This is a genomic window from Planctomicrobium stercoris, from assembly GCF_051465655.1.
In the GTDB taxonomy this organism is placed as follows: domain Bacteria; phylum Planctomycetota; class Planctomycetia; order Planctomycetales; family Planctomycetaceae; genus Planctomicrobium.
On the sequence record NZ_CP195791.1, the window covers coordinates 4,959,753 to 5,016,464 of the forward strand.

Annotated in this window: 58 protein-coding genes and 2 tRNA genes (1 of these 60 cut by a window edge); 29 read left to right on the top strand and 31 right to left on the bottom strand. The window is 57.5% G+C overall.

All coding sequences use genetic code 11. The features are described 5' to 3' along the window. Positions 1-121 precede the first annotated feature (121 nt). From SH661x_RS19945 to SH661x_RS19955, 3 genes are all read right to left on the bottom strand, one after another. On the bottom strand, positions 122-1,537 hold the full coding sequence (locus tag SH661x_RS19945; RefSeq protein WP_437231225.1) for a glycerate kinase type-2 family protein: 1,416 nt from the start codon (positions 1,535-1,537) through the stop codon (positions 122-124). A gap of 61 nt (positions 1,538-1,598) precedes the next feature. After that, positions 1,599-1,671, bottom strand: a tRNA-Thr gene (locus SH661x_RS19950). A gap of 125 nt (positions 1,672-1,796) precedes the next feature. Next, positions 1,797-1,870 (bottom strand) — tRNA-Val (locus SH661x_RS19955). 731 nt (positions 1,871-2,601) lie between these two features. Here SH661x_RS19955 and SH661x_RS19960 point away from each other — a divergent pair. Continuing rightward, the gene (locus tag SH661x_RS19960; protein WP_437225274.1) at positions 2,602-4,713 is read left to right on the top strand and encodes a sigma 54-interacting transcriptional regulator; all 2,112 of its coding nucleotides are present in this window, start codon (positions 2,602-2,604) and stop codon (positions 4,711-4,713) included. A gap of 66 nt (positions 4,714-4,779) precedes the next feature. Here SH661x_RS19960 and folK read toward each other — a convergent pair whose 3' ends face one another. Both folK and truA read right to left on the bottom strand, forming a co-directional pair. Continuing rightward, the gene (gene folK, locus SH661x_RS19965) at positions 4,780-5,628 is read right to left on the bottom strand and encodes a 2-amino-4-hydroxy-6-hydroxymethyldihydropteridine diphosphokinase (RefSeq protein ID WP_437225276.1); all 849 of its coding nucleotides are present in this window, start codon (positions 5,626-5,628) and stop codon (positions 4,780-4,782) included. A gap of 562 nt (positions 5,629-6,190) precedes the next feature. Next, positions 6,191-7,057, bottom strand: coding sequence for a tRNA pseudouridine(38-40) synthase TruA (gene truA, locus SH661x_RS19970; RefSeq protein ID WP_437231226.1), 867 nt, complete (start codon positions 7,055-7,057; stop codon positions 6,191-6,193). A gap of 199 nt (positions 7,058-7,256) precedes the next feature. Between truA and SH661x_RS19975 the strand changes: the two genes are divergently transcribed. Next, a complete protein-coding gene (locus SH661x_RS19975; protein ID WP_437225278.1) occupies positions 7,257-8,024 on the top strand; it encodes an SDR family NAD(P)-dependent oxidoreductase in 768 nt (255 codons plus the stop codon). A 50-nt stretch (positions 8,025-8,074) separates the two neighbouring features. Further along, a complete protein-coding gene (locus tag SH661x_RS19980) occupies positions 8,075-9,130 on the top strand; it encodes an NAD(P)-dependent alcohol dehydrogenase (protein WP_437225280.1) in 1,056 nt (351 codons plus the stop codon). Between the two features lie 90 nt (positions 9,131-9,220). Here the strand turns inward: SH661x_RS19980 and SH661x_RS19985 are convergent, their stop codons facing one another. The 15 genes from SH661x_RS19985 to SH661x_RS20055 all read right to left on the bottom strand — a co-directional run bounded on the left by SH661x_RS19985 (position 9,221) and on the right by SH661x_RS20055 (position 23,738). Then, entirely contained in the window at positions 9,221-11,866 is a 2,646-nt protein-coding gene (locus SH661x_RS19985; protein WP_437225281.1) for a family 16 glycoside hydrolase, read from the bottom strand. Positions 11,867-12,080: 214 nt separating this feature from the next. Then, the gene (locus SH661x_RS19990) at positions 12,081-13,166 is read right to left on the bottom strand and encodes a hypothetical protein (RefSeq protein WP_437225283.1); all 1,086 of its coding nucleotides are present in this window, start codon (positions 13,164-13,166) and stop codon (positions 12,081-12,083) included. A 61-nt stretch (positions 13,167-13,227) separates the two neighbouring features. Further along, positions 13,228-14,859, bottom strand: coding sequence for a hypothetical protein (locus SH661x_RS19995; RefSeq protein WP_437225286.1), 1,632 nt, complete (start codon positions 14,857-14,859; stop codon positions 13,228-13,230). Between the two features lie 72 nt (positions 14,860-14,931). Continuing rightward, entirely contained in the window at positions 14,932-15,372 is a 441-nt protein-coding gene (locus SH661x_RS20000; protein WP_437225288.1) for a hypothetical protein, read from the bottom strand. Between the two features lie 152 nt (positions 15,373-15,524). Continuing rightward, positions 15,525-16,325 carry a hypothetical protein gene (locus SH661x_RS20005; RefSeq protein ID WP_437225290.1) on the bottom strand — a complete coding sequence of 267 codons (801 nt, stop codon included), beginning with the start codon at positions 16,323-16,325 and terminating at the stop codon, positions 15,525-15,527. A 65-nt stretch (positions 16,326-16,390) separates the two neighbouring features. Next, a complete protein-coding gene (locus tag SH661x_RS20010) occupies positions 16,391-16,900 on the bottom strand; it encodes a hypothetical protein (protein WP_437225292.1) in 510 nt (169 codons plus the stop codon). A 66-nt stretch (positions 16,901-16,966) separates the two neighbouring features. Next, positions 16,967-17,413 carry a hypothetical protein gene (locus SH661x_RS20015; protein ID WP_437225294.1) on the bottom strand — a complete coding sequence of 149 codons (447 nt, stop codon included), beginning with the start codon at positions 17,411-17,413 and terminating at the stop codon, positions 16,967-16,969. An 87-nt stretch (positions 17,414-17,500) separates the two neighbouring features. Further along, positions 17,501-17,929: a hypothetical protein gene (locus SH661x_RS20020; RefSeq protein WP_437225296.1), complete on the bottom strand. Its 429-nt coding sequence runs from the start codon at positions 17,927-17,929 to the stop codon at positions 17,501-17,503. 9 nt (positions 17,930-17,938) lie between these two features. Then, complete coding sequence (locus SH661x_RS20025) at positions 17,939-18,358, bottom strand: hypothetical protein (RefSeq protein ID WP_437225299.1); 420 nt, start codon at positions 18,356-18,358, stop codon at positions 17,939-17,941. Positions 18,359-18,370: 12 nt separating this feature from the next. After that, a complete protein-coding gene (locus tag SH661x_RS20030; RefSeq protein ID WP_437225301.1) occupies positions 18,371-18,595 on the bottom strand; it encodes a hypothetical protein in 225 nt (74 codons plus the stop codon). Between the two features lie 82 nt (positions 18,596-18,677). Continuing rightward, entirely contained in the window at positions 18,678-18,944 is a 267-nt protein-coding gene (locus SH661x_RS20035; protein WP_437225304.1) for a hypothetical protein, read from the bottom strand. A 185-nt stretch (positions 18,945-19,129) separates the two neighbouring features. Further along, positions 19,130-19,666 carry a hypothetical protein gene (locus SH661x_RS20040; RefSeq protein WP_437225306.1) on the bottom strand — a complete coding sequence of 179 codons (537 nt, stop codon included), beginning with the start codon at positions 19,664-19,666 and terminating at the stop codon, positions 19,130-19,132. Between the two features lie 245 nt (positions 19,667-19,911). Beyond that, positions 19,912-21,621, bottom strand: a complete 1,710-nt coding sequence (locus SH661x_RS20045) for an NCS2 family permease (RefSeq protein WP_437225308.1) — start codon at positions 21,619-21,621, stop codon at positions 19,912-19,914. Between the two features lie 114 nt (positions 21,622-21,735). Then, a complete protein-coding gene (locus SH661x_RS20050; RefSeq protein WP_437225310.1) occupies positions 21,736-23,142 on the bottom strand; it encodes an MFS transporter in 1,407 nt (468 codons plus the stop codon). A 353-nt stretch (positions 23,143-23,495) separates the two neighbouring features. Then, complete coding sequence (locus SH661x_RS20055; RefSeq protein WP_437225313.1) at positions 23,496-23,738, bottom strand: hypothetical protein; 243 nt, start codon at positions 23,736-23,738, stop codon at positions 23,496-23,498. A gap of 574 nt (positions 23,739-24,312) precedes the next feature. On the opposite strand from SH661x_RS20055, the gene SH661x_RS20060 reads away from it, so the two are divergent. The 9 genes from SH661x_RS20060 (at position 24,313) to SH661x_RS20100 (ending at position 28,269) form a co-directional block, all read left to right on the top strand. Then, positions 24,313-24,483 (top strand): DUF1328 domain-containing protein, encoded by a 171-nt coding sequence (locus tag SH661x_RS20060; RefSeq protein ID WP_437225315.1) that lies wholly within the window; start codon positions 24,313-24,315, stop codon positions 24,481-24,483. A 294-nt stretch (positions 24,484-24,777) separates the two neighbouring features. Next, positions 24,778-25,272 (top strand): CsbD family protein, encoded by a 495-nt coding sequence (locus SH661x_RS20065; RefSeq protein WP_437225318.1) that lies wholly within the window; start codon positions 24,778-24,780, stop codon positions 25,270-25,272. 109 nt (positions 25,273-25,381) lie between these two features. Beyond that, positions 25,382-25,663 (top strand): hypothetical protein, encoded by a 282-nt coding sequence (locus tag SH661x_RS20070; RefSeq protein WP_437225320.1) that lies wholly within the window; start codon positions 25,382-25,384, stop codon positions 25,661-25,663. A 119-nt stretch (positions 25,664-25,782) separates the two neighbouring features. After that, on the top strand, positions 25,783-26,223 hold the full coding sequence (locus SH661x_RS20075) for a hypothetical protein (protein WP_437225323.1): 441 nt from the start codon (positions 25,783-25,785) through the stop codon (positions 26,221-26,223). Next, positions 26,220-26,411: a hypothetical protein gene (locus SH661x_RS20080; protein WP_437225325.1), complete on the top strand. Its 192-nt coding sequence runs from the start codon at positions 26,220-26,222 to the stop codon at positions 26,409-26,411. The genes SH661x_RS20075 and SH661x_RS20080 overlap by 4 nt, the downstream gene beginning before the upstream one ends. 29 nt (positions 26,412-26,440) lie before the next feature. Then, complete coding sequence (locus tag SH661x_RS20085) at positions 26,441-26,824, top strand: phage holin family protein (RefSeq protein WP_437225328.1); 384 nt, start codon at positions 26,441-26,443, stop codon at positions 26,822-26,824. Between the two features lie 72 nt (positions 26,825-26,896). Further along, positions 26,897-27,091, top strand: coding sequence for a hypothetical protein (locus tag SH661x_RS20090; protein WP_437225330.1), 195 nt, complete (start codon positions 26,897-26,899; stop codon positions 27,089-27,091). A gap of 239 nt (positions 27,092-27,330) precedes the next feature. Further along, a complete protein-coding gene (locus SH661x_RS20095; RefSeq protein WP_437225332.1) occupies positions 27,331-27,711 on the top strand; it encodes a hypothetical protein in 381 nt (126 codons plus the stop codon). Positions 27,712-27,867: 156 nt separating this feature from the next. Continuing rightward, entirely contained in the window at positions 27,868-28,269 is a 402-nt protein-coding gene (locus SH661x_RS20100; RefSeq protein WP_437225334.1) for a hypothetical protein, read from the top strand. A 14-nt stretch (positions 28,270-28,283) separates the two neighbouring features. Here SH661x_RS20100 and SH661x_RS20105 read toward each other — a convergent pair whose 3' ends face one another. From SH661x_RS20105 to SH661x_RS20115, 3 genes are all read right to left on the bottom strand, one after another. Continuing rightward, on the bottom strand, positions 28,284-28,850 hold the full coding sequence (locus SH661x_RS20105) for a DUF1802 family protein (RefSeq protein ID WP_437225337.1): 567 nt from the start codon (positions 28,848-28,850) through the stop codon (positions 28,284-28,286). Between the two features lie 34 nt (positions 28,851-28,884). Next, entirely contained in the window at positions 28,885-29,670 is a 786-nt protein-coding gene (locus tag SH661x_RS20110; protein ID WP_437225339.1) for a hypothetical protein, read from the bottom strand. A gap of 138 nt (positions 29,671-29,808) precedes the next feature. Then, entirely contained in the window at positions 29,809-31,347 is a 1,539-nt protein-coding gene (locus tag SH661x_RS20115) for a YifB family Mg chelatase-like AAA ATPase (protein WP_437225341.1), read from the bottom strand. A gap of 316 nt (positions 31,348-31,663) precedes the next feature. Between SH661x_RS20115 and SH661x_RS20120 the strand changes: the two genes are divergently transcribed. Together SH661x_RS20120 and leuC are read left to right on the top strand one after the other, a co-directional pair. After that, complete coding sequence (locus SH661x_RS20120; RefSeq protein WP_437225343.1) at positions 31,664-33,196, top strand: MFS transporter; 1,533 nt, start codon at positions 31,664-31,666, stop codon at positions 33,194-33,196. A gap of 483 nt (positions 33,197-33,679) precedes the next feature. Continuing rightward, positions 33,680-35,098: a 3-isopropylmalate dehydratase large subunit gene (gene leuC, locus SH661x_RS20125; protein WP_437225345.1), complete on the top strand. Its 1,419-nt coding sequence runs from the start codon at positions 33,680-33,682 to the stop codon at positions 35,096-35,098. A gap of 201 nt (positions 35,099-35,299) precedes the next feature. Here the strand turns inward: leuC and SH661x_RS20130 are convergent, their stop codons facing one another. The 4 genes from SH661x_RS20130 to SH661x_RS20145 all read right to left on the bottom strand — a co-directional run bounded on the left by SH661x_RS20130 (position 35,300) and on the right by SH661x_RS20145 (position 39,250). Beyond that, a complete protein-coding gene (locus SH661x_RS20130; protein ID WP_437225347.1) occupies positions 35,300-36,364 on the bottom strand; it encodes a hypothetical protein in 1,065 nt (354 codons plus the stop codon). A gap of 217 nt (positions 36,365-36,581) precedes the next feature. Continuing rightward, on the bottom strand, positions 36,582-37,310 hold the full coding sequence (gene rph, locus SH661x_RS20135; RefSeq protein WP_437225350.1) for a ribonuclease PH: 729 nt from the start codon (positions 37,308-37,310) through the stop codon (positions 36,582-36,584). Positions 37,311-37,415: 105 nt separating this feature from the next. Next, the gene (locus SH661x_RS20140; RefSeq protein ID WP_437225352.1) at positions 37,416-38,399 is read right to left on the bottom strand and encodes a DUF1559 family PulG-like putative transporter; all 984 of its coding nucleotides are present in this window, start codon (positions 38,397-38,399) and stop codon (positions 37,416-37,418) included. Between the two features lie 152 nt (positions 38,400-38,551). Beyond that, positions 38,552-39,250 (bottom strand): UbiX family flavin prenyltransferase, encoded by a 699-nt coding sequence (locus SH661x_RS20145; RefSeq protein ID WP_437225355.1) that lies wholly within the window; start codon positions 39,248-39,250, stop codon positions 38,552-38,554. Positions 39,251-39,665: 415 nt separating this feature from the next. Between SH661x_RS20145 and SH661x_RS20150 the strand changes: the two genes are divergently transcribed. The 3 genes from SH661x_RS20150 (at position 39,666) to SH661x_RS20160 (ending at position 43,471) form a co-directional block, all read left to right on the top strand. Further along, complete coding sequence (locus SH661x_RS20150) at positions 39,666-40,610, top strand: aldo/keto reductase (protein WP_437225357.1); 945 nt, start codon at positions 39,666-39,668, stop codon at positions 40,608-40,610. 182 nt (positions 40,611-40,792) lie between these two features. Beyond that, positions 40,793-41,974, top strand: coding sequence for an ATP-grasp domain-containing protein (locus SH661x_RS20155; RefSeq protein ID WP_437225359.1), 1,182 nt, complete (start codon positions 40,793-40,795; stop codon positions 41,972-41,974). Positions 41,975-42,190: 216 nt separating this feature from the next. Continuing rightward, positions 42,191-43,471 carry a PP2C family protein-serine/threonine phosphatase gene (locus SH661x_RS20160; RefSeq protein WP_437225361.1) on the top strand — a complete coding sequence of 427 codons (1,281 nt, stop codon included), beginning with the start codon at positions 42,191-42,193 and terminating at the stop codon, positions 43,469-43,471. A 131-nt stretch (positions 43,472-43,602) separates the two neighbouring features. Here SH661x_RS20160 and efp read toward each other — a convergent pair whose 3' ends face one another. Next, positions 43,603-44,166: an elongation factor P gene (gene efp / locus SH661x_RS20165; protein ID WP_437225363.1), complete on the bottom strand. Its 564-nt coding sequence runs from the start codon at positions 44,164-44,166 to the stop codon at positions 43,603-43,605. A 123-nt stretch (positions 44,167-44,289) separates the two neighbouring features. Between efp and epmB the strand changes: the two genes are divergently transcribed. The 3 genes from epmB (at position 44,290) to SH661x_RS20180 (ending at position 47,296) form a co-directional block, all read left to right on the top strand. After that, positions 44,290-45,363 carry an EF-P beta-lysylation protein EpmB gene (gene epmB / locus SH661x_RS20170; RefSeq protein WP_437225366.1) on the top strand — a complete coding sequence of 358 codons (1,074 nt, stop codon included), beginning with the start codon at positions 44,290-44,292 and terminating at the stop codon, positions 45,361-45,363. A 310-nt stretch (positions 45,364-45,673) separates the two neighbouring features. Further along, positions 45,674-46,630 (top strand): DMT family transporter, encoded by a 957-nt coding sequence (locus SH661x_RS20175; protein WP_437225369.1) that lies wholly within the window; start codon positions 45,674-45,676, stop codon positions 46,628-46,630. 228 nt (positions 46,631-46,858) lie between these two features. Next, complete coding sequence (locus SH661x_RS20180) at positions 46,859-47,296, top strand: STAS domain-containing protein (protein WP_437225371.1); 438 nt, start codon at positions 46,859-46,861, stop codon at positions 47,294-47,296. Positions 47,297-47,312: 16 nt separating this feature from the next. Here SH661x_RS20180 and SH661x_RS20185 read toward each other — a convergent pair whose 3' ends face one another. The 3 genes from SH661x_RS20185 to SH661x_RS20195 form a co-directional block, all read right to left on the bottom strand. Then, entirely contained in the window at positions 47,313-47,651 is a 339-nt protein-coding gene (locus tag SH661x_RS20185; RefSeq protein WP_437225373.1) for a translation initiation factor, read from the bottom strand. Between the two features lie 85 nt (positions 47,652-47,736). Then, positions 47,737-48,870: a M20 family metallopeptidase gene (locus tag SH661x_RS20190; protein WP_437225376.1), complete on the bottom strand. Its 1,134-nt coding sequence runs from the start codon at positions 48,868-48,870 to the stop codon at positions 47,737-47,739. A 139-nt stretch (positions 48,871-49,009) separates the two neighbouring features. Next, positions 49,010-49,846 (bottom strand): DUF4912 domain-containing protein, encoded by an 837-nt coding sequence (locus SH661x_RS20195; protein WP_437225378.1) that lies wholly within the window; start codon positions 49,844-49,846, stop codon positions 49,010-49,012. Positions 49,847-50,257: 411 nt separating this feature from the next. Here SH661x_RS20195 and SH661x_RS20200 point away from each other — a divergent pair, with 411 nt between their 5' ends. From SH661x_RS20200 to atpG, 9 genes are all read left to right on the top strand, one after another. Further along, positions 50,258-50,503 (top strand): AtpZ/AtpI family protein, encoded by a 246-nt coding sequence (locus SH661x_RS20200; protein WP_437225380.1) that lies wholly within the window; start codon positions 50,258-50,260, stop codon positions 50,501-50,503. Between the two features lie 10 nt (positions 50,504-50,513). Next, positions 50,514-50,903 (top strand): hypothetical protein, encoded by a 390-nt coding sequence (locus SH661x_RS20205; RefSeq protein ID WP_437225382.1) that lies wholly within the window; start codon positions 50,514-50,516, stop codon positions 50,901-50,903. Between the two features lie 106 nt (positions 50,904-51,009). Continuing rightward, the gene (gene atpB, locus SH661x_RS20210) at positions 51,010-51,915 is read left to right on the top strand and encodes a F0F1 ATP synthase subunit A (RefSeq protein WP_437225384.1); all 906 of its coding nucleotides are present in this window, start codon (positions 51,010-51,012) and stop codon (positions 51,913-51,915) included. Between the two features lie 85 nt (positions 51,916-52,000). Continuing rightward, the gene (locus SH661x_RS20215; RefSeq protein WP_437225386.1) at positions 52,001-52,309 is read left to right on the top strand and encodes an ATP synthase F0 subunit C; all 309 of its coding nucleotides are present in this window, start codon (positions 52,001-52,003) and stop codon (positions 52,307-52,309) included. Between the two features lie 74 nt (positions 52,310-52,383). Then, positions 52,384-53,010: an ATP synthase F0 subunit B gene (locus SH661x_RS20220; protein WP_437225388.1), complete on the top strand. Its 627-nt coding sequence runs from the start codon at positions 52,384-52,386 to the stop codon at positions 53,008-53,010. Further along, positions 53,007-53,732: a F0F1 ATP synthase subunit B family protein gene (locus SH661x_RS20225; RefSeq protein ID WP_437225390.1), complete on the top strand. Its 726-nt coding sequence runs from the start codon at positions 53,007-53,009 to the stop codon at positions 53,730-53,732. Before SH661x_RS20220 ends, SH661x_RS20225 begins: the two co-directional genes overlap by 4 nt. 162 nt (positions 53,733-53,894) lie before the next feature. Beyond that, positions 53,895-54,533 carry an ATP synthase F1 subunit delta gene (atpH, locus tag SH661x_RS20230; protein WP_437225393.1) on the top strand — a complete coding sequence of 213 codons (639 nt, stop codon included), beginning with the start codon at positions 53,895-53,897 and terminating at the stop codon, positions 54,531-54,533. After that, positions 54,484-56,019: a F0F1 ATP synthase subunit alpha gene (atpA, locus tag SH661x_RS20235; RefSeq protein WP_437225395.1), complete on the top strand. Its 1,536-nt coding sequence runs from the start codon at positions 54,484-54,486 to the stop codon at positions 56,017-56,019. Before atpH ends, atpA begins: the two co-directional genes overlap by 50 nt. A gap of 91 nt (positions 56,020-56,110) precedes the next feature. Next, on the top strand, positions 56,111-56,712 hold the 5' portion of the coding sequence (gene atpG, locus SH661x_RS20240) for an ATP synthase F1 subunit gamma (protein WP_437225398.1). 277 nt of this gene lie beyond the right edge of the window; only the first 602 of its 879 coding nucleotides appear in the window; its start codon is at positions 56,111-56,113; its stop codon lies beyond the right edge, outside the window.

Sequence of the window (56,712 nt, forward strand, 5' to 3'; positions counted from 1 at the left end):
GAGTGCGAGATTCCACACGCTCCATTTTCCCACCACGTGACAGTCGGCAACTGGTCACGCGACGTGCTCTCATCAACGTCGACAACAGCCCCAGTTTCCTTGAAACTGACAGCAGCAAGAATTATCTCTTCAGCAAGCCGACTCGCAGGTCCATGACATTTGTATGCGTGGGGCCGGTCTTCAGAAGGCCGCCGAACTGCTCAAAGAACCGGTACGAGTTATTGACCCGCAAGTAGTCGTTCGGGTCAACCTGGCTGGTACGCACGCGGTTCAACAAATCCGAATCGACGAACGCCCCCGCTGCATCGGTCGGTCCATCTTCACCGTCAGTTCCGCCGGAGACGAGCGCCACGTTGACTGATTCAGCGGGCAGCCATTCCACGCACGCAGCCAGAGCAAATTCCTGGTTGCGTCCCCCCTTCTGCTCCCCCGAAGTCTGAGCCAGCCGGACTGTTGTTTCACCGCCGCTGATATAGCATGAGGGAACGCCTGCTGAACCAGATTCGTGCGCGGTCATCCTGGCTGCAAACGTCCGGCCCGCTGAGGCAGCCTCGCCCGGCTGATCCCATTCTCGAACAGCGATCGCATAACCACGCTGGCGAGCGGCTGTCGCAGCTGCGTCCACAGCGGTCTGATTGTTGCCGATCACCTTGTTCACGACGCGGCAGGTGGATCCAGGAGCGGAATTCCGAAGCTGACGTTCTTCCAGTGCCCGCACGACTGACTCAGGAACGTCAGCGAGATCCGAGGTGAAGTATCGCTTCAGAATCTCCATTGCCTGATGCGGTGAGGTATCGATGGAGACAGTGGGACCGGAAGCAATTGTCTCCAGCGGATCTCCAATCACATCGGAGATGATGATGCCGACAACGAGTCCTCCGCCACAGGCCCGCAGCAACCCGCCCCCTTTGATTGCGGAAAGGCACCGCCGCACGCAGTTCAGTTCACCAATGGTTGCTCCGCGCCTCATCAAGGCCCGGGTGATCTTCTGTTTATCTTCAAGAGAGACTCCGGGGACTGGAGCAGGAAGCAATGCACTTCCCCCACCAGAGATCAGCACGATGCACAGATCGTCTGGGCGGAGTTCCTGGACGAGCTGAAGAATTTCACGGGTTCCCGCGACTCCCGCTTCCGTCGGTTCATTGACTCCGGCAGGTCGGGCACCGTGGAGATGGATCCGCTTCAGCGAACGGACGCAGTCCTCCGGGACGTTGACCCAGCCGGTCGTTCGTGGGAGCCAGCGATCGCCGAGCACGTCTTCGAGTCCGGCAGCCATCCCTGACCCCGCTTTTCCGGCACCGACCACCACAATCCGACTCTCTTCACGCGGCAGCCATGTCGTCCCGGCGAGACTGATTCCACCGTTCCAGGAAAAAACGCTTCGCTGAACGAGCCGAGCGGAATCGACGGCAGCAACGCCAGCTTTCCAGATGTCCAGAGCGTCCTGCAGCAGGCTGGGACGTGGAACAGACGGCGATCCCTGTCGGCCAGAATCAGAATCCGCAGCGCCGTCAGAAGAGGTCGAAGGAGTTGGAATTCTAAAATCCTTTGCGAAGGAGAATTCCCGGGAGCAGCCCCCCCGATGCCAGAAATCCGAAAGCCACCGGTCGGAGTCGAACCGACGACCTACGCTTTACGAAAGCGTCGCTCTGCCAACTGAGCTACGGCGGCGAGACTGTCTCACTTGCGCGAACGCAGGGGGCCGAAGTGCATCGCAAAATGCGATACAAAGCATGGCACCGAAACAACTTATCCGAAACTCCAAGGCTGGAGTTCCGGATCCTCCAAAATCAAAATGCGCCCGACAGGACTCGAACCTGTGACCTCATGCATGTCAAGCATGCACTCTAACCAACTGAGCTACGGGCGCTTGGGTGGGAACTGTAACTGCCTGCGAAGGACCGGTCAAGCCGGTGGGGAGCTTCCACTGGCGTTCTTTGGCAAAGCCATCTGACGGTCCAGCAAAAAAACACCCGCGATCCTGGTGAGGATCGCGGGTTCTCCATGTCTCGGGGGTTAAGAATTCGCCTCTTTTTTTCTTAATAAAAAATGGTCCGAATGGGTGACATGGGATCAACGGGAATAATCTTCCTCGACAAGTTAGCAAACGGTGGTCCAATATAACGCGCGTGAGGAAAAAATACATTCCGAAACAGGTTTATGCCTCATTTCACACAACTTTTAAACTTTTAGCAGCATCAATCCTGACCACCAGGACAGCAGGTGTACTAGAATGATGCAGGGCAATTCGACTCATTTTTGAGTCTGGGTGCAGCAACGGGCCAAAGTCGTGCTGAAAATGCTCCTCGGAACGGCGATTGCACCGGGGGAGTGGAATGAACTGTAACCCTTATATCCGACCGGCTATATCAACATTCCACCGAACAGCTGGAATGAACGGTTTCCCTGTCAGCGAACTCGACAACTCACGACATGTCACGTGCGGACTCGCCATGTGGCTCAACGAACTCGAACTCATCAAACCTCGATGACGCGTTCCCGTCCGTGAATCCTGTGGTGTGCAATTCAATGCCACAGCCAAGCGTCTGAAATGGTGCGGACATCAGGTCCCCCAGAGATCTCCCTCAAGCAAGTACTATTATGGATTCTGTTGAAGCGACCCGGTTTGACGGACGCAGCTCCGCTCCCGCCTACTTGATCGTCCATCGGGGTGACGCGAGGCTGGAGGTTGTTGATCTGGCAGCCGGAGGGACATTCACGGTCGGCCGTGCCCACACAAATCGGGTGGTGCTGCCGGATGCAAAAAGCAGTCGGGTCCACTGTGAGATTTTTTTGCGGGGCGGACAGTGGATGCTCCGCGATCTGGGGAGCCGCAACGGGGTCACGATCGATGGCGTTCGCATCGACGGCGACACTCCACTCGAATACGGCAACACCGTCGGAGTGGGGACCTGCTTCCTGCTGTTCACCGACCGGCCGGACGTCAATGGAAATTCCTCCCGAGGGGGGAACTTCGCCACACGCACTTCAGACGCCGGCTACGAAATCATCGAACGGAAGTCGGGGACGCAGTACGATTCCCTCGGCGGCCTCGAGAGGACCAAGCGCCGCGTCGATGACGCTTCGTCGCTCTTTCAGCTGGCGCGTGCCATGGCCGCCAGCAACAACGAACCCGATCTTTGCCGCACCGTCCTTGACGGACTGGTCCTGCACACCGGCGCGAGTCTGGGTGGGATCCTGACTGTTCCCAAGGGAGATCAGGACCCGGATCTGGAAAAGCTGGAACCGCGTGCGATCGTGGGTGACCGCCCGCCGTCCATGTTCTCCACCTTCCTCACGCGCATCGCACTTGATGATCAGGATGCCATTCTCGCTCATGACATTTCCCAGCACGAATCGCTCGCATCCCAGAAGAGCCTGTCTGCGATTAAAGCAGAAAGCGCAATCTGCGCGCCGATTCGTCATTCCGGCAATGTCCTGGGGGTGATCCACCTCTACGCACTCGACGGGGATGCTCCTCTCACCCAGTCTGGACTGGAATTTGTCCTGGCGGTTGGAGATCAACTTGGGGACCAGCTGTTCGCACTGCGGGAGAAGCAGGCGCTGGAAGCTGGATTGGGACTGGCCCGACAGCATGTCGTCGAACTTCAAGACCAGCTTGAAGTGGGGAGCGAACTGGTCGGACAGAGCAGTAAGCTCGAAGAGCTGCGTCGATCCATCGCCCGTGTGGCCCCGACTGATGCCCTGGTTCTGATTCGCGGGGAAAGCGGTGTCGGGAAAGAACTGGTCGCACGGGCCGTCCACTTCAACAGCCAGCGGAAGAACGGTCCTTTCGTCTGTGTGAACTGTGCTGCCCTCACGGAAAGCCTGCTCGAAAGTGAACTGTTTGGACACGAGAAAGGGGCCTTTACCGGTGCCTCGGCACGGCGCTCGGGGAAGTTTGAGCAGGCCAACGGCGGGACGTTGTTCCTGGACGAAATTGGTGAGATGAGTCCGGAGATTCAGGCGAAGTTTCTCCGCGTTCTGGAAGGCCAGGCCTTCGAGCGGGTCGGAGGGGGAGAACCGATCCTCGTCGATGTCCGCGTCGTCACCGCAACCAACCGTGATCTCGAAGAGGCGGTCCGCGAGAAGCGATTCCGACGCGACCTCTTCTTTCGCCTGCAGGTGATCGAATTAGTTGTCCCGCCACTGCGACAGCACCCGGCGGACATCCCGGCCATCGCTCAGTACTTCCTGGATCGATTCGCCGCGCAGGCGCACCGGCGAATTCGTGGCTTCAGTGCATCGGCGATTCAGAAGCTGCAGAAGCATGACTGGCCGGGAAATGTCCGTGAGCTGAGAAACGTGGTGGAGCGGGCAGTGATTCTGGGAGACCAGGAGATCCTCAGCCCCGAAGACATCGTCCTCACGAGATTGCGACTCGATGCTGACGAAGATGCCGGTGCACCCCCAGCGCCCCCGAGTTCGCCCCCCGTGGCTGCGGGCATGGAGACCATTGTCGATCCGGTTGTGGACCTGTGGGGAAGCTTCGTTCAGAAGAACACGACGCTTGATGAAATCGACCGGTTTTACATTGAAGCTGTGCTGCGAGCCACGGATTGGAACAAGTCCAAGGCCTCGCGCATTCTCCAGATTGAACGGACAACGCTTGACCGGCGTTTGAAGAAGTATGGCATCGGTCGCCCCGGCGGCGGGCCTGATGAAGACGAGGATTTTGAAGAGCCGATGGGCGACACCGAAATTGGCGAATGATGAATAGAACCGCGAATGGAGCGAATTCATCGAATTTCCAGCCAGAGGTTCTCTCACTCAAAACGCTCAACGACTCTCCAGCAATTGGGGTTCATCCAGCGCGGCGCGGAGGATCTGTTTCGCGGTCTCGACAGCGTTCGCGTGAGACAATGTGATCGCCCGTGGGTTGACTGATGCACATTGGGACAGCGTGCTCGAATCACAAAGCTCGACATCGAGGGGAACATCGGGAGACTGACGTTCCCCATCTTCCGGGATGATCCGGACATCGCTGTGCGTGAACTCATGCTTGATCATCTCCGTCACCAGAGCAATGAGCGGTTGGACAAGATTCACGCCGACGTCAATTGGTCGCTTCAACAACCGACTTTGCATCTCCCGGACAGTCTCCAACAGCACGGGATGCTTCCAGTCCGGTGCAATTTCACACCAGGGATCGAGCACGAACCGGCGATACCAGCAGGCGGGATGGGGGACGAAAAGAGTTGAGGGTTGAGGGTTGAGCGTTGAGGGAGAAATACTGAGAGAATCGTTTTCTGCGGGCCCCGTTGGCAGCTGACTGCTGTCTGCTGACCGCTCACCCTCTGTATGATTGATCACTTCATCGCCGTAGCTGATGATATCCAGGTCCAGCGTCCGCGGGCCCCAGTGGAGTGTGCGGACGCGTCCTAGATCGGCTTCGATCTGCTGCAACTTTCGCAACAGCTCAATCGGTGAACAGTCGACACTCAGGAGAGCGGCCGCATTGATGTAATCGCTTCCCGAATTCGTCCCGATGGCCCGGGTGACATAGTTCGAACTGACGGCCACAACTTCCACGCCAGAGAGGCTTCCCATGGCAGTAACTGCCCGGTGGAACGTTTCACAGACGTCCCCGAGATTCCCCCCCATTGCGATCGCAGCGATGTTGGTCATGGATTAATGACTATGAATCAAATCTATGAGACAGGTGTCGTGAAGCTCTCACATCTCGACTGGAGTTGAAACTCTGCATAAAACCTACGGCGACCTTTGTTCCAACATTTTCCATGTCGTCTGATTGCAATTTTATTCATATCTGTCGGAGTGCTTTTCCCACTGAACTTTCCATCCGAAATTGATCCGATTCCGGAAAGCGAGACAGGCTCCGTTGTCTCGAATTTGAAGACTGCAACGGATTTCACAAACTCACATTCTCTCTCTCGCTCCTACGATGCTGAAGCAACCCGTAGATGCCCATCATCCACAAGTTCATTTTTAACAAATCGCATATTCCTCCGGGACGGAAGTCAGTGCGTGTTACTGGAGAATGAATGGGAATGGTGACAGGGGACTGGCAGCCTGGTTCACGAGGGTGGCTGAGGAAGATCAACAAATGATTGACTTTTACGGGCACCATGACAATTGCATTTCGTGAGACAGTTCTTGTCGCGAGTGCAGTACTCAACCAAAGTGGGACGCCACATCATTGGTCCGCACAGCGGACCCTACGGCGAGGTCATTCGAGTCCCGCAGGGGGGCCGCCCCGTTCGTCTCGATCGTTATACTTCACCTGCACCATAAACAGACCGCACGCGGGAGCGGTTCCTCCAGCGACGGATCGATCCTGAGCCTTGAGAATACGCTGGACGTCTTCCCTGGTCCAACTCCCTCGACCGACGTAGACCAGTGTTCCTGTGATCGTGCGGACCATGTTGTAAAGGAAGCCATCCGCTTCGATCTCCAGGCAGATGAACTCGCCGTCGCCCGCAGGTGGTCGGTTGACCTGAGCCTGCAGCGAGAGAGGAGTAAACAACTCTGAAGCGTGCCGTCGCTGAAGGGTGATTTCCATCACCGTCCGGACGCTGGTTGCTTTGTTAGGCCAATGCGATTCGAAGCTGCGGAAGTCATGCGTCCCCAGCAGGCACTGGGCAGCATCCTGCATGGCGTTGACGTCCAGTTCCTGTCCGATGCGCCAGCTGTAACGCTGCATGAAAGGGTTGTCGACGACGCTGTTCAGGATCACGTACCGGTAACGTTTGGAGTGTGCCCAGAAGGTCGCATGAAAGTCCGCGGGGACTTCATCGGATTCGAGGATGACGATATCCGGTGGCAGATGAGTCTGCAGTGCGGGTCGCCATTTGTCAGCGGGAATTCGTGAGGTTGTCGGGAAGTTGACGACCTGTCCCAGCGCATGCACTCCTGAATCGGTCCGTCCAGCACACAGAAGCCGGACCCGTTCTCCAGTCATTTTCTCGATGGCAGCTTCCACGCAGCCCTGAATCGTGACCTGATTGGGCTGCACCTGCCATCCTGCATATTCCGTCCCGTCATAGGCGATTCGCAGGCGGATGTTTCTGGTTGTGGGCGTATTTATGTTGAAAATCCCTTTGTTTCACATGATTCGACTGGAGTTTCCTCCGTCATCGGGGAGATGAAAGCATGTCCGCCGCCCTCTCCATTTTCGAGGTCGGAACCTGTCCGAAAAATGACTTTCCGGAAAGCCACCCATGCATCGCCGCCGGGCGTTCCAGACTTGCCGAGCAGCAGCATAGACCACCCTTACAAAGATGTAACGCGAGACCATGAAAAACACAGCCGTCCCCTCTCAAGTTTTCATCACAGGCGTCAGTTCCGGAATCGGCCTGGGACTGACCAGGGAATATCTGCGACAAGGCTGGACGGTCTATGGCGTGAGCCGGCACGCTCCCGAACTGGGAAAGAACGAACGGTTCAAGTTCGTCCCCTGTGACTTGAGTCGCGATCGTGAAATTGCCCCCGCTCTCAAACGTCTCCTCGCTAAAGTCGATCATCTGGATCTGGTGATTCTCAACGCCGGCCAACTCGGCGACTTTGGAGACCTCAAAGATCAACCGCTTTCAGAAATGCAGCGGGTCATGCAGATCAATCTGTGGGCGAACAAGGTGCTGCTTGACGAACTGTTCGCACTGCCGCTTCAGATTTCCCAGGTGGTGGCGATTTCCTCGGGAGCCTCGATTCAGGGGCACCGGGGCTGGGGCGGGTATGCGATCTCCAAAGCAGCCCTGAACATGCTGATCTCACTGTCGGCAACGGAGCATCCCCAGACGCATTTCTGCGCGTTTGCTCCCGGACTGGTCGACACCGCGATGCAGGACCAGCTCTGTTCACTTCCTGCTGATCCCAAGTATCCGGCGCTCGGCATGCTGCGATCCAAACGAGGGACCGCAGCCATGCCCGATGGAGATGAAATCGCCCCGCGACTGGTCGAGCTGTTTCAACGCCTGCCTGTTCTGGTTTCCAGTGGCTCGTTTGCGGACATCCGTCAGCCTCCGCTGGCTGACAATCTGGAAATCACAGGAGCATCGGGGTAATCTCGACAGCCAGGCGCCCGCCGCGATCTCCTCAGCACACAGGAACTTCCATGCAATCTTATGGATATGCTGTTCACAGCGAGTCGTCGCACTTCGCCCCGTTCCGCTTCGAGAGGCGTGACCCCGGACCGCGGGATGTGCAGATCGAAATTCTCTATTGCGGTATCTGCCATTCCGATCTGCATCAGGCTCACAACGACTGGCGAAACTCCATCTACCCGATGGTCCCGGGACATGAGATCGTCGGACGCGTGACTTGCGTGGGCAGCGAAGTGACCAAGTTGAAGGCAGGTGACCTCGCGGGGGTGGGAGTGATGGTCGACTCCTGCCGCCACTGCGAAAACTGCAATGACGGACTTGAGCAGTACTGCGAGGAAGTCCCGACCTGGACCTATAACTCCAGGTCCCGAGACGGCAGCACCACCAACTTCGGCGGATATTCCGATCACATCGTGGTGGACGAGCATTTCGCCTTGAAGGTTCCGGAGTCACTGGACCTGCAGGCGGTCGCGCCGCTGTTATGTGCGGGGATTACAATGTACTCGCCGCTGCGGCACTGGAACGTTCAGCCCGGGCAGAAAGTGGGGATCATCGGTCTGGGGGGCCTGGGCCATATGGGGTTGAAGCTTGCGAGCGCCTTCGGGGCACATGTCGTGATGATCACCACGTCGCTGGAGAAGGCGAAAGACGCACAGCGACTCGGCGCCCATGAGGTTCTGATCTCGAAAGATCCTGATGCGATGCAGAAGCATGCGGGGAGCTTTCATCTGCTCATCAACACCATTCCCAACGGGCATGATCTGAACCCGTACGTCACGCTTCTGAAGCGGGACGGGACCATGGTCGTCGTTGGCGCACTCATGGAGCTGGAGCCGCCGCTGATCGGGGCCAACCTGATCGACGGACGCAAAAGCGTGGCTGGTTCTTCCATCGGAGGACTGGCGGAAACGCAGGAGATGCTCGACTTCTGTGCGAAACACAACATCGTCAGTGATGTCGAAGTGGTCAGCATCCAGGACATCGACACGGCCTACCAGCGCCTGCTGAAAAACGATGTGAAGTACCGGTTCGTCATCGATATGTCGACGCTGCCGAAGCCTGAATAGACAACGGTCCTGAAACACAGAAAGAGCGTGCGAAGTTTTCAAACTTCGCACGCTCTTTTCGATTCAATTGCGACTTCCTGCGAACATCACTCAGCTGCCTCGCTGCGACGCTCCCGGCTCATTGGCCACACGGCTCAGCGCCCGCTCCCGGATCTCATTCAGAAAGACTTTGACGTTGGGGCGGCCCTGATCTCCTGCCGACTTCTGAATCCACTGGAAGTAGGCCTGCTGCAACTCGGGGGTCCATCCGGCGTGCAGATCTGCCAGCGACTTTGCATACCCGATCTGCTCTTCGGCTGTCCCGGCATTCTCCAGCAGGTAGATCCCTTGTTCGGCAGCCCGAGGAGATTGCAGATAAACGAGAATCTCCAGCAGCAGCTGGTTGATCTCGGGGTACTTCGCAGGAAGGGCGTCCCCGAGTGTGTCGAGCAGGGCAGTGCGGACCTGCGGGTCAGGCTGGCCGTAGCGGAGAAGTGCCAGCTGGACGACACGCAGTCCCTGAATCCGCTGGTCGACGGTGAACTCGGTCCAGTCAAGACCGCTCAGGGACGTGAGGACTCCCACCTGCATGATTGCTTTGGCTCCGAAGGAACCTCCCAGTGAACTTTCCCAGTCAGAGAGCGGGGTATCGACTGCTGTGCGGGTGTCTTTCAGGTCACGAGTCTGAGTCCGACACAGCGCGAGCAGCGACTCCAGCTTGGCCTGCAGATGCTGTTCGTTGAGTGCTTTCCCAGCCCATTCTTCTGCAGGCCGAAATTCAATCGCCGTGCGGGCAGCGCGGCGTAACACAGGATCGGCATGCGAAAGAAAGGGCCAGGCAATTTCGACAGCATTGGAACAGTCCGGAGCATGCAGCGCCTGCAGCTTTCGCAGCTCGACACGATCCAGTCGTCCCTGCTCGTTGGCAGCATTGACCGCGTTGGCGGCTTCCGGACCGGCGTAAGTCAACCGGCAGAGTCCCGCAGGAGCATCGCTCCTGTCGACGAGAACGTACATGGATTGATCAATCGGGTTCACCACAACGTCCAGAAGAGGAGCGTTGCAGTTCAAAACGGGCTCTTCGCCAGCTGTGGCATAACCCGCACCCTGCGGCTGCAGGTGAATCGCGTGCAGCGAACCACTCGCTGCATCACAGGCGAAGATCGCCCGGCGATATTTCACCGGCAACGGGGCCAGGTCGCCAAAGCACATGCCAGCAGGCACAAACGAGGGCATGTGAGCAACGGCGGCAAAGGTGTCAGCAAGATACTCGGGAGTCTTCGCACCTCCGCTGCGCCAGCCGTAGTCGGCACCGCTCAGAACCTGACAGATACGCGAAGGACGGTACCACGGAGTCTTCAGATCGCTTTCATCATGTGTATCGAAAGTGAAGAGTTCCCCATCTGCGTTGCGGGCTGCATCCGAGGGATTCTGCAGACCGACACAGATCAGTTCCCAGTCGCTTCCATCCGGAGACATTCTGGCGACATACCCGCCGGGAGCAGGGGTTCCTTTCATGAACCCGTTTCCGTGCAGGCGGGGAAGCATCTGGTCTTCATCCCACAGTTGCGGGACTCGGGACGTTTCAAAGTCGGTCAGACCGGTCTGATTGCCGCAGACAATCTCGAGCGCATTCTTTTCGGCATTCAGCACGATGGCGCGAGGACCATGACCGCCGGTGACGGTCAATTTCCTGAGCAGCTCCACGTTGTCGAGCCTGCCATCGTCATTCGTGTCACGAATGCGATAAACACCTGATTCCTGCTCGCCGGTTCCGTTCACGACGGCATACAGACTTCCAAAGGCCCACTGCAGGCCCTGCACTCCATTGATGGCAACGTCGATCTTTTCAAGGATCGGATTGCCCCCGTTCGCGGCCATCGGGGGAGTCAGCCGGGACAGGCCGGCCTGTTCATCATTGACAATCAACCGGCCCTGCGGGTCGACGCACACGGCATTCCACCGCTGGGACTGAGGAGCGGCCTGCAGCCACTCCACCTGAAAATTTCCGTGTGGAGTGAGCTGTGGAAAGGTCCTGGACTGGGCTCCGGCAGCGGGCTTCAACGACTTCAGCCGAATGTTGCGGAACTGGGCTTTCATCGGCGCCCCGGCATGCAGCTGCAAAGCGATGATTCCTTCCAGATCCCGATCCGGTTCCTGAGCATCGTTGATGTCGATGACCGTCACACCGTCGAGCTTGTGAACCAGATGAGTCCCCTCACAGGTGATGGTCAGTTCATGCCATTTCGAAAGGTCGACAGGGCCGAATTCGCCTTCCAGCGATTTGACTTCTTTCTTCCCGTCCTTGGCGATCGTGACTTTCTGGCCACGTTCGACCAGGATACCGCGACCACGCTCGTCGTAGATCATCGCGGTATATTTGGGAGCGGGATGGATGTCCGCTTGATACCCGCTGACGACCCAGTCTCCGAGTTCAGGACGCCGCTGGGAGCGATACTGCACTCCGGAGTTGTTATCCCCTTCCAGGCGGAATTCGACTTTCAGTTCGAAGTCATCAACTTTCCCGCCGGTCCAGGAGAGGAACTGATTGTACTTCAGACTGCCGTCGGAGATGCCGGTGATGGCTCCATCCTGAACGGACCAGAGTTCCGGATTGCCGTCCCATCCGGTCAGGTCCTTTCCGTTGAACAGATCCTGATAGCCCTCATCGGCGAGTGCGGTCCCTGCCAGGCAGCCGAGGATGGCAATCGCGGCGATCCGCTGAAGTGACCGCCCGAATGTCCGAAAACTGTGCATACGTGTTCCTTCTCGCTGATGATTCCAATCCTGTGTCGTCGCCGGCCATAAGAGGAAGAACCGACGGCAACCGGAATCATATCAGAACTCAATTCGGCCATCAGTCATCCGCGTCATTTTTCCGGGCGGAAGAGAATGGTTGGCCACTGAGTCGGAGAAGGGGGGGCGATTCTCAGAGATTCAGGACAAGCTGAGCCGCGATCGCCGGAGAAAATCAGCCTTCCGCATGCACGTCGATGGGAATTTCCGGCAGGGCGTCGATCGCCCGAAGCAGCCTGGAATGGGGGTCGGGCGGGATTTGCTCCTTGACCGGCGCCGCGGCAGCTGCGGCTCCCTTTCCCTCAACAGGCCAGAAGTGCGGGCGGACGTCCCGCATTTGTGTGAGATGTTTCGGCCGGCGATCACGGTTCTCGGAATACCTTCCACGTGTCTGCTCCGAACGTGGATCGCCCGGGAGCTTCTGGATGCGCTGGCATGCCTGCGCCACGCTCAGACAAGGGAAGTCCGCATTCAGGCGGCTGCGGGGTGTGACGCTGTGAAGCTGGAGCCCCGCAAGCGCCATGGAGCGTCGGCACAGCCTGAGAGTCTGCACGATCCGGAAGTAGTGGGCATCGGTCTGAATGGCAGCCGTCAGCGATTTCTGTTCATCAAAGTGGTACTGCGAATCGGTCGAAAGTTCTTCCAGCTCCCTGCGGGCCAAACCTGCTTCTTCACAGCGACGAATGAATGTTCCGAGCAGTTCTCGCGGCTGATAGCGTACTCCCTTCCCTGAAGCGATCTTCAAGAGTGCCGGTGATGGTCTCACGGTCATCTCACAGCCAACCAGATACAGTTCGCGAAAGCCCAGCCGGAACGCAATCTCAATTGCCTGAATCAGTGAGTCCTGCCAGTCAGTGACCGGAGATGTTCCAGTCCCGGGAAAGTCATGGAAGCCCCGCTGCCGCTCGCGATCAATCAGATAAAGCGACGGGGAGTCACAGACTTTGAACGTCGTCTCGGGCACCAGGTCCATGGCTCTCCCCTCGTGAACGAATTTCATCACGCCGGGGTCGAGGTAGATCGAGCGATGAAACCTTGCGGTCGGATCATAGCTGGTCCAGAAATGGGGTCGCAGCAGTCCCGATCCTGCCAGATTGATGCAGAAGCGGGGAGCGGGTGAGTTCACGATCTGATCAGCCGCCAGCTGATTGAGTGACGGTCCCGCTCCAATGATCCAGCACGGGGTGGAAGTGGGACCGGCGAACTGATTTTCCAGCGGCATCGGGATGCGGGTTCCATCAGTCGCACGACGCAGAAACATGAACAACCTTTCGATTCAAGTCGGGATGACAGAGGTTCCGGTCGGTGATCCCGGAACCGGCTTACATGTCGATGTACGTCGTGTCGTCATCTTCCTCAGAGGAGGTCTCCTCACCCTCCGAGCCGAACTCGCCGCTGCTGAAGTCCGGGTCCCCCGAGGTGGGATCGGGACCGCCGGATGTCGGATCAGGGTCATCCGCGGTGGTCGTTTCGTCCGGATCCGACGTGGTCTGATCTTCATCACTGCTCGTCATTCCAGACGAGATGTCCGCGGAGCTGGAATCGGTGAACGAGTTGAAATCTGAATCGGTCGGAGGTTCTCCGGTGGTCGTGTGTCCCCCTCCTTCAGTTGAGGAATCGGGCGAGGTCGACGCGTCGTGAGAGGAGTGATCCGATGAGCTGTCCAGAGGCGATGAGGATGACCATGACGAGTCCGAACTCTCGCCCTCCGAACCTCCTCCGCCCCCTCCCGAGGGCAGGGGCGGTGGAAGGCTGATGTCTCCTCCCGCTGAGATCACGTGATTGGGAATCTCCCAGCGTTCATCCTGCGGGGGCTCGGGCCACAGAGTCCGTGGATCTTCCGGTCCGAGTTCCATCCGGAACCGCGGAATGTGGTCGAAAAGAACGCGTATCGTTTCAATCCGCGAACGCACGATTTGAGTCCCCTCGCGATCCTGCAGTCGCACTTCCCCCAGCCACGGGACCGGCAGAGTGGTCTGCCCGGTCGTTTCGATGAAGTACCTGCTGGCGGGTCGGGAGTAGGTTCGAAAGAACTCCCGGGCAAAGGCTCGCGAGTCATCCTGAGTCCGGATCCATGGGAGCCAGATCTTCAGACGTCGATCCCCGTATGCAGCGCGGCTGGTCGGTTCGAAGAAGTTGCCTCGCCAACGGTACACTTTTCTGGCAACATCGTTCGAGGTCTCCTGCTGGTCGTAAACGTAATCGCCCGTCAGCAGCAACCTGTTGTACAGGAATTCCAGATCACGCGATTCAGCGAGCGTGGTGAGATCCCGCTGCTCGCGGTAGGTCGCCAGCAGCGTCGTTCTTGCGCGGAGGAAAAAGAACTTTCCATCGGCGTCCACCCCCCAGGCTGCCGACTGGGCACGCAGCGCCAGGTCTTTCAAAACAGAACGGACCGACTCTTCGCCCCGCACCTTCATGCTGTAGAGAGGAGAAGACTGTGCAGGGTTTTCCACTTTGGCAGGAACATACTGCACGTGCGTTGCCGGGACGATGTACTGCGTCATGAGCAGGCGGACAACATCCACGGCAGACCCAGCGAAGTCGAACGTCTCCTGGGCATGATCCGGGTCGAACGGAAACTGATCCGTGGCTGCGTAGCGATGCGGCTTTCGACCATCGGCCGCCATTCCGAACCCGCCTGGGAAAATCTGATTCAGCTCGACCGCCATTCCCTCCAGACGATAGCGGACAACCGCAGGGGATTCGGCAGACCGCTCTTCGACCCGTCCCAGATACCAGCGATCCCCCTCTTCCACTTCCAGACTGATCCAGTCCCCCAGTTCGATTTCCCCCCGCTGTTCGAAATCATCGGAGAGGACCAGCTGCGCACGGCCGCAGCCACCCTGCCGGTGCAGCTCGAACCAGCAGGAGCGCAGTGCAGTGATTGAAATCAGCTGCGGGAGTCCATCAGGATCGGGACCGTGGTGCAGGATGCGTCTGTGAAAGGCCATGATGCACTCAGCGAGAGGAGATGGAGTTCGCGGTTCGGGATTCTTGAGGAACGATGGCGGGCGGCAATGCGGTCACGCGGGCAGACCGCTGCGCAGGACGGGATCGGCAGCATGAATCGAGAGTGCGTAGGAATAAAGATGCTGACTGGAGAGATCGATCTCCAGTCGTGTGGTCACACACTGGCGGAAGTAGCGGAAGTTCGAATCACCATCTCGATAGAGGGCGAGCGAGAACCCGTCATCATCGGAGGTATGCAGCGCCGACCGCAGGAGTTCAACCGTCTCCAGCATCGTCACCTCGGACAACTTCACGTTGCCCGACTGTGAACCGATCTGCCCTTCGATCGTGATGTCGGCCCCGTCGCGGGAAGGACCGGCGATTCGGTTCCCGTCCTGCCGGGGGACCTTCAGTTTGAGGAAGTCCCAGCTGTCATGGACCCGACAGATGAGAATCGGCCGGGGCAGTTCGACAATCGAATCACTCAGCAGAATCGCGGGAGCAAATTGCATCATACGGGGCCTCTCATGAATGCGATCGAAAGACATCCTGGCAACGAAGAAACGGGAGCGAGTCTCACGAAGGTGGGGTGTTCCGGCGGCGATCAACACCGCTTTCGAACGACAACTCTCCCCGAATCGCCGTCACACCTCTCCTGAGACTGGGGCTATCCGCGTCGATTCCGGATGCCAATCCCCTGTCGACGAAGATCCTGCATCAGCTCACCGACATCGGCGGTCTCACGCACATGAATCTCGATGCCACCAAAGTGATTCATCGTCTGCTGCGTGGTCGAGGTGGAACTCGGTATCGACCGAGCTCGGGAAGGGATCGAAACGGACTCTTCTCCCGGCATTCGAAGCGCCAGCAGACGCTCCCTCGGATCAGGGACGATCGCATCGCCGACCCCGATCCCGCGATTCCATTGATCCAGCCGGTTCACTCCCAGCTTCAGAACCGCTTCCTGATTCAGAACAAATTCACCCGCAGTCAGATGGGCGGAAACACGATCGATTCCGCTCGGCCCAGCGACAAGACCCCCTCCGGCGTAGGCACGCTGAACCTGTGCTCTCCCGCCACCGGGGAACGGAACTGGACTCCAGGGACCGATCGTCGGTCCCGCAATCGACGCCATGCTGATCGCCGCCAGCTGCGCCGCGGCTGCCTGGGCCGCCTGCATCAGCTGAGCAAGTGCATTCAGAGCGGGCTGAACATTCAACGTCACCGGAAGACCGGCAATCTGCTGAATCTGCTGGCTGATGAGACTCAGCGCACCGCTGAACCCCTGTAACGGAGCCAGCGAAGAGGACAGTCCACTAAAAGCGTTGCCGAGGTCCGTAGCTCCTTCCGCCCCTTCAGCCAGTTGCTGCTGAAGTCCGTCGAGCATCTCGGCAACCGACTCCAGTTCGGTCTGCAGATCGGAGCTGTCCCCGAGAATCTGCACTGTCAGCGATTCCACTTGTGGCATCGTTCTGTTCCTGGCCTTCAGGAGAGGAGAGGGAATCCGTTCACGTCATCCGTGTCGGTCAGGCATTACTCAGACACGATTCGCGTCACAGCGGGAGCCACCTGAAAGGCGCGCCCTGTGAAGGCGATCAGGTTCGCATCTTCGCCTTCCGACATCGTCAGTGTTTCGCGATAGACCTTGGAAAACGTGATCTTCTCGCTCGCCACGCCGGCCGGATCGACCACCGTGAACTCGAACGTCAATGTCTGCTGCTCACCATCCGCTGACGTGCTGACCACACCGGAATCTTCCTGAAACATCAAGGTCTCATACAGCTGCAGGGGATCACCGGAAGAGTTTGCTTTCCCCACCAGCTGCGTCCACTTGGCGGTGAACGAAAGGGAGGTGGACTCGTCGTCCCCTTTGCGCAGATGTCCGGCCGAGATCGAACCTCGGTCTTTGACTTCAATCGTCTGCTGCCTCTGGGTCCAGGTCAGGTCTCCCTGATCCAGCAGCACAGTCAGCTGCGCACTCGCGCCATCTTTGATCACCAGTTCGCCGTCACGCAGATTTCGAGTGATGTTGGAAACTGCCATAGTCGGAACGTTCCTTGTGTTACAGAATTGAGAAGTCGGGACGGGGGCTTGTCACGTGATCACGTATCACGCCAGCATCTGCTCGGCCGCGCCTGCAAAGGAAACGACAATGTGCTGCAACGGGAGTCGCGGCTGCGAATCCAACTCACGCGTCAGGTCGCGCACAGTCGCTTCCCGGATCCGCAACACCCCCTGAGTCAGATCCGCATCGTCCCCGGTCGAAAGTGGGAAGGTCTGGTGCGCCAGTACTGTCCGGACGCTGTCAACCATCGTGAAGACATGCCGCTTTTCCGCTCCTCGCGAGTAGCAATGCACATCGATCATCAGTTCCATCGACTCCAGTCCCGGGTCTCGCTGGGGAGGCTGATAGGATTGCGTCACCCAGAATTCGAACCAGCTGGAGAGTTGTGCTGCATCCAGCGGAACGCCCGGAAACTGCGTCGGCGTATCCAGAACGATGCTGTTTTGCCAGGCGTTTTGCAGGACAGCCGTCAGTTGAGCCAGGGAAATCATGAATCGCAGTTCTGAATGAAGGAGACTGTTGATGAGCAGAGCAGCATTTCGAAAACGACCTTGAAGAACGGCTCTAGCGCAGAAACATCAAAGACGAAACAGCTCCTGCAGCCGGCTTCTTACCTGCTGCAGCCCTGCCCGCGCCATCGCAAATGGAGACATGCGCGACGTGCCGTATTCCAGGAAAGGCACGTAGTGAACGAAGTTCATGGCTGAGGCGATGCTGATTCCCTTGGAGTTTTCGACCGTCAATTTGCCCGCCCGTCGACCGGCATCGACCTGACTGGGATGCGGCCCTTCCCAGCCGGCGGGAGGAGTACCTCCCAACTCTTCAAGCGATCGGACCCAGGCGGCCCGCGAGCGCGCGGTGTCGACCGGATTTCGCTCAATCACCCTCTGCAGCGTTTCAATCATCGCATCACGAATGAGCTGGGAACGCGCATCTTCAAGTCGCTGACCACACAGGTCGCGAATGCGCTCCGCAGCCTCTCCCTCAACTCGCACTTCGATCTTCATCACAGCCCTTCACGTGTTCCCGGTCAGCCCATCAAAATGACACTCCAGCAGCAGGACCCCCGGGTTGCCTGATTCGCGGACAGCCTGTATCGAGTAGGGAGTGTCATCGAACTCGATCCGTGCGGAGGTCAATGGAGCACGATCCGGAATCTCGCTGCGACGGACCAGCAACAGCCGCCGCGTCAAACTCAGGGTGGCAGAAACGTTCGGGACCTGACGTGGCTGAGACTCGGCAGGAATCACGGAAAGCTCACTCGCATACTTCGATTCTTCCCGCCGCCCGGACTCTGCATCGAAGTGCTGGCAGACTTCGACAAACCATGCCGGCCTCCCCCAGTCCTCAAACATCCGGTCCGTGTCAAACTGCAGCAAGCTCTCCATGTTCCACATCTGCAATTCCTGTTTGTTGAAGCCACTTCGGATCGCCACGCTGACTTGCGACTACCACAGCTTTGCCAGAGCTGCGGTCAGACTCGCCCCCAGCAGGAACGTGATCGCGGAAATGATTGGAGAAAGGTGGTACCGCCACCGTTCAATGGATCGCAGCCGTTCTTCATGGTCGATCTTCGTTTCCGTCACCGCCAGTAACGACACGCGCAGCCCTTCGAGATTCACATTGATCAAAGCCAGCGACTCAACCAGCCGGTCAAATGCATCATCCGCCACAGCCTGACCTCCTGACTCTCCCTCTTTTCCAAAGCACGTCCACACGATCTGCACACACGACAAGCGTCTGAGCGAATCCTTTTCACATCGAAGCCTGTGAGACAGTCCAGCCCGGCTGTGAACTGAGCAGCTTCTGGTAGTAATCACGGGCTTCCAGCAGCGCCCGCAGATTGGCAGCTCGGTCAGTCTGCTGTCCGGCAGCTCCTCCCACCCCATATTTCAGTGCGGAAAGTTTTCCGTCCCGCACCAGATTGAGCAGATCCAGATCGATCTGCGAAAGGATCCCGCGCATCTGTTCCGCAGAAAGTTCAACGCCCTGAACAGAATCCAGATTCGATAAATCGCTCATTTGAAATGCTCATTCAGAAGGAAGCGGCCACGAGTTCGACTCCTCGCGACGCAGCCGCTCGTAAGCCATCAGTCTCAGCTGGGCCGAATAATCCAAAGACAGAAATTCGTCTTCCCGCAGATGCAGCCGCTCGCAGACCCGCAATATGAAATAGTCCAGCGTCCGCAATGCCTGCCGTGTTGAATTCAGTCCGGCGTGGGGATCATTGCCGAAGAGAAATTTTGACGGGCCGCCTGCAGGTGATCATCAATCAGGTTGCTGAGTCGACCGACTTCCCGGCAGAGCTGGACCAGATCACCAGCGGTGAACCCCGCCAGTTCAAGTTCCTGATAGATCTGTTGTGCATATTTTCGCCAGTCATCCGGTGAATTCGTTGTGGGTGCGACGGCGTCGAACTGGACGCGTGGCTCGCCGCGGAGTGCTTCCACCAGTGACAGCACGGCCACGCACTGATGGTACTGCTCCAGCGCGACACGGTAGCTGGGATCTTGTCGGTCATGCATCGTCAGCACCTGTCCCTGCGGGTCCCGCATCGGCTTCCCCTGAGAGTCGCGGGCGATCTTCACCGGAGGCTGGGGAAGTACGATCGACCGACTTTGCAGCCGCTGATGAAAACCCAGCGAGAGTGGTTCCAGCCGCAGCGTAAGCGGTTCTTCCGACCCTCGTCGCAACGAGAAGAGCGAACTGCAGGAATTCTGAAGCGGCTTGCCGTCGAGTTTCATAACACGCGAGTCTGAGTGAGGTAACAACCGTGTGGGTCTTGTCTTCACTCAAGCGGCGCGAGTTGCGCAGAATCGTTCTGCAGCCTGCTGACGCAGGACATCAACGAAGGGAAAGGCGGCCAGATTCCCGTGTCAGAATCGATTAGAGCGGTTTTGCCAATAGTCTATTACGTTCCGCAGGCGATAATATGGACTTTCATGCGGTGAAAATCCTGAATCGCCTGCACATGATAGACCAAACTGGTCTAGATGTGCGCCTCGTCGACAGGCTGATCTTTGGCCCAGGCCCCGATGATCAGAAAGAAAACGGCGCACAACAGGTATCCCACAGCGATATCATCCGCGCGATACAGCACTGCTCCTTCGACCGGCTTCACAAAGCGGAACAGATAGTCGAGCGCTGCTCCGAATGGAACATCGTACACCTGATACGCATGCATGATCCCCAGCCAGGAGAAGAACGCTGCTGCAGACATCCACGCTGCCGCTGCCCGAAACTTGCGGTCGATGAGACATGCGGCGGCAGCTGCCAGAATCATGCAGGTAAAGATGTATCCCCGCTCCATCAGCAGCAGACCATGCACCAGAAAACCATTCACTTCAACAGTCGCTCGCGCGGGAACAGCCGCCGGGACTGACGAGTCCGTCTCAGCATCTTGAACCACAGCCACCGCTGCCGGTGGGGAGATGACCTCACGAAGATTCTTTCCACCACCAACTCCAAACGCTCCCATCATCACTGTTGCCCCCCATGCGGCAATGGCTGGAAACAAGCCGATTGCCACAGCGGGAGCATGTTCTTTCGGCGTCGCCGAGAATGCCTGCGCGGTGATGATGATCCCGATCCAGAGCACAATTCCAGCACCTGCTTCGATGGGAATGACCGCAGCGATCAGGCCGATCAGCCCGAAGAAGGCCAGCAGAGTGATGACCAGACCATTCAGCGTCGAATAGCCGGAACGGGCTCCCAGCGCCTTCCAGCCGGGATGTCCGATATAGATCGTTGTTGGGAAACAGCTGCCGAACAGAGCGGCGAGAATCGTCCCCAGACCATTGATTGCCATCGAGGGTGCGGTCGGATACTGGTCCCCCGCAGCCTCGGCAGATTCGATGTTCTGAAGACTGCCGACGACATTGAACAGCCCCATCGGGATCACCACTGAGAGGAATGGAATCCAGTTCTGCAGCTCCTTGAGACCAGTTTGAATTGCCGGCCAGCACCAGACCGGCAGGCGGAGCTTGATCGTTTCCAGGGAGGCACTCACCGCGCCGGGGGACTGAGCTCCGTAGGTCACCCAGTCGGGGACGCTTGGAATCTGCTGCACGAGGATCATGAGCCAGGCTGCCGCGGTCCCGATCAGCACGGCGACAAAGCCACTGGGAAGTCCCAGCGGAAGTCGCACGCGAGAGAACAACCCGACCAGCACAATCCCCAGCGGCAGCATCGCGATGAGTGGCTTATTGAAGATCTGCAGGGCGAACGTCATGGAGATGAAACCGATCGCGATCCCTGCCAGTGTCGAGAGCAATGCCGCTCGGGGAGTACTTCGACGAATTTTCCCCGCGACGAATGCTCCGAGGAATTCGATCAGTCCGCTCCCCAGACAGGCCAGCAATCCGGCTCGCCACGCGGCCTCAGCATCCCCTGTCCGATCGAATGTCGGCTTGATCACGAAGAACACATACACCAGCAGTGACGGCGTGTTGATCCCGTAGGGGAGGGCGGTCACATCCTTCCGGCCGGTCTTTTTCGCCAACCGGAGAGCCTGCCATGCATAAAACAGATTCCCAAAGAGAATACTGACTGCCGCTCCCGGAAGAACGACGCCGTACAGCAACTCCCCGGACATCCCGCACAGCCCGCTGCAGAGTCCGACAATCAGCAGGAGCTGAACCAGGTTGTCGACAAAGAGTCCGAAGAACCCGTCGAGGTCTCGCTTGACGAAGAATCGCATCGGGGTCTCTCCAGGCGGAACGAAGGGGTGAGAGCGGTTCTCGATTCGGTCATCAATTTTCAGCAGGAGTGATGTCCACTCGAATCACGGAGTGAACATCACCATCGCGCGACGCTAAACGATCTCTTCGCGGGACGAGGCTGATGCGACATCTCCTTCCGAAGCTGCCACCTGCGATCGGTCACGGAACAGCACTGCGAACAGGAAGGCCACAACCGCTGCGAACGCGGCCGGGATTCCCCACAGCAGTTTCCAGTCAATCAGTCGCAGTTCACTGCGTCGCAGCTCACCCTTTTCCTTCGACAGTTCGTCGATTCGCTTCTGAACAGCGGGCTTCTCAGCCGCCGATGCCTGGGCAAGTTCCTGGGTCAGTTCTTTGTTCAGCTTGTCAGCAGCTTCCATCCGCTCGACCAGTTCCGGCGGCTTGGGCGAAGTCGCAAGAGCTTCAATCCGTCCGGCGGACTGTGCTCCAATCAGCATCCCGATTCCAAGTGTCAATGAGACCAGCAGGCCTTGTGCCTGGGCACGGATGGGTCCGGGAGCTTTGCGATCGGTATAGATCTGTCCGGTCACGAAGAAGAAGTCATAGCAGATCCCGTGCAGCAGAATTCCGATGACGACCAGCGAAACCTGTCCGGACGGAGCCCCGATCGCGAACAGGGTGTATCGAGCCACCCAGGCAAGCATCCCGGTCAGCAGCATCCACTTGACCCCCAGACGGGCAAAGAAGAACGGCATCACCAACATGAAAAAGATTTCCGAGACCTGTCCGTAGGACATTGTCCGGCCGATCGGCAGCCCCAGCATTTCCACCACGCGGCTGGCGATCTGGTAATAGAACGCCAGAGGTATGCAGATCAGGATGCTGGAAATCATAAAGACCAGATAGGTGCGATCCTTCAGGAGCTTCAATGCATCCAGCCCCAGGAGCTGTCCGATCTTGACAGGTCCGGTGCTGGTCGGAGGTGTCGCCGGGAGAACAAGGAAGCTGTAAATCCCCAGGACGATGGCCGCACCCGCAGCGAGGTAGAACATCCCAATGGTCGTCTCAAGGGAGAAGCTCGTCAGGGCCCAGCCAGCAAGGATCCAACCGATCGTTCCGAAGACGCGAATGGCGGGGAACTCTTTTTCCGCATTCGTAATGTTCTTCATGGCGACCGTATTGGACAGCGCCAGTGTCGGATAGAACGTCAGCATGTAGGCGAGGAACATCAGATTGATCACCGCAGGACTGGGGTGATCTGCCTTCATGAAGGTGGTGGCTGCCAGCATGATGAGGCCGCCCGCCAGATGCATCACCCCCAGCACACGCTGCGCGGAGAAGAATCGATCCGCGACCATCCCGACGAGCAGGGGAGTCACCAGACCCGCGATCGGTCCGACCGAATAGGTCCAGCCAAAGTCAGAAGGACCAAATCCAATCGTTCCCAGATAGTTCGGCGCGGTGACGTACCAGGCCCCCCACACGAAGAACTGCAGGAACATCATGACTGAGAGACGTACAATGATGCCGACGTTCATATGTGGTCTGCCCATCCAGTTGCGGAAAGATGAGGAAGCGGATTGAGTACGGGCAGAAACGCACTTGCTCCTTAAGAGCCGTTTCCACCTGCGGAAACGGTATCGGCAGACCCCAACTGACGCAAGTAACCGCAGCAGCGGGTGCGGTCGTCTCGAGCTCGCCGGGTGGCGAGGCGAACCGCAGAAAACCATGGATTAGAGGCGCGACGACCAAGCCACGCACATCACCGTTCTGGTGGCGCAAAAAAAAGAGCAATGATTCCCTGACGCTGGTGAAGTCCGGGAACCATTGCTCATAGGCAATGCTGTGCGATCAACGTCGCACTATTCATCGCCAGTCTCAAAATATCCGATCAGGCTGCCCAGCCGTCGCGGTTGTTGCGATCCAGAGCAAGCCGTGCAAAGCGTCGGGTGGAAACCGGAACGGTCCGTTGCCGCCCTGCCTGTCCACGCGACCGTCGAGCCCGTTCTGCTTCGGTCCATCCAGACTGAATTTCAGCGCACAGATCACGGATTTCTTGAGGGCTGGGGATGTACACATCGTCCCGCTCGCATTCGATGGCATCTCGGGAAAACTCGACTGCGGCGGAAACCATGGCATCTCTCCAGCACTCTGTGCTTCGGCGGGTGTTTGTGAACGAAAGAATTCACGATCCTGGCGAAGCAACCCACGTGCCACAGAGAAAATTCATTCAAATCGGTCCCTTCAACACAGCTGAAACGAACCATCACCTAGACCGCAATCCACTTCTATGAAACGACTTATATGATTTCCAGAAATCACGCACCCGGATTCAATTGGTCTTGACACCGGGTGAATTCCCAGCGAGCACCTTTCTACGAAGTTCGGATTGCAGCGGGCGTTCAGCGTCCAACCTGGATGATTTGAACGCACTTCTACCCGGGACGCGCCAGAACGCTTCCGTCCGGATGTTCAGACGAAGCGCCCACGCCCACCTCGACCGGGGTTCCGTTTTCGATGAGCGAACGATCTCTGGAAGGTCAGCTGGATCGCAAAACGCTCATAGCGTCGCACCTTCCGCACTCTGCCACGCCGGCTGATCGAGGAAATCTCCACTGGCACAGAAACTGCCTCCATCTCACTTCAGCAAATTCACCGGGCCGATCCACGACCCCTCACTTTTTGAGCTAACGTTGAAGGAGAAGATCATGCTGAGCTGGGCAATTACTTTTCTGGTGATCGCGCTGATAGCAGCGGTATTCGGTTTTGGGGGGATCGCCGCAGGCGCTGCCTCCATCGCCAAGATTTTGTTTGTCGTGTTCATCGTGCTGTTTCTGGTCAGCTTGATCGCTGGAGTCGCACGCCGACCGATGGTGTGACACCACTCGTGCGGCATTGGCCAGAAAAACATCAGGCCGGCTTTGTCAGCAAAGCCGGCCTGATGTGCGTCAGGTGAATGCAAATCCTCATCCCGCAACAGGCTCTGCCGTTTTACATGAAACTGACACAAAGAGAACAAATGACCGCGGCACATTCGGCACAGCCTTTGCCATCAGCATAACTCGTCTGTTGGACCATTCGCTGCAGGGGAAACGGAGAACCTGCGAGCAGCTGTCGGCCGTCGGCCAATACAACATCCTCCGCTGCCTCAACTACACATAAGGAATCGAGCGATGCTTACTCGACAGGAACTCGAAGGAAAATGGAAGCAGATCAAAGGCCAAATCCGCGAGCGCTGGGGAGAGTTCAGCGACGATGACTTTCAACAGGTGAAAGGCGACGCTGAGAAGCTCGTGGGCGTTCTTCAGCAGAAGACCGGTCAGTCCCGCCGGGAGATCGAAGCGTTTCTGGATAAAGCGGCACATGACGGACAGGCTGCCGTTCAGCAGGTGACTGAGAACGCACGAAATCTGGCCGACGCCGCCGGTCGAAAAATCCAGGAAGGGTACGACACCGCCAGCAAGAAGGTGCAGGCCGGATTCGAAACCGCAAGCAAGAGCCTGCAGGATGGCTATCAGGCTGCGGAAGCTCAACTGGAAGCTGGTTACGACGAGGCCAAGCAGATGGTTCGTTCGCGCCCCCTGGAATCCGTCATTGCGGCATTCGGAGCGGGGATCATTTCTGGCGTGGTTGTCAGCCTGCTGCTGCGATCCAACCATCGCGCCTGATCACAGTCAGGCTGGACATCAACTTTTCTTGTGAGGGGTCGGGCAACTGAGATCGCTGCGACCCCTCTCACAAGCTTCCGCATCCGCATTTCTCCAGGAGTAAGAGAAAATGGCACATACGTCCCGAATCTCTGAATACGAGCAGCAACCCGCAAACGGGGCTCACACTGCTCAGCAATGGTGCTCTGAAATGGTCGAGGCACAGCCCCTCGCATCATTGTGCGCGGTCTTCGCTGCCGGCTTTGTTGTCGGCGTCGGAGCAGTGGCAGCTATGGCAACTCCGTCGCGGCCTCAGTCGCGTCTCCCGCAGATGGATCACCTGACGGATCGAATCGCCGATGCCGTCTCGCGAGCGATGCCGAAGCAGCTTTCTGACCTCTGGAGTCGTTAAACGTACAGAGTGGGGCAGGGCGATTTCCATTTCAACGTCACGTTGGTGGAAGTTCCCTGAACTCAGTTCATCGGCAACCAGACTGACCGATGTGTGATGAACTTGCGGGAGTGACATGCATGCCGGATATCGACGAAGTCGAACGTATTCAATTCAAAATGCAGCGCATTCGGCGTCACATGGATGACGATGTCAATCGCATTCAGGCTGAGGCTGCGCAGCTGATGGATTGGAAGTACTACATTCGTCGTCATCCCATCGCGAGCCTCGCAGCAATTTCGGCGGCGGGATTCATGCTCGTCCCCAAGTCGCAGCCCCCTGTCGAGAAGAAGGTCTATCTGGATCCGGACGTCTCCCGGGAAATTGTCCGTAATACGGGACAGGTGCAGCTGCACCAGCCTGAGCAGACCGTGAAGCAGGGACTGCTTTTCAGCCTGGGAGCAATCGCATTGAATACTCTGGTCAAGGCCGGCGTCGCCTATGCAGGTCAGCAGATGCGACAGACTTTGATGAAGGACTTTACACCTGTCGACAAGACACCAGCAGGGAATTCGACATGATTCATTTCGGAAAGCCCGCACAAAGCAGCTCTTCCGTTCCGGTCAGTACGGCAATGGAAGCCGGGATGGAAACCTTCGATCGTTATGAAAAAGAGGTTGGAAAATGGATCGTCAAGAATCCGTTGCTCAGTATCGGGATCGCCTTAGCGGTGGGAATGGGAATGGGCTGGATTCTTCGTCGACGGTAGGTCAGAAGCCCGCGAACGCTTACGCAGGAATGCGACAGCACGTCACGATCCTCGCTCAGGATGCGATGCGGCTGGCAGACCTGCAGATGCAGTTGCTGGCACTGGATATCGCCGAATTCTGGCAACGCGCCCGGTATGGGCTGGTGTTCTGCATTGTCGGAGCATCGGTCATGCTCGGAGCATTGCCGTTATTACTCATGGCCCTCTCCGAGTACATCGACACCCACACAACTCTTTCGACAGAAATGTCCCAGGGGCTGGTCGCGGGAGTCGCAATACTCGTGGGGGGAATTGCACTCTGGCTCAGTATTCGCCAGCTCACCAAAGCGGGCGCGAGCTTACAGCGGTCACAGGCCGAACTGCGTGCGAACATCACATGGCTTCGCTCTGTGATCAATCGGGAAGATGACTGACCTTTCACACCGGTAGTTCCGGAGGCGGAAAGGACAAACTCAGAGTCACTCAACTTTCAGGAGAGAAAACTCATGGCAGCAAATAATCCAGCAACGCAATCGCAGGCTCGACCCCGATCAGCCGCCAGCATGGAAGAAGGGAACATCAATCCTCTGGATGATGTGGTCGACTACATGCGGACATACGCACGACAGAAACCCGAAATGGCTGCATTATGGTGTTTCGGCATCGGCTTCGTCCTGGGCTGGAAGCTGAAACCCTGGTAACAGGTGTGGGGTCGGGTCAGGGTGGAACCGTGCTGTTCAGCCACACATCACTCGTGTCTGGCTGAACAGCACCCTCCATGAATCGTGAATGCAGAAGGGCTCTCACTTGGGGAGTTCATCAGCCCGGATTGCCCAGGACAATCCGGCCGGTGGACTCCCTTGTTGCATTTACGAATTCGAAAAACGGCACAGATATTGCCCTGATGGTCATTGCACCACTGACTCACGAGGAGAGCATCATGCCGATCGACCACTTCTTTATGCCCATGATGGCTGTCATGATGTTGATGGCCGCGATTCTCAGTTCCACAGTCCTCGGCGGACCGTTCAACGTCGGCACGAATTTCAACGAACGAACGTACACCGCACCTGACCAGCCCCCGATGGAATCGGTGATGGTCGAGGGGACAATTGAACGCCTTCAGGAAAAAGATCGAAAGCTGGTCATCAACGTTAAGGACGTTGCCACGACGTATGAACTCTCGACAACCGTGACCGTCTTCAAAGACAAAGCGGCCTCCGATCTCACCATGCTGGCTCCTGGTGACTTCGCAGTCCTGACCCTCGCATCCTCGGGCAGCAAGGTCGTTGTCCGAATCGAGGCTGTTTCATCACGCTGATCCGAATCAATCCGCCCCTTGAAATCGTTCAGAAACGAGGCCGACATGTCAGCTGCAGAATACCCCGTCCGGGCTGGTGTTTTTTCTTCGGTGAACGACGCATTGGACCTGGTCAGCCGCCTTCGAGAGGCCGGATTCAGTTGGGATGAAGTCAGTGTGATTTGCTCAGATGAAATGAAGGAAGAACTCTTCCCCGAGCAGATTCAGAAGTCTCCGACCGGATCCAACGACAATCAGGTCCTCAATGCAGCAGGGGCCGGAGCACTGGGTCTTGGGGGGATTGCTGCAATCGCTGCGATGCTCAGTACCGCGGGAACAGCAGTGATGATCATGGGAGCATTCGCTGGCGTCGCTGCCCTCGGGACATTTACCTCACTGCTGGCAACGCGCGGCTTCGAATCGGAAGCCACTGACTTTTACGAACAGGCGGTCGAAGAAGGACAGGTGCTGGTGGCGGTCGAAGTGAACGGCTCGGGGCCGGAAGCGAATCGTCGCCGTGAGCTCGCTTCGAAACTGATTGAGGAATGCGGAGCCAAGGTCCAACCGCTCGCACACTGAGCAAGTCTCGTACTTCACAGCCGGCCGAGAATCTCGGACAGATCTTTCTCTCTCTGCGTTTCGTTCTCGAGTTGTTCAAGTGATACGCCATCCGTGGGAATGGAGTCATTGAGCTCTACCCAGCTGTGACATCCCTCGTAACGTGGATCAACCGGAACCTCGACCGGCTTCGCCAGCGTGGATGTTCTCACCAGCAGCCCGTAAATCCCGGGCCGTCTGTAGTGAAATCGCTGAAGCACTGCCTCTGCGGTCAACACGTGAAACGGAACGAGCGACTCAAGTTTCGCTTCATCGTCGATCCAGTGAACTGACTGGATGGAACAGTAATGCTGAATGGGGATCACGTTCCCCGTGAAAGTTGCCTTGAGGCCCATGACAGACTCACGAAATTCAGGGCGAACTCCGTCCAGCGACTGATGAAACCCCGTCGGAAAGAGCCAGAACTCTTTGTATTCCGGTTGAAACCCTTCTGGCCCTTCGTGGATCCCACCCTTGCGAAACAGAATCTGCTGGTCCCCGGATGCCAGCGAATGGCACAGGACAGCCCATTCCTTCAGAGCAATTTGATTCGACTTCAGCATGTGTAACTCGGTTGAGATAACGATGAAACCGCTGTCAGTATAACGACAACGTGGCTCCGGCCGGAGACCTCCACGCCGGTTGCGAATTCAGATACGTACGGCTCCAGTAGGTTCGTTCAGCAGGGGGCGTCCCCCAGATGCGGAGGGCAAAGTGCCTCCCTGGTGGGGTAAGCAGCGGCACTTCTGGAAAGCTCCACGACTCCAGAATCTTTCGCCATGCGGTCACACGCTGCGAACGACGAATGTGGATCGGGTCGACACCATACCACGCAAGTTCCGGCGTCAACACAGCCGCCCCGTGTCGATGTGCTTCCGCAGCGACACGTTCATCCAGTTCGATGGCCCGCTGGGAAATCACGGACCACGGGACCGTCGGCCCGGGAAAGAGAATCTGTTTGACCAGTCGATACCTGCGTTCGTTGAGCATCAGAATCCGCTCCAGCGGCATCCGGACGAATGTCAGCTGCGCCCCATATTCATGAAGTCGCCGAAAGGTCTCGCTGACCTGACTGAAGAGTCGATCGACCGGGACTCCATAGATCAGATCATTCCCCACATCGGTCACCAGTCCCCACGTTTTTTCGACATGCGGCCTGTCCGAGATCGCTGACCAGAGCCCGCAATCGGGAATGGGGGGCAGACCGCGATGCAGCACATAACTCCACTGACAAAACGACCTCCCGTGTCCATGTGCCGCGACAATCTCGAACGGCCCATTGAGCGATCGCATCAGCGAATTCACCACCAGCGGAAACGCAAACGTCAGATTGCTCGCTCCGATCAGAATGACCCGTCGCGAAGGGGTTTCGCTTCCCGGCATGTGCTGTCTCTGCAACCCTCGAGAGCGGTTTTGCAAATAATCTATTACGTTCCGCAGGCGATAATATGGACTTTCATGCGGTGGAAATCCTGAATCGCCTGCACATGATAGACCAAACTGGTCTAGATCCTGAATCCATCACATCGACCAGTAGGATCGATCCAGTGCCCGGTAATTGATCGCCTCTGTCAGATGAGGCACATCAATATCCTCAGCGTGATCGAGGTCAGCGATCGTCCGGCTCACTCTCAAAATCTTGTCGTGCGCACGGGCCGACAATCCCATCTCTTCCATCGCTGATTTCAACAGTGACTCCGCATCCTTGGCCAGCTTGCAGTACTTCCGGATCTGTCTGGGATTCATCGTTCCGTTCAGACCGCAAGGCTGATCACGAAACCGTTCCCGCTGCACTTCGCGCGTCTGCACGACCTGTTCGCGAATCGTTCGACTGTCAGTCCCCGTCTTCTCATTCGACAACTCCCGGAACGGGACGGGGGGCACTTCAATATGAATATCAATCCGATCGAGCAGCGGCCCCGAGATCTTTCCGAGATAGCGTTCGATGTGCAGCGGCGAACAGTTGCAGTTTCGTTTGGGATCTCCGCGAAACCCGCACGGGCAGGGATTCATCGCTGCCACCAGCATCAGGCTGGCGGGAAACGTCATGCTGCCGATCGCGCGGGAAATGGTGACACGATTTTCTTCCAGCGGCTGCCGCAGCACTTCCAGAGTCCGACGATTGAACTCCGGCAGCTCATCCAGAAACAGAATTCCGTTGTGCGCCAGGCTGATTTCACCGGGAGTTGGAGTCGTCCCGCCCCCGACCAGTCCTGCTTCGCTGATCGTATGATGTGGCGATCGAAACGGGCGGGTCAGCATCAACGACTGCCCTTCAGGAAGTCGACCGACCGCGCTGTAGATCCGCGTGGTCTCCACACTCTCATCGGCGGACAACTCGGGAAGGATCGTCCCCAGCCGCTGTGCCAATAGCGTCTTGCCTGTCCCAGGACTGCCGATCATGAGCAGATGATGTCGCCCCGCAGCAGCGACGGTCACCGCGCGCTTGGCCATCTCCTGACCTTTGACGTCGGAGTAATCAACTGCGTATCGACCGAGTTCCTGGACTGCCTGTTCCCAGCTGAACGGGACAGGCTCAATCTGAATTGCCCCGGAAAAGAAGCCGACAGCCTCTGCCAGACTCCCCACCGGAATGATGTCGATGCCATCGACAACAGCTGCTTCGCGCGCATTCTCCACCGGGACAATCAGACCCTTGCGGCCGTCATTCCGGGCCTGAAGCGCCATGGAGAGAGTCCCTTTCACCGGCCGAACGCTGCCGTCCAGAGCCAGTTCCCCTACTGCGGAGTACCGTGAGAACGCGTCTGAAATCAACTGCCCGCTGGCGGCCAGAATCCCGAGTGCGATGGGAAGATCGAATGACGAAGCTTCTTTGGGGAAGTCTGCCGGAGACAGGTTGATCACAATGCGGTCAACCGGCCGGGTGTATCCGCTGTTGACCAGTGCTCGTTCAATGCGATGAACGCTTTCTTTCACAGCGGCTTCGGCCAGCCCGACGAGAATCGTCTTGGGCATCGCTGCGGGGGAAATGTCAACTTCCGCCTCGACCGGCCGTGCATCGATGCCAAACAACGAATACGTCAGAAGTTTGGCCAGCATAGTGAGCGTTTCCAAAACAGAAACCGGGTAACACAGGCGAGTGCCCCACTGCGATACGTTTGATCACTGACAACGCATTGTGATTGTGTTTCACGAAATTAACAACTCTTCCGGAAGCACCGGAAAGGACCGCATGACGAAAATCCAAAATCACTCTATTTTGGCTAGATTTCACGTAAAACCACCCGAACCGAATTGCGAATTTTGATCCAATTGTCAGAATGTCCCGTTCCTGGCAGACTGCGGATTGCTTCTGTGTCCTCCGCGATCTGAAACATGAAAATTCATCACGTGACCGAGCAGCTGGGACCTGAGCATGCACATCGATCCCTCAACTTCTTCTTCCGCCGATGACTTGGGTACAGTCGATACCAGGCCGTGGTACAAGCAGCTCACGCGTTACCACTGGTTCGTTCTGGTTGTGGCGGCGCTTGGATGGCTGTTCGACTGCCTGGACCAGCAGCTGTTCATTCTGGCTCGACCTGCCGCGATGCGGGAGCTGATTCCCGAGTCTTCTTACAGCGACGCCAAATCACTGGATATCGCCCGTCGGCAGGCCGGGGACTACGCGACCTCCATTTTCATTGCGGGATGGGCCACCGGGGGGTTGTTCTTCGGCATGCTGGGTGACCGCATTGGCCGTGCGAAAACGATGGTCATCACCATTCTGCTCTACTCTCTGTTTACGGGGCTCAGTTCATTCTCACAGGGTGTCTGGGACTTTTCGTTTTACCGATTCCTCACCGGTCTGGGTGTGGGAGGGGAGTTTGCAGTTGGGGTTTCTCTGGTGGCGGAGGTCATGCCGACCCGCGCCCGCCCTTACACTCTGGGACTTCTGCAGGCCCTGTCCGCGATTGGCAACGTCAGTGCCGCCTTCATCAACCTTGGGTTAGGTGTCGCTGAAGAGCAGGGACTGGTGACCAGTCCCTGGCGGATCATGTTCCTGATCGGAGCAGTCCCCGCGCTGCTTGCTCTGGTGATTCGCCGGAACCTCAAAGAGCCGGAAACATGGCAGAAGGCCAGCCATTCCGGTGCCGCCAAGAAGCAGCTTGGATCCTACGCAGACCTGTTCCGGGACCCTAAGCTTCGCAAACATGCGCTGCTGGGACTCGTCCTCGGCTGCGCCGGGGTCGTCGGCCTGTGGTCCGTCGGATTCTTCACCCCGGACCTGATCCGTTTCGTTCAGCGGAAGCAGATGGCCACACAGGTTTACAACGAACAACTGGCCATCGCAAAGAGCGAAAACGACTCTGCGAGAATCATTCACATTGAAACCCTGCTGGCTTCCGTCGACAACCCGGACGCCGCCTCCAAGTTTGATGAGGCCACTAAAAAAGAGCAGGGGAGCCTGGAAGGGATGATCAATGGTCGCCTTTCGAGATGGGGCAGCTACGCCTCGATCGCGATCAACATCGGTGCGTTCTTCGGAATGTTCGGATTTGGAGCACTCTCGCAGAAGATCGGTCGACGCCCCACATTCGCCCTCGCGCTGATTGCAGCCTTCATTTCCACCACCTGCGTCTTCTGGTACCTGAAGGACTTCTGGCAGATCTGGGTGATGGTCCCTGTCATGGGGTTCTGTCAGCTCTCACTCTTCGCCGGATACGCCATCTATTTCCCGGAACTGTTCCCGACGCGACTCCGTTCGACCGGTACCAGCTTCTGCTACAACGTCGGTCGCTTTGTGGCAGCCTTCGGCCCGCTGGTGAAGGCTCAGCTGGAAAAGGGATTTGCCGATACTGCTGAACCACTGCGTTACGCGGGAGTGACGATGTCCCTGGTGTTTCTGATCGGACTCTTCGTGCTACCGTTCTTGCCAGAAACGATGAACAAACCATTGCCGGAGTAATTCCGACGAATTCCATCGAGCCTGCCGAAGCGTGACTCACCTCGGCAGGCTTTTTTCGTTCTGTATTTCGCTTTTCTGAACTCTCCTCCTTGCACGAATCGAGTCCAGCAGGAAGTGGGCGTCATCCACTCCCTTCCGGGCAAGGCCCCGTGTGCCGCACACTCCTTCCACGGAAGATGATACGTCGACATCACGCTCCCCGTTCCGGCTCCAGCCCCTGCAAAAAATCCACATATTCCTCCTCAACAGTACAGATCTCCTGGGGCAGAACTTATTGCTGCCGTTCCTGTAAACCGAGGCTCGCTTGCGCCTGGAAGTGGACATTTTTCCGGTCGACCGTACACTAGTGGGTTCCCCTTCCGTTGCCCTCCGGGCGACAGGAATCCGGCCTCGCTTCCTCCTGGACCGCACCAACCGCTCGCGGCCCGCCGGAGACACGCGAAAACCGCCCGACAGGCATGCACTTACGCGGATATTGAAATCATGAGCGACAAGCGAAATCTGTTCGAAAAAGTCTGGGATCTCCATACCGTCGGTACGCTCCCTTCGGGGCAGACTCAGCTCTTTATCGGACTGCATCTCATTCACGAAGTCACCAGCCCGCAGGCGTTCGAAATGTTGCGGGACCGACAGCTCAAGGTGATGTGCCCGGAACGCACCGTCGCAACCGTGGACCACATTGTCCCGACCGACTCCCAGCTGCGGCCGTTCCAGGACACGCTGGCCGAGCAGATGATGTCCTCCATCGAAAAGAATTGCCGGGAATTCGGCGTCACTCTGCTGGACCTCAAAGATGACCGGCAGGGAATCGTGCATGCCGTCGGTCCGGAGCAGGGCCTGACGCAGCCTGGTATGACCATCGCCTGCGGGGACAGCCACACCTCAACGCACGGTGCCTTCGGAACGATCGCCTTCGGGATCGGAACGTCTCAGGTGGCATACGTCCTGGCGACCCAGACTCTCGCTATGAACAAACCCAAGGTTCGCCGCGTCGTCGTCAACGGGCAGCTTGCTCCCGGAGTCTTCGCGAAAGATGTCGCCCTGTACATCATCCGCCAGCTGGGAGTGAAGGGGGGCATCGGATACGCCTACGAGTTCGCCGGAGATGTCTTCGATGAGATGTCGATGGAAGAACGGATGACCGTCTGCAACATGAGCATCGAAGGGGGCGCTCGCTGCGGGTACTGCAACCCGGACGAGAAGACAGTGGAATACCTTCGCGGTCGACCATTTTCACCCAAGGGGGAAGAGTTCGAGAAGGCCGCACGCTGGTGGCTCTCGCTCGCTTCTCCGATGGACGCCCAGTTCGATGACGAAGTGGTCTTCGACGCCGGCGATATCGAGCCGACCGTCACCTGGGGAATCAACCCCGGTCAGTCAGTGGGCATCGGCGAGTCGATTCCCAATGTGGACGAATTCCCCGCTGAGGAACAGGCCGGCGTGAAAGAAGCTCTGCAGTTCATGGACCTGCAGGCGGGTCAATCGATGCAGGGTGTCAAGATCGACGTGGCCTTCATCGGATCCTGCACGAACGGTCGTATCTCCGACCTGCGGGAAGCTGCTGAGATCGCCCGCGGCAAACATGTGGCCGCCGGTGTGAAAGCACTGGTCGTTCCCGGTTCGAAGTTGATTGCAAAACAGGCAATTGCTGAAGGTCTCGACAAGATCTTCTCGGAAGCCGGTTTCGAATGGCGTGAAGCCGGCTGTTCGATGTGCCTGGCGATGAACCCGGACAAACTCAAGGGACGCGAGATCTGCGCTTCATCCTCGAACCGCAACTTCAAGGGCCGCCAGGGAAGTCCCACCGGACGGACCTTGCTGATGAGCCCAGCCATGGTCGCTGCTGCCGCGATTGAAGGGCACGTCACCGACGTCCGCGAACACCGGGCAGCTCTAGTCTAAGAAGAACTCTCGGTTGAACGAAACTGGTCCCGCGAGGGTGTTGTTGAACACTCTCCCGGGACCATTCTATTTGGCGATGTCTTAGACTCGACTGTTTCTGAATGTGTCAGAGGACGAAGTGTGAGCGGGTATGTTTTTCGCCCAACACAAGGGAATGCCCTTGCTCACGCAGCGGGCTCTGAACAAAGTCGAGGTGTCGGGTCAGCGGTATTTCGGAACCCGCATCAGTTCCGGATTGGGTTCCAGCAGCCACAATCGCTTCTCGTCCCCCTTGGGACCAAACCCGCTCACGCCGATGTGCTCGGGCTGGAAGTTCGTCGCGCCGGTACCGAGATCCTTGACCTTCGGGCCAAACCGTTTGATGTAGGTCTTCACAGCCGGATCGTCGGGTGAGCTGAAAGAACCGACCGTCACTACGGATTCATGCCGATCATGCCACACGTAGGCATCGATGTTATTGAAGTTGGTCGGCTCACGGTCGTAGTTCGACCGCAGAACAACGCCCAGTTCCCGGGCACTCTTGGCTGCTTCGTCCAGCGTCCCTTTCTTGAGCACGGCCGAATTGAAAAACTGGGAGGCGACAGTCTCTTCTTCAGCCGCCTTCACGTTCACATGCCGACCGTAAAACCGGGCAATGACCAGGGTGTATTCCCCCTTATTCTCGAACAGCGAGTGCTGCTCACCCGTGTTGAGCTGAACCAGCAGGGGATCGACAATCTGTTTCTGTTCAATTTCTTTGCCGCTCAGAAGCGGATTCATGGTCAGAAATGCGCCGCTGAGTGGACCGGGACGCCCGGGAGTCGGTTCGAAGTAAACTCCATCCTGAAACGATTTCGGCTTGAGCTTCTTCACCCACTCCAGTGAGTCCTGGGCGAGCTTATCGTTGATGTCGTTGTAGTTACCGGCAAGAACGCAAACCGACCTGATGCGGCGGAAGTTCTTTCGATGTTCTTCACGACCCAGGCTATCCTTGCTCACGATGTGCTGCTGCCCGGGATCGTATTCATAGACATAAGCAGGCAGTCCGAGCTTACGCAGTTCGAGCACAAGTTCGTGCGCAGCCTGCTGAGGCGACTTGCCCTCTTCGGTTTTACCGTCATCACCTGTCGTGTGGAGCGTGGCCACCATGATCAACCAGGGCCCGCGTGATTTCGTCAGTGCGTAGGTTTTCTCCGGATCGGCCTCGATCCCTGCCCCGTGAACGCGGGAGGCCAGCATCAAAAATCCCAGGCTCAGACACGAAAGCAGTTTGATTTTCAGGTTCATGGCGCACTCCATGTGCGATGAAAAGGAAAGAACGACAGACCGCTGACAGCAGCCCTGACGTCAATTGGGGATGGGACAAGGGAGAGGTCGGTTCAACAGATCTGTGAAATGACCTGCTGAAGGCCCGAAACCTCATCAATGGGGATGGGATTGGGGAACTGCATCGTCGAATCGATGCAGTTGCTTCGGATGAAGCGGGCGGGTTCTAACAATTTCCTCAATTTGTGTCCAGAGGCCATTTGTCGCCGAGCGTTTTCCGCTGCAAGGCGGTCAGCTGGGCAATTCCGATCTCAGCCAGATCCAGCTGGGCATTCAGCAATCCGCGATCGTAGGGCTCCCGCTCGGCGGTCCCCTGGACTTCGATAAACTTCCCGCTGCCAGCCATGACAACGTTCATATCCACGTCAGCACGGCTGTCTTCGACGTAATCCAGATCGAGAACAGGAGTTCCGCCTGCAACACCGACGCTGATGGCAGCCACGCTGTCGCGAAAAACTTTGCGGAAATCGAAACCGGGATCTTGAACGGCAGCGACGGCGTCGACCAGCGCAATGAACCCCCCTGTAATGCTCAGGGTACGGGTCCCGCCATCTGCTTCCAGAACGTCGCAGTCGACGGTAATCGAGCGTGGTCCCAAGGCAGCGAAATCGACCACAGCTCGCAGACTGCGACCGATCAGTCTCTGAATCTCTGTCCCTCTCCCGTCGGCGCGCCGTGCCTTCCGTGGTGCAGTACACCCCGGAAGCATGTTGTATTCCGCAGTCACCCAGCCGGTCGGGTTCTCCTGAGCCAGTTTCCAGGGGGGCAGGTCGTTCGTCAGGCTGGCGGTACAGAGAATCGTCGTTCGCCCAGCCTGAATCAACAACCTGCCGGGGGCTGCTCCGTAGTAAGGTCGTTCGATATGAATCGGCCTTAATTCGCCGGGAGCACGTCCATCATGTCGCATGTCATCAATTCTGGTTGGTCGTGGAATATTCAAGAGTCAGGACGTCAGCGGCCAGCCATTGGCTATGCCAACGACTCTCAACGACCTGACCGGCTGTGACTGTTTTTAGAACTCTCTGGAAATGGGTTCATTCCCATTGCGAGTACACAGAGACCAGAAGACGGTGCCGGGAGCATCGTTCTGGATATTCACCTGAATGGAACGTGCAGAACCGTCTGCCATGCAGAAGTTGTTCACGCCATCGTGGTAGCTGCCGTAACCGAGGAAACGACGGGTCCCGACGGAACTCGAGGTATCCGGGTGCATCCAGTTAAAGCCGGGATACTGGTCGCTGCTGCGGACCCGGGCGGAATAGCTGTCTGCCCAGAAACCGACCAGAGATTCCCCGAAGAGAATAGTATTCGACATTCCATCGGTAATATCGCGGTCATCCAGGCCGCTGTTCTCGAAGAACATCCCGTTGTTAATCGCGCCATTGGCAGTCTGGTCGGCTTGAGTCCAGGCCCCAGCGTTCCCACGGTAGTTTCCATATCCGTAGTTCCCCGGACGAACCTTGGGAAGCGACGAGCTGGGACAGATGTAGCTGGGGATGGGGATCTTCACAAAACGGTCGTTGGTGCTGCTGGTCTTTGGTTCCTGGAAATTGATCGCGACAGTGCTTTGCTCCATCTGCGGAAGCATCATCGCCGGCCAGCACCAGTCCCCGCCGAACACCCAGTCGTTGATATATTCAAGAGCGTTAGCACCTGTTCCCGCAGTTCCCGAGGCGGCTTTGGGAATCGTAATCGGAGAAGTAAACCCAGCCACCTGGAAGTCTGGCCACGGAAGAATGTCAGCATTGCCGTCCATGTCGACGTCAATGAACGGAGGGGTACACCACCCCGATGGAAAGACTCGATGAGAAGCCAGGTAGTTCTGAGCGGCCAGACCCAGCTGGCGGATGTTATTCAGACAGGCATTCCGGCGAGCTGTTTCGCGCGCTTTCTGGACAGCTGGCATCAGCATGGCCACCAGCATTCCGATAATCGCGATCACCACCAGAAGCTCAATGAGCGTGAACGCGGCCCGTGCTCCAGGTCTGGAGCTCACTACAGTTCTTCGCTGCAACATCACTGATCTCTCCATGTATGAAATTTTGGCCAGATTGATCGTATCAGGCTGGCAGCACTCTGGCAAATTGTCTTTCCCGCGTAACGACGCAGTGAGTCGTCCGGATGATGATGAACTGAGCCTCACACTTCTCAGCGATCCTTCACGGGGAGTTCTTGTTCAGTGGATTGTTTGCCCCAGCGCTTCGTCAGGTCGACCTTGACTCCCAACTGATCGCAGATGCGGGCCACCACAAAGTCAATAAGTTCCTGAATCGTCGTCGGACGATGATAAAAGCCCGGCATTGCCGGCAGGATCACAGCACCCGCATCCGACAGCGTTTTCATATTCTGCAACTGAATGCTCCCCAGAGGAGTCTCCCGGGGCACGACAATCAGCTTACGTCGCTCTTTTAAATGCACGTCTGCGGCGCGCTGAATCAGATTCGAGGAGAGTCCATTCGCGACACTCGCCAGAGTCCCCATCGAGCAGGGACAGATCACCATCCCCGCTGTCTGAAATGAACCACTCGCAATCCCTGCGGAGAAATCCCGATAATGGTGGTAAGTCAGTTTCCCTCGAACAATTTCGCTGTCGACGAAAATCGAGCTCCCGTGGGATCCGATTCGATGGGAATCCAGAGCAGTGTTTTCGCCCCTGATCTGTTCAAACTGCGTCAATTCGAAGTGATCCAGATTCAGCTTCACTCCCAGTTCTTCGTCGATGACATGTGCTGCCGCCGGACTGATTGTCAGGTGGACAGCATTCCCGGAGGCGAGCAGAGCATCCAGCAGACGAACGGCGTAGGCCGCTCCGCTGGCCCCTGTCATGGCGAGGACGATGGGATTCATGCGAGGCGGGGGGCGTGAGAAAAGTCCGGTGAGGTCAATTCAGTCATTAGAACAGTTTCCGCCAGTCTGTGCAGGAAATTCATTCGCTTTTCCGCGGGGCATCATCAACTTGTCTCTCCTCCCCAAAACCTCTTTGAAGTCGACTCTCGTAAGAAAAACGTTGCCTGGACGATCAATTCAACCCCGCTGCAATTCCCTGAAACGAAGATTTTCTGAGATTTTTCGGAAGCGGGGAGTTCCTGAAAGGTCGTTTCCCCGGGAAGTTTTCTCACAAAAACCCCTGGGTGCTGCAATACGCTGCACCTTTGCACCTGAAAGCGAAATGGAGGGATCCCGCGTTCCTGCTTGCACTTGCAGGTTTGTCTCGTAACCATCCTCGTGAGACGGAATCCAACTGCGTTGAGGAAGAGAGCTGATGCAACGTCGCCCACTTGGTAGGACTGGCCTGACGACCCCGATCCTGAGTTTTGGAGCATCCTCGCTGGGGCAGGAGTTCCGCTCCGTGGACCTCGGCGAAGCCATCGCCTCCGTCGGCGCCGCCCTCGAGTGCGGAATGAACCTCATCGACACGTCACCGTTTTACGGACGAGGCACCTCCGAAGTGCTGCTGGGGTTCGCTCTCCGGGACGTCCCGCGAGACAGTTATCTCCTGAGCACAAAGCTCGGCCGATATGCCGGAAAGCATTTTGATTTCAGTGCGAAGAGAGTCCGCGAAAGCGTCGACGTCAGCCTGGAACGGATGGGGGTCGACTACATCGACATCGTGTTCTGCCATGACATCGAATTCGTCGACATGCAGCAGATTGTCGACGAGACGATTCCGGCCCTGCGACGCGAGCAGGCCAAGGGGAAAGTCGGTTTCATCGGGATCAGCGGTTATCCGATGAACATCTTCAAGTTCGTACTCGAACAGACGGATCTGGATGTCGTTCTCTCGTACAACCATTACACGCTTCAGAACACAATGTTTGCCGACCTGCTTCCCTACCTGGAGCAGAAGGGGGTAGGAGCCATGAACGCCGCGCCGTTTTCAGCGCGCCTCCTCACAAATGCAACTCTCCCAGCGTGGCATAAAGCCACTCCGCTGGTCCGCGAGACCTGTGCAAAAGCGGCGGCTCACTGCCGGGCGGCCGGAGTCGATCTCGCCCAGCTTGCACTGCAGTTTTCCGTCTCGAACCCCGGCATGGCGACCTGCGTCACCGGCAGCGCGAATCCCGAGCGCATCCGGGAGTGGGCTCGCTGGATCGAATCGCCGATCGATCCGGTCTTGCTGGCGGAAGTTCAGAAAATCCTGCAGCCCATTCACAACTGGTTTTATATCGAAGGCCGCCCGGAAAATAACGATCCCGTCTGTGAATAACGGCATAACTGGAATATCCGCAGCCACGCCGCGGGTTCCAGACCTGAGCACCAATTCACGGGGATGCATTCGAGCAGAAGTTTCGCCATGATTCGGGATCCGGGATCGCCCCGCTGGGCGAGTTCCTTAGGACTTCAGAAAATGAAAGACTTCGCGGTGCATCCGGCCACAGGAAAACACAGATGATCGCCGACGCAGCGGACAGTTTGAATTCGGCTGACGTCATCATCATGGGCGCCAGCACCCGGGCGGCAGCCTTTTCCGCTCTCCGAGCCGGATTCCGGCCCTATTGCCTGGACCTGTTCGCCGATGAAGACACCAGCGCGCATGTTCGAGTCGAACGAGTCCCTGATTATCCAGACGGATTGATCTCACAGCTGAAAGCCCTGCCGCGGATGCCGGTGATCTATACCGGGGGACTCGAAAATCGGCCGGACATTCTCGATGCGGCTGCACAGATACATGAACTCTGGGGAAACTCTGCTTCCGCGGTCGTTCGGTCTCGGGATCCTGCAGCACTCGCGGAATCGGCCCGGCTCTCCCGGATGAGCGTCCCGGAATGGCGGGATGAAGCGAACCCTCCTCCCGCGGACGGCACCTGGTTATTACGTCCACGCGGGAGCGCCGGCGGACGCGGGATCGTCCTCTGGACCGAAGACCAGAAAAACTGCCCGACGCTCAGTGTGCCGCACATCTTTCAGAAAAAGATCAGTGGGCTCCCGTTTTCGGCCGTTTTCATCGCCTCAGCTCTCGTCGGCGATGTCCGTTTTGTCGGGATGACCCGACAACTGGTCGGCGAAGCGGAATGCCACGCGGCAGAGTTCCAGTGGTGTGGAAATATTGGCCCACTGACTCTTCCTGTGGCCACCGAAAATCTGGTCAGGCGTTTCGGAAACGTCCTGAAATGGAAGCTGGGGCTGCTGGGACTTTTTGGTGTCGACATGGTCATCACCGATGACGGAGTTCCGTATGTGACGGAAGTGAATCCCCGCTATCCAGCGTCGCTGGAACTGCTGGAACATGCGACCGGCCAGCCGTTATTCGCTGACCACTGCCGATGTTTCACCAATGCAGAACTCCCAGCCACGTCGTGGAATTATGCTCATCCGGGCGAATTCATGGGGAAGGCGGTCTACTACGCACCTCGGGAACTGAATCTGACTCAGCCGATCGCCGACCCCTGCAGCGTCTCTTTCCAGGAGTTCCCGGAAGTCACCGACCTGCCTGCACAAGGTTTGGTAATCCCTGCAGGCGAACCGGTTTGCACCGTCTTCGCTGAATCGTTCTCGTCCGACCAGACGTGGGAACTTCTCCGGGAGAAACTGCGGGCGATGGCCACCCGCACGAGCGGCGAACTCTCCTGAGAATCCGATTCTTTCGAGTGCGGTAGGCAGGGGAGATGTTCGGATCGTCCCAGCCGAAGTGCCCCAGCCTGCGCAGATCTCTCGGTTCGTCGCTGGCTAAGCACATTCCGTTATGATCCAATAAAACCAGCAGCCGGGCGCAGGGATTGCGCGGATTCATCTGGGGGAAAACAGGGCCGGTGTCAGGCGGTATTTTTCAACTGGGACGCAATCGGCGTGTATTGGGAGCAGTCCGTTCAGTGCGAGGCAGCAACCGATATCGGATTGCGCCGCCAGAACAACGAAGATGCACACTGCATCCATATCTGCCGGGATGAGGCGGAATGGAGACGGTGCGGGCATCTGCTGCTGGTCGCCGACGGTATGGGCGGTCACGCTGTCGGGGAACTCGCCAGCAGAATTGCCTCTGAAACCGTTCCCCACACCTTTCTCAAGTCCACTCTGAACGACCCGCGAAAGCTGTTGCAGGAAGCCATCCTCGCAGCGAACCAGGCGATTCACGAGCGTGGAACCCAGAACGTCGACTTTCTCCATATGGGGACCACCTGCACGGTACTGGCCCTGACCGCACAGGGTGCAGTCGTCGGGCACGTCGGGGACAGCCGTCTCTATCGCGTCCGTCGCGACCGGGTTGATCAGCTGACATTCGACCATAGTCTGGAATGGGAACTCGAGCGACAGCACGGGAGCCTGGAAGGGATCTACGACGCCCATCAGCACAAGAACGTCATTACTCGTTCGCTGGGCCCTGAGAAAACCATCGATGTGGATATCGAAGGCCCCTTTCCGATCTTTCCTGAAGACACGTTTCTGCTCTGTTCGGATGGGGTCTCAAATCAGATCAGTGATCCCGAAATCGGTGCGATTCTCCGGGAGCTGCCCCCTTCGCAAGCCGCGAAACTGCTGATCAATCTCGCGAACATCCGTGGAGGTCCGGACAACTCCACCGTGGTCGTCGCCCGGGTGGGAGAACTCCCTGCCAATGTCATCCCCAGCAGTCCGGAGATCGTGATCGACGATCCCGCGGGAATCGGCTGGTCCTGGCTCGTTGGATTCTGGGCTGTGGCGATCACCTTCGTCTCAGGCCTCGCGATGCAATGGACGGGCGATGATCATGAGTTCCAGGGAATCATGCTGGTGATCGTTTCGATGATCGCTGCTGCCGCGATGTTGATCGCCTTACTCAGACATCGCCGGACACTGAAGGAAGAGATTCCCTCGGATGACTCACACACCCACCATTCCCGTCCGCACCGGACGGCAGTCGGTCTGTCATCCAGGACTCTGCTTGAACTGCTGATCAAGATCGATGCGGAAGTACAGCGGTCCGCCCGCGAAGATGGTTGGAGCGTGGACTGGACCGAACATTCTCGCGCCTGCACAGCAGCTCAGGCGGCGGCCCGGGAGAAGCGGTATTCCAAGGGAATTCGCGATGCGGCCCGTGCCATCGGCATCGTGATGGAACAACTGCCCCGCAGCGGAGCGAAAGTGCGTTGAGCGTTGAGCGTTGAGCGTTGAGCGTTGAGCGTTGAGCGTTGAGCGTTGAGCGTTGAGCGTTGAGCGTTGAGCACTCGCTGAAGCTCGTGCTCGGATTTCACTCAACTCTCAACACTTCGCACTCAACTCAATCACGCCCGTCCGAGGTATTCCCCGGTTTCGGCCGAAATGCGGATCTTCTCGCCCTCTTTGATGAACGAAGGAACCTGCACTTCCGCGCCGGTTTCCACCGTGGCGGGCTTCGTCACGTTGGTGGCGGTGTTTCCCTTCATCGCCGGTTCCGTATAGGTCACTTCGAGGACCACATGTGAAGGTGGCGTCACGCCGATCAGGCGATCGTTCCAGTACATCAGCCCACAGGGTTCACTTTCCTTGATGTACTTCATCTGATCGCCGCAGATGTCCTTCGAAAGCTGAACCTGCTCAAAGCTTTCGTTATCCATGAAAATGTAGTCGGTCCCGTCGAAGTACGAGTACATTCCGTCCGAATTGCGGATGTCGGCCGCTTCCAGGGAATCTCCGCTGCGATAGGTGATGTCCAGGCTGGTGCCGGTGAGGAGATTCCGAATGCGGGTCTTGTACAGGGCCTGTCCCTTTCCCGGCTTCACAAAGTGGATTTCAATCATTTCATAAGGGTTTCCCTCATGAACAACTTTGATTCCCTTGCGAAACTCCCCCGCGTTAATCTGTGGCATTGGTCTTTTTCCAACGAGTCGCTAAGTTGACTGATTCGCTGCCGTGCAGCGAGAGTTCGTGTCCAAATCCGTTTTCCGGCCGAACTCATTGTGCTTGCCGGAATGGCCACGAGAGAATAGCAGATGCCTGGTGCGCGGGAAATCTTGGCGCGAATCGAGAGTCGGGAGACCAGAATCCAGAGCCCGGAGCAAACGGTTCCGCCCGACGCCGATCGATCCATCTCCAGCTGGCAGCGGTCACTGGGAACCGCCATTCGCGACCTTCCGACGCTGCTGAACCGACTCAACTTGGCTGCGGATTCCGCGAATCTGCGATCAGCCCCCCTCAGCGATTTTCCACTTCTGGTCCCGGAGAGCTTTCTCCAGCGGATGCGCCCGGGGGATCCTGCCGATCCTCTCCTGCTACAGGTACTGCCTGTCGAATCCGAACTCGCTGTCGTGCCGGGATTTGAGGACGATCCGGTGGGGGACGAAGCCTCTCGCGCCGCTCCCGGCTTGCTGCACAAATACGCCGGTCGCGCTCTGCTGATCGCCCATGGCTCGTGTGCGGTCCATTGCCGCTACTGCTTTCGTCGCCACTTCCCCTACGACGAAGAACCCCGCAGCTGGAACGCCTGGAAGCCTGCACTGGACGCGATTCGTGAAGACCCCTCACTTCACGAAATCATTTTGAGCGGCGGCGATCCGTTGATTCTGTCCGACCGTCGCCTGCAACTGCTAATGGAAGAACTTTCGGAGATTCCCCACGTCCGGCGGGTCCGCATCCACTCCCGCTTGCCGATCGTGTTACCAGACCGCGTGACCCCCGAGCTGATCTCGCTGTTGAAATCCACGCGGCTCCGAACTGTCTTCGTCATTCACTCGAATCATGCCCGCGAACTGGTGGGAGACTGCGCAGAAGCGGTCTCGCAACTGGTGGAATCGGGATTTATGGTTTTGAATCAGGCGGTCCTGTTGCGAGGGGTCAACGACTGGGCGGATATTCTGGCCGAATTGTGCGAACGTTGCGTCGATCTGGGTGTCCAGCCGTATTATCTGCACCAGCTCGACCGCGTCCGGGGAGCGTCCCATTTCGAGGTTCCCGTCGAAACGGGCAGGGCTTTGATGGCGGAACTTCGCAGGAGATTGCCCGGGTACGCAGTGCCGAAATATGTCTGGGAAAAGCCAGGAGCGACCTCCAAAACGCCGCTGGAGTGAGCTGTGAGTTGAATTACTTCCCGTCCCAGTCACAAGAGGATGTTGAACCACGGAAGGCACGGAATTCACGGAAAAGGAATCAGATTCAAAAGACGACAGCTTGTGAGACGCCTGCCTGCTGTCAGAACCGTAAAGCGGACTGAATCCGAAAGCTGAGATGTTCACAGAGGTGTATCGGAATCACATTTGAACTCCACTTGCTCAGCCATTTCCCTGGCCTGCCAATTCGCAAACCGCTCTTCATCTTCCGTGAATTCCGTGCCTTCCGTGGTTCAAATCTTTTCACTCCCAACAAACCAGACACACCGCGATGCCTGACGACGAGCCTGAGTTTCGCCCGGTTGCTGAAACTCGTTCGGTCCCCGAACCGATGGGGCCGATGTCGGTCTTCGTCGCGATTCTCACAACGGTGTTCTGGGGCGGCACAGCGGTTTCCAATCAGTTTGCCATGGACGTCATTCCGCCCATCCTGCTGGGGGGAATCCGCTTCGTCCTCGCAGCGGTGTTCATGTATGTCTGGTGCATGCTGAACGGTTCGCCCCTGTTGCTAAAAAAAGGGCAGTGGGGAATGGGCTGGATTCTGGGCCTGCTCCTGTTTCTCCAGATCGGAACATTCAACATTGGTTCCCGCTGGTCCACCACTTCGCACGCATCTGTTCTGGTGAACTCATACATTTTCTGGGTCGCCGGATTCGAGTTCCTGTTCTTCAAAACAATGATGCTCAACAGGGTCCAGTGGACCGGTCTGATACTCGCAGGGATTGGTTGTGGATGGGTCTTTCTCAATACCGGAACCGCGTCGAAAGGGGCTTATGATGAGCCGACGATTCAGGGAGACCTTGTGCTGGCAGTCAGTGGCTTCCTGCTCGCGGTGAAAACGCTTTACACCAAGCACACGGTCCGGCACGTCTCTCCCGGAACAATCATCCTCTGGCACGACATTCTTGGGGCGCTGATGTTCTTCGTCTGCAGCGTACTTCTGGGCGAAAAAGTCGAAGCCACCATGACCATGACGACCTGGATTGCAACTCTCTATGCCGGACTGATCGTTTCCGGATACTGCTTCGGAGCCAATGCCGCGCTCCTGAGACGGCACGGTGCCTCCCAGGTCTCGGTCTTCAGCTTCCTGACTCCAATCATCGGCGTGGTGCTCGGGGTGGCACTCCGGGGAGATACCCTCTCGTTAGGGCTCCTGATCGGAGGGATTCTCGTCACCATCGGGATCTATCTGGTCAACCGCGTTCCTGCAGATGAGCCCTCCGCGTAGCGTGCTGTTTTTGCAACACCCAGAGACACACCCGTTGAGAACCGACAACACTTCACGCTCAAGGAAACGCACCCCAAATTTTATTGAATCTCCATATCTCGAATACCGACAGTCCCTTGCGATCGGCAGCAGGTGGTGCATTTCGGAATCGCCTTGACAACGGTCTGTGGCTTGCAAAGTCAGTCCTGCACACTGAAACCACCACAGCAGACCTGCAGGGCACCTCTCATGGCCGACCGCAAATACACTCATGGCCTCGCAATTTCCACGACTCCAATCGGCGTCGTACTCGACATCGGCGACATGGAAATCTGGGACGGCGCAGACCTGTCATTGATTCGCGATACCCTCTTCCGACTCGTGCTGCAGGAGGGGGTGGACTCAATCGCGATCGACATGCACGCGGTGCAGTATGTCCCCAGCGGATTCTTCGGAATGCTCTTCGACTGGCTGGAGCGGGGAGTGGAAGTTCGTCTGGTGAACCCGCGTGAGCGAGTCCGCCAGATGCTCTGGTTCCGCAAGTTCTTCGTTCAGGAAACCACATCGTCCTTCCGGCTTCACAGTGGAAACCGGATCGATGAACACCACTCCGAAAATCTCTGGGACACCAGATCCGAGCAGCATGTGCCCAGCTCAAAACCAGCAGTCTTGAGCGTCGTCAGCTAAGACGTTCTCAAGTCCGCTACTTCACTCGATAACCGAGCTTCGACAGCGCTGTCGAAGCTCGTTCTTTTTGATCTCCCTGCAGCTCGAGCACTCCCTCTTGAATGGAACCACCTGCACCACAGGTGGACTTGAGCTGCTTGAGTAACTCAGGCAGGTGAGATCCCTCATCCACCAATCCGCGAATTGCCGTGATGAGCTTGTTTCCCTTCCGCTTCTCGACCACGAGTCGGGCAATCTGTTTACTCGGTGGGGTGCGAACTTCCGCAGGCGGCGGGCATCGGCACTCGGATTCCAGTTCCTCACAGCGCTCGCAGCGAGGCGGCCGATCGAATTGAGTCCCTTCAAAGAGTCGCATAAAACTGAAAGTCCAAAGTTGTTTCGAAATCGACCGGTCCCAGCCACCTGTTATCAGCTGGCAGCCGCTCCTGTCCCCTGCCAACTCACAACAAACACCAGCGTTCCAGCATCCTGCCGTAAGTTGTTGTTCCCAGATCGAGGTCTGCAAGCTGAACCCATTCGTCGTGGGTATGCGCCTGTGCGATGTCCCCAGGTCCCATCACGATGCAATTCTGCAGCTCGTGGAAGTGTGCCGCGTCGGTTCCGTAGGCGACCGTCCGTGGCTCATTCCGCTGGGAAAACTCCAGACATTCCTGCACGAACGGGGAATCGGGATGGCGATAGAACGGCCTGGCGCGGAACTTCAGTTCGAACTCCAGCCCCAGGCTCTTTGCGGTCGTTTCAATGCGTCGCAGGATGGGATCGGTGTCCATCTTCGGCATCGCACGGTAGTAGATCGTGCAGACGCTGCGGGCAGCGGTGATGTTCATGGCTGCATTGTGATCGCTGATCCCCAGATTCATGGTCATTGTGGGGGGATCAAAATCGTTGTTCCGCCAGCGGGGATCGGTCTCCAGCTCTTCGTAGAGCTTCTGCATTTCGACGAGAAACGGGATCATCTTCCAGTTCGCGTTGATTCCGTTTCGAGTACTGGAATGAGCGGCGATCCCCTTTGATGTGATTCGGACTCCGCAGCCCCCTTTATGGCCGTGGACGACCTCCAGACGAGTCGGCTCTCCGACGATCGACTTCGACTGGCCTGCGACGATTTCCCGGAACAGTTGCGACCGGGTCTGGACATGAAGAGCCCCCGCCATTCCCACTTCTTCATCTGCCGTGCAGCAGAGATAAATCGGAGCCCTGAGTTTCCGGGATCGGACCTGTGAGACCGCCGCCAGCATACAGGCGATCGGACCTTTCATGTCGGTACTGCCGCGGCCGTACAGCCGGCTCTCTTTCAACGTGGGAGTGAAAGGGCCATGTTCGGTAAATTTCCAATTCGTCGCCGGGACAACATCCGTATGACCGAAAAAGGCCATTCCCCCGGTCCCGGAGCCGAGCTTTCCGATGACATTGGCCTTGGGGATTCCCTCAGGATCGACGTAGTCAACACGCTCGACTTCGAAGCCCAGCTGCTTCAACCAGCCCTGAACGCACTCGGTCACCGGCACATTGGACTTCGAACTGACGGAGTCAAACTCAATAAGTTCACCGGCATATTCGAGTACAGTGGACATTTCAATTCTTCAGGTACGGGCGAAAACAGAGATGCTGATGCGAGGAGGCAGGCACGGTCGCACAATTTCCAATCCAGAGGAAGATCGAATTGGAGATTTGGACGCTCGTCGAGATGCGAGGAACTGCCTGACGGGAATCTCAGTCATCGCCTCCCGGCTCCGGTTCCAGCAGATGAAAATTCAGGTCGATGGCCAGCAGTGCCCGCTGAATCCGGCCGGACTCAATGACGTTCATGGGGACCACGACCCGGCCGTTGGACAAGGGGAGCTTCCATTCGAACGCTCCGGTGCGTGGGTCGACCGGGACAGACTGGTCGTCAACGCTCACTCGGGCGCCCGGTTGGGTGGCCCCCTGCATTAAGAAGGTCCCCTGAACCGCCAGCGGCGGGGGATCTCCACCTTCCAGAGAATCGAGAAAGCGTTCACTTCCCAGATAACGCTGTGCGCCCTGAACCGACGCCCGCGAGCCGTTCAGCGCGACCGGAACCGAGTGGAGCATGGAAAAGAACCGCCCCTTCGAGAAGGTCACTCCCACTTCCACAACCCAGGCATGTTCGACCGTTGGAACCCTCAAAAACCATTCTTCCGCGCTGAGCGGAACTTCGATTTCCTGAATCAGGGCTTTGCTGCGAGGGCCGGAATCATCCTGTTCCACCCGCAACAGACGGAGCACCCGAACGGCGCGGTGCCCTTCCCGCCCCATCGCGGAGGTCGCCCGTTCCAGCGTTTTCTGGCTGATCGTCCAGCGGGCACGCAGCCAGCAATCTCCAACTTCCTCGACAATCAAAGCATCCTGCCGGTTCTGGTCCATAAAAAACCCTGAGGTATATGGTGATGCCAACGTGGGAGTCCGCTGCGTCGAATCCATTCTGCTTTCTGAACTGGCATGATTTCTCCCGCGATCACCCGCGATATCTGGCGGGGAAGTCGAGACACGCGGATAGGACCGCTGGGTGCGGGGGAGATCTTTCGCCATGCTGTGCTCCTGCGATTGTTGCGGCGCTACGGGAAAGTCAAGCTGCCTCTCTGAAGACCTCTTTGAAGTGAGGACGGGAATACACCGATGATAGGGATCATAAATTCCCATCATCAGGAATTCTCTTTCCAAAGTGAAGCGTAGGGGAAATTTCAGTGGGTCCGAGCTTTCGAATTTCTGACCTCCACGCCCATGATTCTCAGGCAAATCTTAACGAAACCTGAATTTCATCGCACTTGAGGGAAAATCCTTTTTGATTGTGGAAAGGGACAGCGAATCTCCGGTCCAGTCACCAATTTTGGGGAATCCCCGGACGTGGGAATGCTGTGCTTTGACTTCAGTTTTCACCGGAATTAGACTCCCGACGACAGGGGAAACCGGCCGAATTGCTAGAGCGATAGGTCTGCACAATTGAGGGGGTCTAAGTCATCACTTCCGAGAGGGGCCACGTTCTGGGCCACTCAGCTCACAAGCGTTGCATTTGAAGTTGCGTTTTTTGTGATGTTGGGGTTCTGGGGAGATCAAAGGTGGGGGACCACTCCCTGGCTACTTCTGGGGGGAAGTCTTTTTGGCCTGATGGTCTCCAGCTGGCATCTCTGGCAGATGGTGCAGTCTCTGAATCGTGCAGATCGAGATTCTAAGAAGTTGGCCCGGTGAGGGGATCACGTTGAAGTCTCTGAAGGCTCAGTTGGGGGTCATGCTGCTGGCGGTTGTCGTCGCTGCGGCAATCTCTGGTCTGGCGGCTTCACTCTTGATCGGAGTTTCGGGTTTGTGGCTGGCTTTAGCGGCCGCTGCAGCCTCGATTCCGGCCGGTGTAGCGGTTGTGATGTACATCCACCGTCAGGGAATCACCCCTCAATCCATTGTCGTGGCCACCTTGATGCGGATGTTTTTGACGGCGGTTGTCGCAGGTGCGGCGGCGCTGGCGTTTGAGGAATTAAGAGTTCCAGGATTTTTCCTGATTCTCGGTGTGATATATCTGGCAAACCTGGCTGTGGAGACCTGGTTTGCTCTGCGAGCGATTTCATCGTCCCGCAAAATTGGGACACCTTCCTGATATTGAGCAGTGGGCTCGACAGGCGGGTTGCCGATGAAGACTCCTTCACTTGTTCAGCTGGCTCACCGGGTGAGCCGGCTTACAGGCCGAACTGAATTGTGTTTCTATGTTGGCTGAACACGGCACATTTCATCACGTTTACGACTTCCTGGAGTTTGAGCTTCCGTTCAATACGAAGCTCATGCTTCCGAAGATCGCCGGCTTCAATATCACCAAGTTCATGGTGCTGCAGCTGGTGGCAGCGCTCCTGGCGTTTCTGATTTTTCGCGGCCTGGTCCAGCGTGTCCAGGGGGGAAAAGTCGTCAACGGCTGGTTCTGGAACTTCTGGGAAATGCTGGCGGTCTACGTTCGCGACCAGATTGTCCGTCCGGTCATCGGCGATCCGCATGAAGATCACGGTGAACACGCCTTCGAAGACATCAAAGTCGGCCACGACCATGGCCACGCTGGTTCTCATACCCCACTCGCAGAAACTCACGGCGGCCATCCTGCGGACAAATACGCTCCGTTCGTCTGGTCCTGCTTCTTCTACATTCTGTTCTGCAACCTGCTGGGGGCTCTCCCCTGGCTGGGATCTGCAACCGGCAGCATCAGCGTGACGCTGGCACTGGCACTGGTGGCGTTTGTGGCAACGTTCTTTTACGGAGCCCAGCAGCATGGACCGATCGGTTTCTGGACACACATGGTTCCGGCAGTTGATGCTCCGGGGCCCATCAAGATTCTGCTGGTCCCGATGATTTTCGTGATCGAAGCAGTCGGATTGTTCATCAAGCACGGCGTGCTGGCGATTCGACTTTTCGCGAACATCATGGGGGGGCACACGGTGCTGGGAGTGATCCTGGCATTCATCGCCTCGACATCCACCCATTTTATCTGGGGGGTTGTTGCTCCCGCGAGTATTCTCGGCCAGATCGGTGTGGGATTGCTGGAGTTGCTGGTCGCCTTCATTCAGGCGTACGTGTTTGCGTTCCTGTCAACGATTTTCATCGCGATGTCGCTGCACGAGCACTAAGAGATTTGCGGTTTGTGACCGCAGGCAGATGAGTTCAGAGTGGGTTTTTCGATTTCAGAACAAGTAACCAAGTGAGGAGATTTGCGTGTCTCGAGCCTTTCAAGTTTGCTGGACCATGGCTGTCGCACTGTTCGTCCTGGCGACCCCAGCCTTTGCACAGGACACTGTTCCCAACGTCCTGATTAACCTGTCCCCGTCCTTCGGTGCTGGTCTGATCATCCTGGGTGCTGGTCTGGGCATTGCCAAGATCGGTGCTGCTGCTGTCGAGAGCATGGCTCGCCAGCCGGAAGCATCCAAAGACATCAGCGGCGGCATGCTGCTGGCTGCAGCTCTGATCGAAGGGGCAACCTTCTTCGCTCTGATCGTCTGCATCATCGCCATCGTGGTGAAGTAGTATTTCGCGTCGATGAGACTTCAGCAGCTTCTGCGTGACGGTTGACTATGCGTACCTGGCAAACGTATTTCCGAATGACAGTTCTGATTCCGGTGTGTGCCCTGTGGGCACTGCTGGGAGTGGATGTGTCTGCTGCATTGGCATTCGAAACTTCAGCTCATACAACCGCTGAGGAATTGAAGGAAGAGGTTGTCAGGGTTGCCGAGGAAGTGGTCGGTGCGATCGACAACAAGGGACACTCGGTGGAGGAGGCCATTGACTATCAAAGGCCCCCTCTCAAAATCGAGCTCCCGCTCCTGATCTTCTCCTTGGTCCTGTTTTCGACATTCGTGCTGGTCATGCGTCCGGTGGTCTGGAATCCGCTGATTGCCGGCTTAAACGCCCGTGAAGAACGGGTCGTCAAAGCCGAAGCGGAAGCCCGGGCTGCACGGATTCAGGTTCAGGAACTGACCGCACAGGCCGAAAAACGTCTGGCAGAGGTCTACAGCGAAGTTAAATCGATCGTGGCTCAGGCTCGTGCCGATGCTGAAGCCAGAAAACTCGAGATCGTGACTCAGGCAGAAGCCGATGCCCAGCGAATCAAGCAGGAAGCCATTTCTGCCATCGCCCGTGCCCGAGCCTCTGCACTTGCCGAACTCGAGCAGACTGTCGAACAGCAGGTGGCACTGGCTACGGAACACGTCGCGGGGCGACGGCTATGATTGATCGATTCGTTCAACTTCGGAGTGGCTTTGTGGCTCACAGCTGCTGGAAATTTGTCTCCACGGCACTGCTGGTCTGTCTGTTCGGACTGTTTTCAAACAGTCTGATTCAGGCCGATGATCATGCAGCCGATCACGGGAAGGAAACTGCCCACGCCGGCCATGCCGACGCCTCACATGAAACAAATCATGATGAGTCTCACGGTGTGGCACATGGACACGGCCATCACGGTCCGTACACCATCTGGGCCGACCTCCCCTTCTGGTCGCTGATCGCCTTCATCGGATTCGTGATTGCGATCAAAGTCCTGGGACTGTGGGACCTGCTCTTGAACAATATGTCCGACCGGGAAAAAGCCGAATCCGACGCCATTGTTCAAGCAGAAGCCGACCTGACCGAAGCTCGAAACGCATTGCGAAGCTCCAAAGGCCGCATTGAAGCCCTGGACGAGCAGATTCGCGAAACGATGGCGGAAGCGGGCCGCGACGCACAGTCGACCAAGGATGACATCCTGGCTGTGGCAGAGCGGGAAGCGAAAGCCTCCGTGGAGCGAGCCCGTCACGAAATCGATCGAGTTCAGGATCAGTCACTGAACGAGATTTTTGAATCGATGGCAACGAAAGTTGCCGACGTCACCGAAAGCCGGCTCCGGACTGGTCTGGGAGCAGGGGACCACGACCGCCTGATCGGGAGTACTCTCGAAGAACTGGCGATCCGGTAAAAGGCAGTTCTCGTATGGCACGGCTGGAATGCGTGCCTTCATGAGACAACAGAGTCAGATGAAAAGGTTGGAGAGGAAATGGCAGAGGGTTGTTCAGTTCAACCTTCAACCAGAGTCCTTCCACCCATCGAGGCGATCCCTCACTAATCGAGAGAGTTCAGCATGGCAGATGCATCTACATCACGACCCTCCCACGTTCTGGAAGATCCCAGCGCGCAGGCAGTGGCACGTGTGTACGCACTCGCCTATCTGGATGCCGCTCTCGCAGCAGGTGAAGCTAATCCGCTGGAAGAATTGACGTCGTTCCAGGACGACGTCCTGAATCGCAATCCGGAGTTCGCCGGATTGCTGACTTCAGAACTGGCCAACACAGAAGAGAAGCTCGGCCTAATCGAACGGACCATCCAGCCTGTGGCCAGTCCGTTCTTCACGAACTTCCTGAAAGTTCTGGCACAGCATGGACGGTTAAACCTGTTCCCTCTGGTTCTCAGCCTGGCCTGGCAGGAACAGGAACGACGGAACGGGCAGCAGCGGGTGACGGTCAAGAGTGCCGTTCCCCTCAGCGAACAGCAACTAAGCAGTATTAAGAATCGACTTCAATCCGCCCTGAACAGCGAACCCATCCTCATTCCCAGCGTGGATGAGAACCTCATTGGGGGGCTGGTGATTCAGGTCGGTGACACCGTGTATGACGGATCGCTGAAATCGCGGCTTGGCAGCCTGCGTGAGCGACTCCGCAAAGGGTACCTCCATGAAATTCAAAGCGGACGAGATCGCTTCAGTTATCCAGAAGGAAATTGAAGGCTTCCAGGGGCAGATTCAGACTGCGGAAGTCGGTCGTGTCATCGAGGTGGGGGACGGAATCGCCCGCGCCGTCGGACTGTCATCAGCCATGGCTGGTGAAATGGTCGAGTTCGCCAACGGCACCCGCGGTCTGTGCTTCAACCTTGAAGAAACCTCCGTCGGGATCATCATCCTGGGTGACTATCTGGGCATCCAGGAAGGGGACGAAGTCAAGACCACCGGAGCACTGCTCTCCATTCCCGTGGGGCAGTCGCTGATCGGTCGCGTCGTCGATCCGCTCGGAAACCCGCTCGACGGCAAAGGTCCCGTCGTCACCAGCGAAACCCGCCCGGTGGAATATCCGGCTCCCGGCGTCGCCCAGCGTCAGCCGGTGAAGCAGCCGCTGCAGACCGGAGTCAAGGCCATCGACTCCATGACCCCTGTCGGTCGCGGTCAGCGCGAGTTGATCATTGGTGACCGCAAGACCGGGAAGACCGCGATTGCTGTCGATACCATCCTGAACCAGAAGGGCGGCGACGTGATCTGCGTCTACGTCGCTTGTGGACAGCGTGCAGCCAACGTCGCGTCGGTGGTGGAAGCTCTCACCGAGCACGGAGCCATGGACTACACAGTCGTCGTCTCCGCATCGGCCGCAGATCCCGCTCCCATGCAGTACATCGCTCCCTATGCCGGAGCAGCCATTGCCGAACACTTCATGTATCAGGGCAAGCACACGCTGGTCGTCTACGATGACTTGACGAAGCAGGCCCAGGCCTATCGTCAGCTGTCGTTGCTCATGCGACGTCCGCCCGGCCGCGAAGCGTACCCCGGGGACGTGTTCTACTGCCACAGCCGCCTGCTGGAGCGAGCCGCTAAGCTGAGCGATGAACTGGGCGGCGGATCGATGACCGCACTGCCGATCATTGAAACGCTCGAAGGGGAAGTGTCCGCGTACATTCCGACCAACGTGATTTCGATCACCGACGGTCAGATCTACCTCGAGCCGGACCTGTTCTTCGCAGGGGTTCGTCCCGCTATTAACGTGGGGATCTCGGTCTCCCGCGTGGGTGGTAACGCACAGACCAAGGCCATGAAGAAGATCGCCGGTTCCCTGCGACTGGACTTGGCAGCCTTCCGCGAACTGGAAGCGTTCGCTCAGCTCGGAACCGAACTGGACGCTGCCACTCAGCGACAGCTCGACCGCGGATACCGCATGGTGGAACTGCTCAAGCAGCCGCAGTACGAACCTCTCGACGTGGCGGAACAGGTGATTTCGATTTACGCCGGAACCAAAGGGTACTTCGACAAAGTGCCTCGCGATCAGGTGGCTCGTGCCGAGAAAGAACTGCTGCAGTTCATTCGCGACGAGAAGAGCGAAGTCCGCAAGACCCTGCTGGACACCAAGACCCTCTCGGACGAACTCGAAGAGCAGCTCAAGGCAGCCCTTTCGGAATTCGTCCAGCGGTTCCAGTCGGCAGGACAGCCGCAGCTGACCACTGCCTGAGGATGACAAGAACGACGTGTTGAGCTGCACGCTTTCGCGTGTGCAGCTCAACGGGAACTGATCACTGATCATTGAAGACTGACAACTTGTCATGGCCAAAGCCCGCGCATTAGTCAAACGTCGCAAGGCGGTTCGAAACATTCGCAAGATCACGCGCACGATGGAACTCATCGCGACCGCACGGTTCAAGAAGGCGATGGATCGGGCAACCGAGGCAGCGGCGTATACGCGGAAGATCAACGAGATTGTCGCCGACCTGGCACAGTCGGACCTCGACTTCGATCATCCGCTCCTGAAGCAGCCGGAGAAGACGGAAAACGTCACCCTCCTCGTTCTCACTTCCAATCGCGGCCTGTGCGGCGGATACAACGGTGGGGTGCTTCGACAGGCTGTGGCCCGGATCCGCGAAGTTCAGGCTCAGGGTCAGAACCTCAAAGTCGAGGTCTCCGGCAAGCGAGGTCTGGCCTTCATGAAGTTCGAGAAGCGACCTGTCGAGAACAGCTATACGCAGTTCGAAGACAAACCCGGCTTCGAAGAGATCAACCAGATTGCCGATCGTTTTGTCGCGGAATTCATTGCCGGCAGACTCCATCGCCTGGACATCGTCTACCAGAAGTTCCTGAGTTCGGCCCGGCAGGTTCCCGTCGTGGAGACACTGCTGCCGTTCGGAGACCTGGCCACCGATACCGGTGT

Coding starts and splice junctions, on each gene's coding strand:
- SH661x_RS20020 (WP_437225296.1), bottom strand. CDS start 17,929: ATGAAGATCGAAGTGCGAGTTGAGGGAGAGGCTGCGGAGCGCATTCGC.
- SH661x_RS20000 (WP_437225288.1), bottom strand. CDS start 15,372: ATGATGCAATTTGCTCCCGCGATTCTGCTGAGTGATTCGATTGTCGAA.
- SH661x_RS20220 (WP_437225388.1), top strand. CDS start 52,384: ATGACAGTTCTGATTCCGGTGTGTGCCCTGTGGGCACTGCTGGGAGTG.
- SH661x_RS20180 (WP_437225371.1), top strand. CDS start 46,859: ATGGCCGACCGCAAATACACTCATGGCCTCGCAATTTCCACGACTCCA.
- SH661x_RS20145 (WP_437225355.1), bottom strand. CDS start 39,250: ATGAATCCCATCGTCCTCGCCATGACAGGGGCCAGCGGAGCGGCCTAC.
- SH661x_RS20090 (WP_437225330.1), top strand. CDS start 26,897: ATGGCAGCAAATAATCCAGCAACGCAATCGCAGGCTCGACCCCGATCA.
- SH661x_RS20105 (WP_437225337.1), bottom strand. CDS start 28,850: ATGCTGAAGTCGAATCAAATTGCTCTGAAGGAATGGGCTGTCCTGTGC.
- SH661x_RS20185 (WP_437225373.1), bottom strand. CDS start 47,651: ATGCGACTCTTTGAAGGGACTCAATTCGATCGGCCGCCTCGCTGCGAG.
- SH661x_RS20065 (WP_437225318.1), top strand. CDS start 24,778: ATGCTTACTCGACAGGAACTCGAAGGAAAATGGAAGCAGATCAAAGGC.
- leuC (WP_437225345.1), top strand. CDS start 33,680: ATGAGCGACAAGCGAAATCTGTTCGAAAAAGTCTGGGATCTCCATACC.
- folK (WP_437225276.1), bottom strand. CDS start 5,628: ATGACCAACATCGCTGCGATCGCAATGGGGGGGAATCTCGGGGACGTC.
- atpB (WP_437225384.1), top strand. CDS start 51,010: ATGTTGGCTGAACACGGCACATTTCATCACGTTTACGACTTCCTGGAG.
- SH661x_RS20155 (WP_437225359.1), top strand. CDS start 40,793: ATGATCGCCGACGCAGCGGACAGTTTGAATTCGGCTGACGTCATCATC.
- SH661x_RS20075 (WP_437225323.1), top strand. CDS start 25,783: ATGCCGGATATCGACGAAGTCGAACGTATTCAATTCAAAATGCAGCGC.
- SH661x_RS20035 (WP_437225304.1), bottom strand. CDS start 18,944: ATGAGCGATTTATCGAATCTGGATTCTGTTCAGGGCGTTGAACTTTCT.
- SH661x_RS20095 (WP_437225332.1), top strand. CDS start 27,331: ATGCCGATCGACCACTTCTTTATGCCCATGATGGCTGTCATGATGTTG.
- epmB (WP_437225366.1), top strand. CDS start 44,290: ATGCCTGGTGCGCGGGAAATCTTGGCGCGAATCGAGAGTCGGGAGACC.
- rph (WP_437225350.1), bottom strand. CDS start 37,310: ATGCGACATGATGGACGTGCTCCCGGCGAATTAAGGCCGATTCATATC.
- SH661x_RS20050 (WP_437225310.1), bottom strand. CDS start 23,142: ATGAACGTCGGCATCATTGTACGTCTCTCAGTCATGATGTTCCTGCAG.
- SH661x_RS20150 (WP_437225357.1), top strand. CDS start 39,666: ATGCAACGTCGCCCACTTGGTAGGACTGGCCTGACGACCCCGATCCTG.
- SH661x_RS19980 (WP_437225280.1), top strand. CDS start 8,075: ATGCAATCTTATGGATATGCTGTTCACAGCGAGTCGTCGCACTTCGCC.
- SH661x_RS20115 (WP_437225341.1), bottom strand. CDS start 31,347: ATGCTGGCCAAACTTCTGACGTATTCGTTGTTTGGCATCGATGCACGG.
- atpA (WP_437225395.1), top strand. CDS start 54,484: ATGAAATTCAAAGCGGACGAGATCGCTTCAGTTATCCAGAAGGAAATT.
- SH661x_RS20055 (WP_437225313.1), bottom strand. CDS start 23,738: ATGGTTTCCGCCGCAGTCGAGTTTTCCCGAGATGCCATCGAATGCGAG.
- SH661x_RS20120 (WP_437225343.1), top strand. CDS start 31,664: ATGCACATCGATCCCTCAACTTCTTCTTCCGCCGATGACTTGGGTACA.
- SH661x_RS20195 (WP_437225378.1), bottom strand. CDS start 49,846: ATGGCGAAAGATCTCCCCCGCACCCAGCGGTCCTATCCGCGTGTCTCG.
- SH661x_RS20225 (WP_437225390.1), top strand. CDS start 53,007: ATGATTGATCGATTCGTTCAACTTCGGAGTGGCTTTGTGGCTCACAGC.
- SH661x_RS20080 (WP_437225325.1), top strand. CDS start 26,220: ATGATTCATTTCGGAAAGCCCGCACAAAGCAGCTCTTCCGTTCCGGTC.
- SH661x_RS20190 (WP_437225376.1), bottom strand. CDS start 48,870: ATGTCCACTGTACTCGAATATGCCGGTGAACTTATTGAGTTTGACTCC.
- SH661x_RS20015 (WP_437225294.1), bottom strand. CDS start 17,413: ATGATTTCCCTGGCTCAACTGACGGCTGTCCTGCAAAACGCCTGGCAA.
- atpH (WP_437225393.1), top strand. CDS start 53,895: ATGGCAGATGCATCTACATCACGACCCTCCCACGTTCTGGAAGATCCC.
- SH661x_RS19995 (WP_437225286.1), bottom strand. CDS start 14,859: ATGGCCTTTCACAGACGCATCCTGCACCACGGTCCCGATCCTGATGGA.
- efp (WP_437225363.1), bottom strand. CDS start 44,166: ATGCCACAGATTAACGCGGGGGAGTTTCGCAAGGGAATCAAAGTTGTT.
- SH661x_RS19960 (WP_437225274.1), top strand. CDS start 2,602: ATGGATTCTGTTGAAGCGACCCGGTTTGACGGACGCAGCTCCGCTCCC.
- SH661x_RS20175 (WP_437225369.1), top strand. CDS start 45,674: ATGCCTGACGACGAGCCTGAGTTTCGCCCGGTTGCTGAAACTCGTTCG.
- SH661x_RS20130 (WP_437225347.1), bottom strand. CDS start 36,364: ATGAACCTGAAAATCAAACTGCTTTCGTGTCTGAGCCTGGGATTTTTG.
- SH661x_RS19990 (WP_437225283.1), bottom strand. CDS start 13,166: ATGTTTCTGCGTCGTGCGACTGATGGAACCCGCATCCCGATGCCGCTG.
- SH661x_RS20045 (WP_437225308.1), bottom strand. CDS start 21,621: ATGCGATTCTTCGTCAAGCGAGACCTCGACGGGTTCTTCGGACTCTTT.
- SH661x_RS20010 (WP_437225292.1), bottom strand. CDS start 16,900: ATGGCAGTTTCCAACATCACTCGAAATCTGCGTGACGGCGAACTGGTG.
- SH661x_RS20005 (WP_437225290.1), bottom strand. CDS start 16,325: ATGCCACAAGTGGAATCGCTGACAGTGCAGATTCTCGGGGACAGCTCC.
- SH661x_RS20110 (WP_437225339.1), bottom strand. CDS start 29,670: ATGCCGGGAAGCGAAACCCCTTCGCGACGGGTCATTCTGATCGGAGCG.
- SH661x_RS20060 (WP_437225315.1), top strand. CDS start 24,313: ATGCTGAGCTGGGCAATTACTTTTCTGGTGATCGCGCTGATAGCAGCG.
- SH661x_RS19975 (WP_437225278.1), top strand. CDS start 7,257: ATGAAAAACACAGCCGTCCCCTCTCAAGTTTTCATCACAGGCGTCAGT.
- SH661x_RS19985 (WP_437225281.1), bottom strand. CDS start 11,866: ATGCACAGTTTTCGGACATTCGGGCGGTCACTTCAGCGGATCGCCGCG.
- SH661x_RS20040 (WP_437225306.1), bottom strand. CDS start 19,666: ATGAAACTCGACGGCAAGCCGCTTCAGAATTCCTGCAGTTCGCTCTTC.
- SH661x_RS20085 (WP_437225328.1), top strand. CDS start 26,441: ATGCGACAGCACGTCACGATCCTCGCTCAGGATGCGATGCGGCTGGCA.
- SH661x_RS20070 (WP_437225320.1), top strand. CDS start 25,382: ATGGCACATACGTCCCGAATCTCTGAATACGAGCAGCAACCCGCAAAC.